Origin of the sequence: Aliiroseovarius marinus (assembly GCF_050881025.1) — a bacterium.
GTDB classification, from domain to species: Bacteria; Pseudomonadota; Alphaproteobacteria; order Rhodobacterales; family Rhodobacteraceae; genus Aliiroseovarius; species Aliiroseovarius marinus_A.
Map to the genome: position 1 here is coordinate 115,344 of NZ_JBNNXQ010000001.1, position 55,895 is coordinate 171,238.

The 55,895-nt window shown below is 60.2% G+C and carries 57 protein-coding genes (2 of these 57 cut by a window edge); 12 read left to right on the forward strand and 45 right to left on the reverse strand.

What is annotated here, in order from left to right; translation table 11 throughout:
* The 4 genes from ACRY08_RS00490 to ACRY08_RS00505 all read right to left on the reverse strand — a co-directional run.
* On the reverse strand, positions 1–652 hold the 5' portion of the coding sequence (locus tag ACRY08_RS00490) for a diguanylate cyclase domain-containing protein (RefSeq protein ID WP_432447849.1). It extends 350 nt beyond the left edge of the window; the window shows 652 of its 1,002 coding nt (coding positions 1–652); it begins with the start codon at positions 650–652; the stop codon falls past the left edge of the window.
* A gap of 52 nt (positions 653–704) precedes the next feature.
* Complete coding sequence (locus ACRY08_RS00495; RefSeq protein ID WP_432447850.1) at positions 705–1,304, reverse strand: heme NO-binding domain-containing protein; 600 nt, start codon at positions 1,302–1,304, stop codon at positions 705–707.
* A 124-nt stretch (positions 1,305–1,428) separates the two neighbouring features.
* A complete protein-coding gene (locus ACRY08_RS00500; protein ID WP_432447851.1) occupies positions 1,429–2,121 on the reverse strand; it encodes an HAD family hydrolase in 693 nt (230 codons plus the stop codon).
* Between the two features lie 34 nt (positions 2,122–2,155).
* Positions 2,156–2,434: a DUF3572 domain-containing protein gene (locus ACRY08_RS00505; protein ID WP_432447852.1), complete on the reverse strand. Its 279-nt coding sequence runs from the start codon at positions 2,432–2,434 to the stop codon at positions 2,156–2,158.
* 97 nt (positions 2,435–2,531) lie between these two features.
* On the opposite strand from ACRY08_RS00505, the gene ACRY08_RS00510 reads away from it, so the two are divergent.
* Complete coding sequence (locus ACRY08_RS00510) at positions 2,532–3,917, forward strand: diguanylate cyclase domain-containing protein (RefSeq protein WP_432447853.1); 1,386 nt, start codon at positions 2,532–2,534, stop codon at positions 3,915–3,917.
* A gap of 220 nt (positions 3,918–4,137) precedes the next feature.
* Here ACRY08_RS00510 and ACRY08_RS00515 read toward each other — a convergent pair whose 3' ends face one another.
* The 4 genes from ACRY08_RS00515 to ACRY08_RS00530 form a co-directional block, all read right to left on the reverse strand.
* Positions 4,138–4,659: a periplasmic heavy metal sensor gene (locus ACRY08_RS00515; protein ID WP_432447854.1), complete on the reverse strand. Its 522-nt coding sequence runs from the start codon at positions 4,657–4,659 to the stop codon at positions 4,138–4,140.
* The gene (locus tag ACRY08_RS00520) at positions 4,656–5,072 is read right to left on the reverse strand and encodes a hypothetical protein (protein ID WP_432447855.1); all 417 of its coding nucleotides are present in this window, start codon (positions 5,070–5,072) and stop codon (positions 4,656–4,658) included. Before ACRY08_RS00520 ends, ACRY08_RS00515 begins: the two co-directional genes overlap by 4 nt.
* Entirely contained in the window at positions 5,059–5,643 is a 585-nt protein-coding gene (locus ACRY08_RS00525; RefSeq protein WP_432447856.1) for an RNA polymerase sigma factor, read from the reverse strand. The genes ACRY08_RS00520 and ACRY08_RS00525 overlap by 14 nt, the downstream gene beginning before the upstream one ends.
* 188 nt (positions 5,644–5,831) lie before the next feature.
* Positions 5,832–6,443, reverse strand: coding sequence for an EF-hand domain-containing protein (locus tag ACRY08_RS00530; RefSeq protein ID WP_432447857.1), 612 nt, complete (start codon positions 6,441–6,443; stop codon positions 5,832–5,834).
* A gap of 199 nt (positions 6,444–6,642) precedes the next feature.
* Between ACRY08_RS00530 and ACRY08_RS00535 the strand changes: the two genes are divergently transcribed.
* Both ACRY08_RS00535 and ACRY08_RS00540 read left to right on the forward strand, forming a co-directional pair.
* Complete coding sequence (locus ACRY08_RS00535; protein ID WP_432447858.1) at positions 6,643–7,065, forward strand: DUF983 domain-containing protein; 423 nt, start codon at positions 6,643–6,645, stop codon at positions 7,063–7,065.
* Positions 7,066–7,081: 16 nt separating this feature from the next.
* A complete protein-coding gene (locus ACRY08_RS00540) occupies positions 7,082–7,783 on the forward strand; it encodes an NUDIX hydrolase (protein ID WP_432447859.1) in 702 nt (233 codons plus the stop codon).
* Between the two features lie 3 nt (positions 7,784–7,786).
* On the opposite strand, the gene ACRY08_RS00545 is transcribed toward ACRY08_RS00540, so the two are convergent.
* The 4 genes from ACRY08_RS00545 to ACRY08_RS00560 all read right to left on the reverse strand — a co-directional run bounded on the left by ACRY08_RS00545 (position 7,787) and on the right by ACRY08_RS00560 (position 11,326).
* Positions 7,787–8,692 (reverse strand): EamA/RhaT family transporter, encoded by a 906-nt coding sequence (locus ACRY08_RS00545; protein WP_432447860.1) that lies wholly within the window; start codon positions 8,690–8,692, stop codon positions 7,787–7,789.
* Between the two features lie 130 nt (positions 8,693–8,822).
* Positions 8,823–9,365: a lipocalin family protein gene (locus ACRY08_RS00550; protein WP_432447861.1), complete on the reverse strand. Its 543-nt coding sequence runs from the start codon at positions 9,363–9,365 to the stop codon at positions 8,823–8,825.
* 11 nt (positions 9,366–9,376) lie between these two features.
* Positions 9,377–10,420 (reverse strand): aldo/keto reductase, encoded by a 1,044-nt coding sequence (locus ACRY08_RS00555; protein ID WP_432447862.1) that lies wholly within the window; start codon positions 10,418–10,420, stop codon positions 9,377–9,379.
* 126 nt (positions 10,421–10,546) lie between these two features.
* Positions 10,547–11,326, reverse strand: coding sequence for an SDR family oxidoreductase (locus ACRY08_RS00560; protein WP_432447863.1), 780 nt, complete (start codon positions 11,324–11,326; stop codon positions 10,547–10,549).
* Between the two features lie 179 nt (positions 11,327–11,505).
* On the opposite strand from ACRY08_RS00560, the gene ACRY08_RS00565 reads away from it, so the two are divergent.
* The 5 genes from ACRY08_RS00565 (at position 11,506) to ACRY08_RS00585 (ending at position 17,027) form a co-directional block, all read left to right on the forward strand.
* A complete protein-coding gene (locus ACRY08_RS00565) occupies positions 11,506–12,534 on the forward strand; it encodes a Hint domain-containing protein (RefSeq protein WP_432447864.1) in 1,029 nt (342 codons plus the stop codon).
* A gap of 23 nt (positions 12,535–12,557) precedes the next feature.
* A complete protein-coding gene (locus tag ACRY08_RS00570; RefSeq protein ID WP_432447865.1) occupies positions 12,558–13,070 on the forward strand; it encodes a hypothetical protein in 513 nt (170 codons plus the stop codon).
* A 56-nt stretch (positions 13,071–13,126) separates the two neighbouring features.
* Positions 13,127–14,734 carry a peptide chain release factor 3 gene (locus tag ACRY08_RS00575; protein WP_432447866.1) on the forward strand — a complete coding sequence of 536 codons (1,608 nt, stop codon included), beginning with the start codon at positions 13,127–13,129 and terminating at the stop codon, positions 14,732–14,734.
* 3 nt (positions 14,735–14,737) lie between these two features.
* Complete coding sequence (locus tag ACRY08_RS00580) at positions 14,738–15,361, forward strand: hypothetical protein (RefSeq protein ID WP_432447867.1); 624 nt, start codon at positions 14,738–14,740, stop codon at positions 15,359–15,361.
* A gap of 181 nt (positions 15,362–15,542) precedes the next feature.
* Entirely contained in the window at positions 15,543–17,027 is a 1,485-nt protein-coding gene (locus ACRY08_RS00585) for a DEAD/DEAH box helicase (protein ID WP_432447868.1), read from the forward strand.
* 77 nt (positions 17,028–17,104) lie between these two features.
* On the opposite strand, the gene ACRY08_RS00590 is transcribed toward ACRY08_RS00585, so the two are convergent.
* The 31 genes from ACRY08_RS00590 to ACRY08_RS00740 form a co-directional block, all read right to left on the reverse strand.
* A complete protein-coding gene (locus ACRY08_RS00590) occupies positions 17,105–18,766 on the reverse strand; it encodes a ribonuclease J (protein WP_432447869.1) in 1,662 nt (553 codons plus the stop codon).
* Entirely contained in the window at positions 18,763–19,542 is a 780-nt protein-coding gene (locus ACRY08_RS00595) for a type III pantothenate kinase (protein ID WP_432447870.1), read from the reverse strand. The genes ACRY08_RS00590 and ACRY08_RS00595 overlap by 4 nt, the downstream gene beginning before the upstream one ends.
* A gap of 11 nt (positions 19,543–19,553) precedes the next feature.
* A complete protein-coding gene (locus ACRY08_RS00600) occupies positions 19,554–20,306 on the reverse strand; it encodes a biotin--[acetyl-CoA-carboxylase] ligase (RefSeq protein ID WP_432448824.1) in 753 nt (250 codons plus the stop codon).
* Positions 20,307–20,310: 4 nt separating this feature from the next.
* On the reverse strand, positions 20,311–21,747 hold the full coding sequence (gene nuoN / locus ACRY08_RS00605; RefSeq protein ID WP_432447871.1) for an NADH-quinone oxidoreductase subunit NuoN: 1,437 nt from the start codon (positions 21,745–21,747) through the stop codon (positions 20,311–20,313).
* 12 nt (positions 21,748–21,759) lie between these two features.
* Positions 21,760–23,307, reverse strand: coding sequence for an NADH-quinone oxidoreductase subunit M (locus ACRY08_RS00610; RefSeq protein ID WP_432447872.1), 1,548 nt, complete (start codon positions 23,305–23,307; stop codon positions 21,760–21,762).
* Entirely contained in the window at positions 23,307–25,478 is a 2,172-nt protein-coding gene (gene nuoL / locus ACRY08_RS00615; RefSeq protein ID WP_432447873.1) for an NADH-quinone oxidoreductase subunit L, read from the reverse strand. Before nuoL ends, ACRY08_RS00610 begins: the two co-directional genes overlap by 1 nt.
* 6 nt (positions 25,479–25,484) lie before the next feature.
* The gene (gene nuoK, locus ACRY08_RS00620; RefSeq protein WP_108856011.1) at positions 25,485–25,790 is read right to left on the reverse strand and encodes an NADH-quinone oxidoreductase subunit NuoK; all 306 of its coding nucleotides are present in this window, start codon (positions 25,788–25,790) and stop codon (positions 25,485–25,487) included.
* 80 nt (positions 25,791–25,870) lie between these two features.
* Positions 25,871–26,485, reverse strand: a complete 615-nt coding sequence (locus ACRY08_RS00625) for an NADH-quinone oxidoreductase subunit J (RefSeq protein ID WP_432447874.1) — start codon at positions 26,483–26,485, stop codon at positions 25,871–25,873.
* Positions 26,482–26,892: a carboxymuconolactone decarboxylase family protein gene (locus ACRY08_RS00630; RefSeq protein ID WP_432448825.1), complete on the reverse strand. Its 411-nt coding sequence runs from the start codon at positions 26,890–26,892 to the stop codon at positions 26,482–26,484. Before ACRY08_RS00630 ends, ACRY08_RS00625 begins: the two co-directional genes overlap by 4 nt.
* 6 nt (positions 26,893–26,898) lie before the next feature.
* On the reverse strand, positions 26,899–27,390 hold the full coding sequence (gene nuoI, locus ACRY08_RS00635) for an NADH-quinone oxidoreductase subunit NuoI (protein ID WP_432447875.1): 492 nt from the start codon (positions 27,388–27,390) through the stop codon (positions 26,899–26,901).
* Between the two features lie 3 nt (positions 27,391–27,393).
* Positions 27,394–28,431 carry an NADH-quinone oxidoreductase subunit NuoH gene (nuoH, locus tag ACRY08_RS00640; RefSeq protein WP_432447876.1) on the reverse strand — a complete coding sequence of 346 codons (1,038 nt, stop codon included), beginning with the start codon at positions 28,429–28,431 and terminating at the stop codon, positions 27,394–27,396.
* A gap of 14 nt (positions 28,432–28,445) precedes the next feature.
* The gene (locus ACRY08_RS00645) at positions 28,446–28,886 is read right to left on the reverse strand and encodes a hypothetical protein (RefSeq protein ID WP_432447877.1); all 441 of its coding nucleotides are present in this window, start codon (positions 28,884–28,886) and stop codon (positions 28,446–28,448) included.
* A 20-nt stretch (positions 28,887–28,906) separates the two neighbouring features.
* Positions 28,907–30,928 (reverse strand): NADH-quinone oxidoreductase subunit NuoG, encoded by a 2,022-nt coding sequence (nuoG, locus tag ACRY08_RS00650; protein WP_432447878.1) that lies wholly within the window; start codon positions 30,926–30,928, stop codon positions 28,907–28,909.
* 59 nt (positions 30,929–30,987) lie between these two features.
* Complete coding sequence (locus ACRY08_RS00655; protein ID WP_432447879.1) at positions 30,988–31,407, reverse strand: DUF5333 domain-containing protein; 420 nt, start codon at positions 31,405–31,407, stop codon at positions 30,988–30,990.
* Positions 31,408–31,553: 146 nt separating this feature from the next.
* Positions 31,554–32,849: an NADH-quinone oxidoreductase subunit NuoF gene (gene nuoF / locus ACRY08_RS00660; protein WP_432447880.1), complete on the reverse strand. Its 1,296-nt coding sequence runs from the start codon at positions 32,847–32,849 to the stop codon at positions 31,554–31,556.
* Between the two features lie 6 nt (positions 32,850–32,855).
* Complete coding sequence (locus ACRY08_RS00665; protein WP_432447881.1) at positions 32,856–33,080, reverse strand: DUF5337 domain-containing protein; 225 nt, start codon at positions 33,078–33,080, stop codon at positions 32,856–32,858.
* Between the two features lie 9 nt (positions 33,081–33,089).
* On the reverse strand, positions 33,090–34,061 hold the full coding sequence (locus ACRY08_RS00670) for an endonuclease (protein ID WP_432447882.1): 972 nt from the start codon (positions 34,059–34,061) through the stop codon (positions 33,090–33,092).
* A 131-nt stretch (positions 34,062–34,192) separates the two neighbouring features.
* Positions 34,193–35,392 carry an NADH-quinone oxidoreductase subunit E gene (locus ACRY08_RS00675; protein WP_432447883.1) on the reverse strand — a complete coding sequence of 400 codons (1,200 nt, stop codon included), beginning with the start codon at positions 35,390–35,392 and terminating at the stop codon, positions 34,193–34,195.
* Complete coding sequence (locus ACRY08_RS00680; protein WP_432448826.1) at positions 35,392–36,612, reverse strand: NADH-quinone oxidoreductase subunit D; 1,221 nt, start codon at positions 36,610–36,612, stop codon at positions 35,392–35,394. Before ACRY08_RS00680 ends, ACRY08_RS00675 begins: the two co-directional genes overlap by 1 nt.
* A gap of 172 nt (positions 36,613–36,784) precedes the next feature.
* Positions 36,785–37,411 (reverse strand): NADH-quinone oxidoreductase subunit C, encoded by a 627-nt coding sequence (locus tag ACRY08_RS00685; RefSeq protein ID WP_432447884.1) that lies wholly within the window; start codon positions 37,409–37,411, stop codon positions 36,785–36,787.
* 3 nt (positions 37,412–37,414) lie between these two features.
* The gene (locus tag ACRY08_RS00690) at positions 37,415–37,963 is read right to left on the reverse strand and encodes a NuoB/complex I 20 kDa subunit family protein (RefSeq protein WP_432447885.1); all 549 of its coding nucleotides are present in this window, start codon (positions 37,961–37,963) and stop codon (positions 37,415–37,417) included.
* The gene (locus tag ACRY08_RS00695; protein WP_432447886.1) at positions 37,954–38,319 is read right to left on the reverse strand and encodes an NADH-quinone oxidoreductase subunit A; all 366 of its coding nucleotides are present in this window, start codon (positions 38,317–38,319) and stop codon (positions 37,954–37,956) included. The genes ACRY08_RS00690 and ACRY08_RS00695 overlap by 10 nt, the downstream gene beginning before the upstream one ends.
* A gap of 564 nt (positions 38,320–38,883) precedes the next feature.
* Positions 38,884–39,669: a crotonase/enoyl-CoA hydratase family protein gene (locus ACRY08_RS00700; RefSeq protein WP_432447887.1), complete on the reverse strand. Its 786-nt coding sequence runs from the start codon at positions 39,667–39,669 to the stop codon at positions 38,884–38,886.
* A gap of 2 nt (positions 39,670–39,671) precedes the next feature.
* The gene (locus ACRY08_RS00705; protein ID WP_432447888.1) at positions 39,672–40,526 is read right to left on the reverse strand and encodes a hydroxymethylglutaryl-CoA lyase; all 855 of its coding nucleotides are present in this window, start codon (positions 40,524–40,526) and stop codon (positions 39,672–39,674) included.
* 18 nt (positions 40,527–40,544) lie between these two features.
* Positions 40,545–41,222 carry a glutathione S-transferase family protein gene (locus ACRY08_RS00710; protein WP_432447889.1) on the reverse strand — a complete coding sequence of 226 codons (678 nt, stop codon included), beginning with the start codon at positions 41,220–41,222 and terminating at the stop codon, positions 40,545–40,547.
* Positions 41,219–43,159 carry a biotin carboxylase N-terminal domain-containing protein gene (locus ACRY08_RS00715; RefSeq protein ID WP_432447890.1) on the reverse strand — a complete coding sequence of 647 codons (1,941 nt, stop codon included), beginning with the start codon at positions 43,157–43,159 and terminating at the stop codon, positions 41,219–41,221. Before ACRY08_RS00715 ends, ACRY08_RS00710 begins: the two co-directional genes overlap by 4 nt.
* 82 nt (positions 43,160–43,241) lie before the next feature.
* Complete coding sequence (locus ACRY08_RS00720) at positions 43,242–44,846, reverse strand: carboxyl transferase domain-containing protein (protein ID WP_432447891.1); 1,605 nt, start codon at positions 44,844–44,846, stop codon at positions 43,242–43,244.
* A gap of 1 nt (position 44,847) precedes the next feature.
* Positions 44,848–45,384 carry a lysozyme inhibitor LprI family protein gene (locus ACRY08_RS00725; RefSeq protein ID WP_432447892.1) on the reverse strand — a complete coding sequence of 179 codons (537 nt, stop codon included), beginning with the start codon at positions 45,382–45,384 and terminating at the stop codon, positions 44,848–44,850.
* Entirely contained in the window at positions 45,384–46,544 is a 1,161-nt protein-coding gene (locus tag ACRY08_RS00730; protein ID WP_432447893.1) for an isovaleryl-CoA dehydrogenase, read from the reverse strand. The genes ACRY08_RS00725 and ACRY08_RS00730 overlap by 1 nt, the downstream gene beginning before the upstream one ends.
* Positions 46,545–46,676: 132 nt before the next feature.
* The gene (locus tag ACRY08_RS00735; protein ID WP_432447894.1) at positions 46,677–47,882 is read right to left on the reverse strand and encodes a DegT/DnrJ/EryC1/StrS family aminotransferase; all 1,206 of its coding nucleotides are present in this window, start codon (positions 47,880–47,882) and stop codon (positions 46,677–46,679) included.
* Positions 47,883–47,969: 87 nt separating this feature from the next.
* Positions 47,970–48,650, reverse strand: coding sequence for an HAD-IA family hydrolase (locus ACRY08_RS00740; protein WP_432447895.1), 681 nt, complete (start codon positions 48,648–48,650; stop codon positions 47,970–47,972).
* 131 nt (positions 48,651–48,781) lie between these two features.
* Here ACRY08_RS00740 and glmU point away from each other — a divergent pair, with 131 nt between their 5' ends.
* From glmU to ACRY08_RS00755, 3 genes are read left to right on the forward strand one after another with little or no spacing between them, the layout of a single operon-like run.
* Positions 48,782–50,137 (forward strand): bifunctional UDP-N-acetylglucosamine diphosphorylase/glucosamine-1-phosphate N-acetyltransferase GlmU, encoded by a 1,356-nt coding sequence (gene glmU, locus ACRY08_RS00745; protein WP_432447896.1) that lies wholly within the window; start codon positions 48,782–48,784, stop codon positions 50,135–50,137.
* A gap of 2 nt (positions 50,138–50,139) precedes the next feature.
* Positions 50,140–51,960 carry a glutamine--fructose-6-phosphate transaminase (isomerizing) gene (gene glmS / locus ACRY08_RS00750; protein ID WP_432447897.1) on the forward strand — a complete coding sequence of 607 codons (1,821 nt, stop codon included), beginning with the start codon at positions 50,140–50,142 and terminating at the stop codon, positions 51,958–51,960.
* The gene (locus ACRY08_RS00755) at positions 51,957–52,727 is read left to right on the forward strand and encodes a DNA alkylation repair protein (RefSeq protein ID WP_432447898.1); all 771 of its coding nucleotides are present in this window, start codon (positions 51,957–51,959) and stop codon (positions 52,725–52,727) included. The genes glmS and ACRY08_RS00755 overlap by 4 nt, the downstream gene beginning before the upstream one ends.
* Positions 52,728–52,769: 42 nt before the next feature.
* Here the strand turns inward: ACRY08_RS00755 and ACRY08_RS00760 are convergent, their stop codons facing one another.
* Both ACRY08_RS00760 and ACRY08_RS00765 read right to left on the reverse strand, forming a co-directional pair.
* On the reverse strand, positions 52,770–54,437 hold the full coding sequence (locus ACRY08_RS00760) for an AMP-binding protein (protein WP_432447899.1): 1,668 nt from the start codon (positions 54,435–54,437) through the stop codon (positions 52,770–52,772).
* Positions 54,434–54,907 carry a D-galactarate dehydratase gene (locus tag ACRY08_RS00765; RefSeq protein WP_432447900.1) on the reverse strand — a complete coding sequence of 158 codons (474 nt, stop codon included), beginning with the start codon at positions 54,905–54,907 and terminating at the stop codon, positions 54,434–54,436. Before ACRY08_RS00765 ends, ACRY08_RS00760 begins: the two co-directional genes overlap by 4 nt.
* A 94-nt stretch (positions 54,908–55,001) precedes the next feature.
* Between ACRY08_RS00765 and moaA the strand changes: the two genes are divergently transcribed.
* Positions 55,002–55,895, forward strand: the 5' portion of a protein-coding gene (gene moaA / locus ACRY08_RS00770) for a GTP 3',8-cyclase MoaA (protein ID WP_432447902.1). The gene runs 114 nt beyond the window's last position; only the first 894 of its 1,008 coding nucleotides appear in the window; the start codon lies at positions 55,002–55,004; its stop codon lies beyond the right edge, outside the window.

Below are 55,895 nucleotides of genomic sequence, written 5' to 3' on the forward strand. Positions count from 1 at the left end.
TTTCACGCGTTTCCTCGCGCAGGACCTGAGATACTTTTTCCAGCACCGCATCCCCCGCCGCATGGCCCAACGTGTCATTCACAGCCTTGAAGAAATCCAGATCAATCTGCATCAGGGCAAACCCCGCCTGCGTCTCGATCATCCGCTCGAGCGACAGTTCCAGCGCGCGGCGATTGGCCAACCCGGTCAAACCGTCAGTAAGGGCTGCGGCCTCGGCCTCGCTTTTCTGTCCCTGCAGCCGCTCTGCTGCCTGGTGAGAGGCTGACATGGCGGCTGTTTTCGCTTCGACCAGATACATCAGTTCAATAGTCAGATCCGTGGGCGCAAAATCCGAGCCAGACAGATCATACCGCGCCACCGCATCCACGATCTTGTAGCCAAATGACAGGTTCAGCAACAAGGCCTCGCCTGCGCCCAACAAGGTGACCGTTGCGTTCACGGGCAGGCCTGCATCGTCTTTCAAACGCAGGTACACTTTGGTGCCCACCAGCTGGCGCACCTGACGAATCGAGGTGATCTTTTTGGGCCTGCGCAGTTCAAAAAGTGAAAACACGTTCTGACCGATTGGGCAGTCTGGCCCAAGCACTTTTGCGATTGTCGGCCCAGCATGGGTGATCCGACCTTCAAGGTCTAGGATCAGATGCATCGGCATCACATGATCAAATGCATTGAGGGGAACGTTTATCCTGTCAAACTTTGTCATCTTATTCCGCGTTTGCAACCAGTTGGAATTCTCGCGCCTCTCCATGAGACATGTCGACGAGCTGCGCAGTCAAAAGACGCTTGCCGCCGCGGTCATCCTGACATCCCGGCACCAGCTCAAGGATCGCCAGCGTGCCATAGTCATCCGCCAAGGCCCGCAGGATGCCCAATAATACCGCCGACAAATACCCTTCCGGGTCTTCCACGAGAATTTCAAAGGACAGCCCTGATGCTTCGTTCACCTCTATCGCGGGCAGGTTCAGGTCAGGCACCGCCAGGCTGGCACGCCCGGACAGATCCTCAAGCGAATGCAGGAAGTCTTCGTAGTCAACGCCCCCGAACCGAAGCAGGCGACGCACACGTTCCGAAACGGGGTTCGTCACCAGATAGGTGCCGAAATCCTCAAGAAGCGATTGCGGGGATTTGCGCAAACTGCCCGAGATTTCTTCGATCAGCGTCGCCGCAATCACATCGTCATACTGGAAAAGCGGTTCAAACCCATCTGCCTCATGGGCCGATTTACGCAACGCGCCGCGCCAGACCTCGGGATTATAGGTCTGGCATATAAACCCTTCAAATGACAGAAAGATCAGCCCAAGCATTCCACACTCACTTCATCGCAATTCACGCGAGTGTAGGCTGTGCCGGATTAACAGTTTCCAAATCCGACCGGATCAAATCGCCGTTTTTTGATCAAGTTGCGCTCAAATTGAACAAAATCGGCCCTTATCCGGCCTGGCTTAACCAGCTTGGCAGCGCCCCGATATCGGGCAGCACAACATCGGCAAACGGGGCAAGCTCGACCTCCGTGGCAAGGCCCGTCAGCACCGCAACGGTTTGCATGCCCGCAGCGCGCCCCGCATGCAGGTCATGCAGGCTGTCGCCGACCATGGCCACACGTGACGGGTCCAGCCCCAAAAACCGCGCGAAGGCCAGACAGGGGCCAGCATCGGGTTTCGACCCATGGCCGCTGTCATATCCGGACACGTAATCCAGCAATCCGGTCACCCCGGCACTGTCCAGATGCGCGCGTGCAGGGGTTTCGGCATCGTTCGTTGCAACGCCGAGCTTCAGCCCGCGGGCGCGCAAATCGTTCAGGAAAGGGGCCAGCGGCACGGCCTCGACCTGCGGTGCACGGGCCGCTTCTTCATTCAGAATATCTTCAATCTGGTCCCCCGGCAGATCCAGCAGCTGCTCAAGCTCGCCTACGATTTCCTCTGGCGTCCCGGCAATCACGACGCTGTCGCGCGCAAAGCGCCGATTGGGCAAGTCAAATCCAATAGCCTGCCCTAATTCTGTGGCGCGCGCGCGCGCGCCATCTGCAAAGCGCAGTAAAACGGCCTCGGCCCAGGCCTCCCAAGTGGCTTCGAACAAGAAAAGTGTTCCATCCTTGTCAAAGAGAACAGCATCTGCGCGCATGATATTTCCTATATATTACCGTTGCTTGAGAGGATCACGTCCAATGAGTTTGTGCTCCGCCCGGCAAAGCCTGCCGAGCCTGTGACGGGCGTTCATATGGCGCCTGAAGGGCTTCGCAGGCCGCGATAACCCAAGCGTCATCCATCATGATGAAATCCAGAACTGACGCCAGAAATGCCGGGTCCGAGGCCCCGGCTTTTAACGCCGCCTGATCGACGCCGCTTGACCCCATGAACACGGGCAGCAATTCGTCGTTTGAGATGAGCCAGCCAAGGGTCTGTAGGGCAAAAGTTTCGGCAGTTTCCGGTGTCACGGGCGCTCCATTCCGTTTTTGGCAAGGATTTCTTAACCAATCCGTCGCAATACTTACCAAAGCGTTGCTGAAACGGAAAAACAAGAGCGAGCAAGCCATGTCAGGTAGAATTTTGATAGCCGACGATTTCTTGACAAATCGTATCGTGCTGAAAGTTCGTCTGACCGCCTCTTGTTATGATGTGGTCCAGGCGGACACCAGCGGCGAAGTGGTTGAAATGGCACGACATTGTCGGCCGGACCTGATCATATTGGGCGCGGATGGGAACCGGTCTGCCAGCGCGCTCTGTGAACAGCTCAAGGCGGATGCCGTGCTGACCCATATCCCCCTTTTGGTGATCGCCCATGATTCTGCCAATGAACCCCGGCTGGAAATCCTTAAGGCGGGCGCGGATGAGGTTTTTGGCAAACCTCTGGACGAATCGACGTTGCTGGCCACGGTGCGCAGCCTGATCCGTCGTCGTGGCACCTATGACGATGTTCTGCGCCGCAAAGATTTGGCGCATGAATTTGGTGTGGCCGAGGCGCCGCAGGCCTTTGCAGGGCGCGCCAAGGTGGCACTGATTGCACCGGATGCAGAAACCGGCATCCTTTGGCGCATGCATCTTGCGACAGAATTTCGCCATGAATTGCTGATCATGACCCAATCTCAGGCGCTGGAGGACCTGTCGACACAAAGCAGGGTGCCCGATGCCTTCATCATCGGCTCGACACTTGCGGAAACCTCGGATGGGTTGCGGCTGGTCAGCGAGCTGCGGTCGCGGCGCACCACGCGTCATTCGGTGATCGTGGTGCAGGATTGCGGGGAAACGCCGTCTCCAAATTCGATGGCGCTGGATCTTGGCGCCGATACCGCCATGCGCGGGAGATTTGATGCAGCTGAACTGGCGGTAAAGCTGGACCGGCTTTTGGCCCGCAAGACCGAAGCCGATGCGTTGCGTGAGAATGTGCGCAGCGGCTTGGAACTGGCGCTTCAGGACCCGCTGACAGGGCTTCACAATCGCCGCTATGCCCAATCTTACTTGCAGCGACTGGAACAAGAGAGCCTTGAGAAACGGCAGCCCTATGCAATCATGATATTGGATCTGGATCGGTTCAAATCGGTCAATGACAGATATGGCCATCTGGTCGGCGATGAGGTGCTGATCGAGGTGTCAAACAGGCTGCGCAGCAATATGCGCGACAGCGACCTCGTGGCCCGCTTTGGCGGCGAGGAATTCCTGATTGCCCTGCCCGCGACGGATGAAACCGCCGCCCGGATCATGGGCGAACGGTTGCGCCGCGCGATCGGGGATCAGCCGATCCGGTCCCATGGTATCGGGCAGGACCTGGACGTGACCCTGTCCATCGGGGTTGCGGTTTCGACACCTGAGCCGGGACGCCACAAGTCCATGCAAGAGCTTTTGCAAGCGGCTGACCGGGCGCTTTACGTTGCCAAGTCAGACGGGCGCAATCAGGTGACATTTGTGCAAAGTGCTGCCTAAAACGTTTCCAGTTATTGCCCGATCACAGCAACAACCGGAAACGCCCACCATCCTGACATGTTGCGCGGCGCACCCACATCACGTTCATTCAACCCCATCTGGAAACGCTTTCGGCCGTAATCCCGCCAACTCTTTGGCGGCACAACGGTTTCTGCACCCCAAAACTATGAGCCAATTGCATCTGCTGTGATTTCACGGGCGGGTTCCGCCATGCCGCGGGTCAATCTGAGTGCCGCCCGCGCTTGACCTTGCGCGCGATACGATCTGCGAAGTCGCGCCGTTCCGCAAGGCTCATCAGGCTGATCCGATCAATCACCAACCCGCGCAGGGTTTGCGCCCGGCTGTGCATGCGATCCGCCTGCGACTGCATCAACAGCGCAAACCTGTCTGCGTCAAACGGGTCGGCGCGCAACTCCTCAAGCATCGCGGAAAACTCTTGCTCAAGCAGTTTCCCGTGATCCCGGTACGATCCCGAACGCGCTTTCATCTCTTTTCCGATGGCGCGGCGATCACGGGGCGTGAACGCACCAGCCAGCGGGGCAAATCCCAGCCGCCCAATCACGTCACGTTCCGGCCCGCGCGGATCAAAGCTCCGACCGTGGTGCCCGCCTGCCTTGGCCCCGACAACCAGCCCGATCACCAGAAGGTTCAGCGTAAGAGACACAGCCAAAAGCACTTTGGGCCATTTGCGGCGCGGTTTTGCGGGCCCTTGAGGGCCTGTCTTGTTCGAGGTCTCGCTCATCCTTCATCCTCCGCAAAAAGGCTTGTGTCCAGATAGCTGGGGGCCAGATCTTCCAAACTGTAGTCGGTTTGATCTTCCGAATACGTGCCGCTCAACACCAATCCGCCCGACAGAAGTTCCAATTGCACCGGTTGCGCAAACCCGATCCACACGCCAGCAACGGTGGCTGTCACCATCCCGGCTGCAGATGGCCAACCGCCGATGGCAGACAGGATCGCTTTGACCGCGCCCTGTTTGACCGGCATCTCGGCGTCACGTTCCAGCTTCTTTGGCTGCGGCTGCAGCCTGTCGGCATCCGCGAGAATGGCAGACATCAAAGCATCTGACGGCGCCGGATTATCCTGTCGCGCGGCGTTGAAGAATGCCTCCAATGCATCATCATGCGGAATTTCAGATCTGTCAGTTTTCGCCATAACCCAACTCCTCTCGGCGCCCCGCTAATGCGGCTGCCAGCGCCCGTTTGCCCCGCGCAGTCAAACTTTCGACCGCCTCGACGCTGATATCAAGAACCTCTGCAATTTCAGGGTTCGTAGCCCCTTCGAGATGCCGCAACGTGACGGCGATCCTTTGTCGTTCCGGCAGCGTCATCAACGCCGCCTCGAGTGCTTTGGCCCGATCCGCCGCGATCATGCCCTCGACCACCTGAGGCGCATCATCCTTTGGCTCTTCGATGGCATCGATATCCACCGTGCGCTTTTTGCGCAGCCGGTCCGTGCACAGGTTGGACACCACGCGATAGAGCCAGGTCGACAGTTTCGCCTCGCCCGTGCGCCAATTCGGCGCTTGTTTCCAAAGGCGCAGCATCGCTTCCTGCGTGACGTCCTCGGCCTCGGTCCGGTCCCCCAAAAGACGCGTGGCAAAACCCAACACCCGCGGCGCAAGCCGCCCGGTGAGGATCTGAGCCGCGACAGGGTCGCCGTTCCCGTATAGTACAAGAAGCGTCTCATCTGCCGCGCCGTCATACGCGTCCAGGGCCATATCCATACACTCTGCCTAAAGCGTTTCCAGTTATTGTTGGATCACAGCAATAACTGGAAACGCTCACCATCCTTACATGTTGCGCGGCGTTTCCACATCCCGTTGTTTCAACGTAATCTGGAAACGCTTTAACCGTTCCCAAGATCGGAAACAACCAACCGCACCCGCCCCAGGACAGGTGCGGTCACGTGACGTTAGCCGTCGTTCTTGCCGCCAGATTTACCGCCATGTTTGCCGTGCCCCTTCGCCCCATGGCGCATGAACATCTCTTTCTGAGCCGCGTCGAATTCAGCGGATGAAATCGCGTTGTCATCATCCGTGTCAAAGCGATCAATCATGCGATCCAGCTTGGCGGTCTCTGGGGCCATTTCCGTGAAGCTCAAGCTGCCGTTCTTGTCGGCATCGCGATCTTCAAGCATATTCTCCAGCTTCCAGCCCATGCGCTTTTGCATCATCTTGCCCTTGCGCTTGCCGTCGCCCTTGCCTTTCGCAGCCATACGTTCGGCCATCTTCTTTTCGGCCTGGGCTTTCAGCTCATCCAAACTCAGCTCGCCATTGCCATCGGCATCGGCGGCGTCAAAGCGCACCTTGGCGGCGGCGGCCAGATCTTCAACGGTGATCTGGCCTGATTTATCCAGATCAATATCCGCAAATTCCATCTGCATGAATCCGCCGCGGGGGCCCATCATGCCGCGCTCTCCGGATTTGCCACCACCAAACGCCATGGCGGCGGTCGAGGTGAGCGTCAGGGCCGCCCCCAATCCAAGGGCAATGGCGGTTGCGGCAGTTTTCTTTGTCAGCTTCATGACAGTCTCCTTTGGTGTCTTGCCTCATATGCCGGCGCCTTGCGTGCTGTCCGGCTTGATACAGGTAAAACGCACGGGTCGTGGTTTTCCGTCGCAACAATCGCAAATTTCCGCGACACGCCGCCGCAAGCTCAATTCAGGGTGTGATTTTCCCGGACGTTCCGCGTAAACTGAGCGGACGCGTGACACAGGAACCAATATGACCGACGTAACCACCCAGCCCTCGCCCCCCAATTTGCTTGAGACCAACGAACGCGAGGTGAAGCCCGCCCTGTGGAAAGGCTGGCGCAAACGCTGCCCCAACTGCGGAACCGGCAAGCTGTTTCAGGGCTATCTGAAAGTGAATGACCGCTGCACTGTTTGCAGCGAAGAGCTGCACCACCAGCGCGCGGACGATGGCCCGGCCTATCTGACCATCATCGTGGTGGGGCATGTCATGGCACCGCTTCTGCATATCGTTTATGTGCATTTCGTGCAGGATCCGATGATGCTGGCCACGATCTTTACCGTTGGTGTGGTGGCGGCATCGCTTTACCTTCTGCCGCGCTTCAAAGGCTTCATGGTTGGGTTCCAATGGGCCAAACGCATGCATGGCTTTGCCGGCCCCAAAGACAACAGTTAAATCAGAGGCGCCTAATATGGACAAATCCAAGATCATCCGCGACGCGGCCACGGTCATCCTGATCCGCGACAAGGACACGCGGCCTCAGGTTTTGATGGGACAACGCGGGGCGAAGGCGGCCTTCATGCCCAACAAGTTTGTATTTCCGGGCGGTGCGCTGGATGCGGGTGATCACGATATCCCGCTTGCAGATGCCGGAGCCGAGCCATGCCTGACCCGACTGGCAGAGCGGGCGGATGCCTCGAAGGCACAGGCGCTGTTGGTTGCTGCAATCCGTGAGCTGTGGGAAGAAACCGGGCAGATATTGGGCGCGCCGGGCACATGGCCCGGGGCCGTGCCGGAAGGATGGGAAGGCTTTGCAGATGCAGGCTTTATTCCGTCAGCCAAAGGCATGGCCTTTACTTTCCGTGCGATCACCCCCAAAGGCCGCCCGCGCCGTTTCGATGCGCGCTTTTTCGCGGTGGATGCGGGGGAATTGCGCACTGATATCGACGATTTTTCGCGCGCATCGGACGAGTTGAGTCATTTGCAGTGGATCCCTCTGGATGATGTGCGCCGGTTTGACCTGCCCTTTATCACCGAGGTGGTTCTGGCCGAAATCGTCGGCAACCTTCCCGATTTGGGCGCGCCTGCACAGGTGCCGTTTTTCAACAATTCCGACGAAGAAAGCCTGTTCGAGCGTCTGGGTGGGGTCGGACCTCTGTCAGCTGCGGGCTGAGGATCAGTTCAGAAACAAAACCAACACCAGAACCGAGGCGAGGATCAATGCAGTGCCTGCATATTCTCGCCCGGTGACCTTTTCGCGAAACACGAAAAGCGTGGCAGCATAGGAAAACAAAAGCTCGACCTGCCCAAGCGCTTTGACCAGGGCCGCATTTTGAAGCGTGAAGGCGGTGAACCAGCAAAAACTGCCCACCATCGAGGTCATCCCGACCCAGATACCAACCCGCCAGGCGGCAAATACCCGGCCAATCTCGCCTCGTTGGCGCAGCGCCATCCAAAGCATCATGATCAACGTCTGATACGCGGTCACAACGGCCAGCGTGAAACCCGCGCGCGCCACCACAGCCCCTGTATCCAGGGACAGCGACGCCCCGCGATAGCCAATCGCCGAGACCGAGAAAAGCAGCCCGGCCCCCAGCCCCAACGCCGCCGCGCGATTGAAAAACCGTCCCCAGCCCAGCGCCGTGCCTTCGGGCGGGTCTGACAACAGGATCAGGCCCAGAAACCCAACCCCGATGGCCAGCGCCCCGGCGATCCCGACACCCTCGCCCAGCACCACAAGCCCAACCAGCGCGGTCAAGACAACTTCGGTTTTCTTGAACGTGATCCCAACCGCGAAATTGCGTTCCGCAAAGAGCGCAACCACGCAGATCGTGGCCAGAATTTGGGCGATGCCCCCGGTCAGCGCAAAGGCAAAAAAGCTTGGTGACGGTGTGGGCACGGCCTGACCGGTCACGCTGAAATACCCCGCCATCAGCAACGCCACCAGCGGTGCAGAATAGGCAAAACGCGCCAGTGTCGCCCCGGTCGAAGTCAGCCGCGTGTCTTTCAGCCGCTTTTGCAGCATGAACCGAAGGTTTTGCGAAAACGCGGCAAGCAGCGTGACGGGGATCCAGGCGTGCATGATCTCGTACGCCTTTTCTAAAGCGTTTCCATATTCCGTTGAAACAAAGTGATATGGAAACGCAGCACGACGTGCAAGGATGGTGGGCGTGTCCAGCTACTCATGTGATCGGGCAATAGCTGGAAAAGCTCTAGCGTGTTTCCAGGCGGCTCATGTCATAGCCGTTGAACGCCAACACGTCGCGGGCGGCTTTCACGCGATCCTCGCCGCCGGACCGCTCCCGGTCGATGATCCAGCCAAAACTGCCCGAAGGCGTGCCGATCGCGGCGGTGCGATAATCGTCATCCACCCAAAGCACCCAATATTGCGTGTCAAAGGGCGCGCGGCCCACAACGATACGACCTGGCGCAGGCTGCGTGGTGTCATAGCGTTCCAGCAAACCTTCGCCGCCGCGTTTCATTGCATGGATTTCCAACCCGCTGATGCCTGCCCCACTGGCGTGGAACACAACCGATCCAAAGGTTGGCACGTCACCCGGATGCACCATCTCTCCGCGGATGGTCCAGCGCCCGGCGAAGCGGGCGGCGTCAAACCGGGTGGTGGAGCTGATCGGGCGTTTGGTGTTGCGATGGAAAGAAACGCCCTCGCCCCCGCCCGTCCCCAAACACCCGGCAAGCGCAGAGGTCACAGCCATGCCTGCAGTGGTCTTCAACGCAGCGCGACGTGTCAGCATTGCGGCCTCCCTCAAAACGGCATCGGATGGGCGCGATGCGCCGCATCGATATCCGCAAGGACATCTTCTGACAGCGTTAAATCCTTGCCCTCCAGCACATGTGACAGTTGTTCACGCGTCGAGACCCCGAAAATGGTCGACCCCATGAAGGGGCGCGAAACGGCAAAGGCCAAAGCCATCTGAACAAGGTCCAGACCATGTTTGTCAGCCACCGCCTGATAGGCATCCACCGCCGGAAACGCTCCCTCGGTCACCCGCCCGCCCAGACCGGGATAGATCGACATGCGCGAACCCGCAGGCACCGCGCCACCCTGATACTTGCCGGTCAAAAGCCCGGTCGCCAAGGGGGAATAGGACAACAGGCCTACATCCTCGTTCACGCACAGCTCGGCCAAATCCGTATCGGCCAGACGGTGCATGAGGCTGTATTCGTTCTGGATCGAGATCACCTCGGGCGCGCCCATCTCGCGCGCCACGCGCAACCAATTGGCCGTGCCCCACGCGCTTTCATTGGACAGACCGAAATGGCGCACTTTGCCCGCTTTCACGACCTTATCCATCGCCCCCAGCACATCGCGCATATGGGCTTCGGTCTGGGCGCGGTCCTGATGTGACGGATCAAAGCGCCAGTTCTGACGAAACGCATAGCTGCCCCGAAGCGGCCAATGGGTCTGGTAAATGTCGATATAGTCGGTTTGCAGTTTTTCCAACGAGTCATCGACCGCCTCGAAAATCACCGCGCTGTCATAGCCTTTGCCGCCGCGTTTCCAGCCCGGATTGTCACCCGAGACCTTGGTGGCGATCACCACATCATCGCGTCGCCCGGTTTTGGCCAGCCAGCTGCCAATCGTCGCCTCTGACGCGCCGCAGCGTTCAGCCTTGATCGGGTTCACCGGGTACATCTCGGCCGTGTCGATGAAATTGCCGCCATGGTCCAGAAACATGTCGATCTGGTCGTGCCCTTCGGCTTCGGTGTTGGTCGAGCCCCAGGTCATCGACCCAAGACACAGCGCGCTGACCTCCAGCGCACCGCCGGCAAGCATGTTCATTCTCATCGCGTTTCTCCAGATTTCGGGTTTTAAACATCAAGCCCGATTTGCGCGCCAGTTTGCCCAGTTGAACAACAGGTGCAACCCTTTGTTGATCCATGGAAAGGATCAGGTGCCGGGGGACGACCCCGCCTAAAGCGTGGTGTTTACCGCCCCACCATCCAACAAGATATTCTGCCCCACCATGAAACCGGCATGCTGGGAACACAGAAACGCACAGGCCGCACCAAACTCATCCCGCGTGCCATAGCGCCCCGCCGGGATGGTGGCGAAGCGCTGCGCGCGGGCTTCTTCCATCGTGATGCCTTGCGCGTCGACCACTGCGCCATCCAGTGCTTCGGCGCGATCAGTGGCGTGGATGCCCGGCAGCAGGTTGTTGATGACCACCCCCTGCCCGGCCACCTGCCGCGCTGTGCCCGCAACGAACCCGGTCAGCCCGGCCCGCGCCGTGTTGGACAAGCCCAACACCGGGATCGGAGCCTTCACCGACTGGCTGGTGATGTTGACAATGCGCCCCCAGCCCCGTGCAGCCATTGACGGGATCAACGCCTGCATCAGCGCAATCGGTGTCAACATATTCGCATCAAACGCCGCGATGAAATCGTCGCGCGACCAGTCTGACCACAGACCCGGAGGCGGACCGCCCGCATTTGTCACAAGGATGTCCACCTGACCTGCGGCAGCGAGCACCTTATCCCGCCCCTCAGCCGAGGTGATATCAGCGGCAACCGTGGTAACCTCGACGCCGGTTTCGGCCCGGATGGCCGCGGCCGAGGCCTCAAGCGGTCCTTCGCTACGCGCATTCATCACCAAAGACACGCCCTCGCGGGCCAAAGCCTCGGCGCACCCCAGCCCCAGCCCTTTTGACGAGGCGCAAACCAGCGCTGTTTTCCCAGAAATTCCCAGATCCATTCGGCTGCCCTTCCATGACATTTGCGTTCACTTGCCGCGTCACCCTAGCGCCGCGCGCCACAAGGGAAAAGCCCGGATCATGACGGCTGCCGGTTGACCCGCCTGCCCCCAACTCCTAGTGTTTTCCGGCCCAGCCTTGCGTGCATTCCACTCACCCTCACACTCACTTCAGGTCCGCCATGCCCCCCGAAACCTCCCATGACGACGTTTCTGCCAAATCACAGACCGAACCACCTGCCACGCAGATCCTGCAGGTCTATGGGGCCGACAGCTTTCGCGTGCGCCATGGTGTGAACGAAGGCGACGCGTTGTCTGACGCCTCGGAACTGGTGCTGGAAGACGCCTATGGGGTGGTGCCGAACGCAACGGCGCGCCCGCTGGCCTTAAGGGCTGACCCCGACAACGGGCATTTCCGCGTGGCGCAAACCAGCGAAACCGGCCAGCCCGGTGCGCCTGTCTTTCTGGACTGTCTTGTCACCTTCATGGGGCCGCATGGGCGCACGAAAGAGGCGTTGATCCTGGTGGAAACCGACCTGCACGCGCAAGAAATCGAGGCGGTTCACGTCTATCCGCTGACCCCGTTTGATCCCGAACAGCTCTACGCCCTGGTCACCATCGACCGCGAGGGCGCGCGCGCGCGACTGGCTGAAACGGCCTGCGTGTCTTTCGTCGCGGGCACCCATATCACGCTGGCAGATGGCCAGCAGGTGCCCATCGAAAAACTGAAAGAGGGCGACAAACTGCTGACCCGCGACAGCGGCCCGCAAACGATCCGCTGGATTGGTCAGCAGACCGTGCGCGCCGCCGGGGCTTTTGCACCCATTGTCATTCAGGCCGGCGCCTTGAACAACGACCGCGACCTGACACTCAGCCCCGGTCACCGGCTGTTCATCTATCAACGCGTCGACGCACTTGAAACCGGCAAGAAAGAGGTGCTGGTCAAAGCGGGCCTTCTGGTCAACGGCACCACCGTCACCCAGTCCGAAGGCGGCTTTGTTGACTACCACCAACTGCTTTTTGACAAGCACGAGATCATCTATGCCGAAGGGATCGCTGCAGAAAGCCTGTTTGTGGACCAGATCAACAAAAACGTACTGCCTGCCGACGCGCCCTATCACCAAAATCGAGCGCCCGCCCACGAAGTCAGCCCGTCAGATGTGGGTGGAAAAGATGCGGTGAGCCTCTTAAAAGGTGCTTCGAAACGTTAACTCAGCAATTAAACGGTAAGACATTGAAGAAAATCATTTTTGCTGCTGCGCTGGTCGCAGCAACAGCGGCCTGCAACAGCGGCCAAACCGATCAGACCCGTGAAAAAGCCAATGCGGCAGCCAGCGCGCGCGTTATGGCCACGCTCAACACAAGCCTGAAACCTGTGCTTGCCGACTGTCTGACCATGCTCTCTGGCGGCGCGCCGGTCACACAGGCGCGTATGGCATCCTATGGCTATGAGAAATCGACCTTTGGCTACCGCAAGCGCCTTGGGGATCGCACCATCGACCGGATCAATATGACAGAGCTGTCCGCCAGCTTTGGCAAAAAGAACAACAGCTGCAACGTGACCTCGTCAAGCTATGCCTCGCTGCACCAGGTTGGTGAGATCGTGCGCCAAACCTTACGCGAACAGGGGTTCAAACCCGCCGGTGGCAAACGCGGGCGCGAGCTGTTTCGCAAAAATGGTGTGACGATCATCGGCGGCGTGTCCCAGTATAATCACCTTGTGACGGTGAGCCTGAGCACCCGGTGATAACCGCGCGCGGCGGCAGGATTGCGCTGCCGCGCCCGTCCGGTTATAGCCGGGCCATGTTGGATACGAACACAAACCGCCCCGAATTGCCGCCCGAGATTGCGCGCCGTCGCACCTTTGCGATCATCAGCCACCCGGATGCGGGCAAGACGACCCTGACCGAGAAATTCCTGCTTTATGGTGGCGCCATTCAGATGGCGGGTCAGGTGCGTGCCAAGGGCGAAGCGCGGCGCACGCGATCGGACTTCATGAAGATGGAGCAAGACCGGGGCATCTCGGTCTCGGCTTCGGCCATGTCGTTTGATTTCGGCAAATATCGGTTCAATCTGGTCGACACGCCCGGCCACTCGGATTTCTCGGAAGACACTTATCGCACACTGACCGCGGTGGATGCCGCCGTCATGGTGATCGATGGGGCCAAAGGTGTGGAAAGCCAGACGCAGAAACTCTTTGAAGTCTGCCGCCTGCGCGATCTGCCCATTCTGACCTTCTGTAACAAGATGGACCGCGAAAGCCGTGACACCTTTGACATCATTGACGAAATTCAGGAAAACCTTGCCATCGATGTGACGCCTGCCAGCTGGCCCATCGGTGTCGGGCGGGACTTCATGGGGTGTTATGACCTTCTGAATGACCGGCTGGAGCTGATGGACCGCGCCGACCGCAACGTGGTTGCCGAAACCGTCGAGATCAACGGGCTGGACGACCCCAAACTGGCTGAACACGTGCCCGAGCATCTGCTGGAGAAGTTCCTGGAAGAGGTCGAGATGGCCAAGGAGCTTCTGCCCACGCTCGACCCGCAATCCGTGCTGGAAGGCCATATGACGCCCATTTGGTTCGGCTCGGCAATCAACTCGTTTGGCGTGCAGGAGCTGATGCAGGGCATCGCCAGTTACGGCCCAGAACCGCAACCACAGCAGGCTGATCCGCGCGCCATCGCACCCGAGGAAAAGAAGGTCGCGGGCTTTGTTTTTAAGGTTCAGGCCAATATGGACCCGAAACACCGCGACCGCGTGGCCTTCATGCGGCTGGCCTCGGGCCATTTCAAACGCGGCATGAAGCTGACCCATGTGCGCTCGAAAAAACCCATGGCGGTGTCGAACCCGGTCTTGTTCCTCGCCTCCGACCGCGAATTGGCGGAAGAGGCCTGGGCTGGCGACATCATCGGCATCCCGAACCACGGCCAGCTGCGCATCGGTGACACGCTGACCGAAGGCGAGATGATCCGCGCCACCGGCATCCCCTCGTTTGCGCCCGAGCTGCTGCAAGGCGTGCGCGCAGGCGATCCGATGAAGGCCAAACACCTTGAAAAGGCGCTGATGCAATTTGCCGAGGAAGGCGCGGCCAAAGTCTTCAAACCCAATATCGGCTCGGGCTTTATCGTGGGCGTCGTCGGCGCGCTGCAATTCGAAGTGCTCGCCAGTCGGATCGAGCTGGAATACGGACTTCCCGTGCGCTTTGAGCAATCGCAATTCACCTCGGCGCGCTGGATCATCGGTGACAAGGCCGAGGTCGAGAAGCTGGTCGAGGCCAACAAACAGCACATCGCCCATGACAATGACGGTGACCCGGTTTTTCTGACGCGTCTTCAATGGGATATCGACCGTGTTGAACGGGACTATCCGGACCTGAAACTGTCGGCCACCAAGGAAATGATGGTCTGATCCATGTGCACACCCCGCCCCTCGCCCCTGCAAAACCGCGTTTTGCCCACGGGCGAGGTGGTGGCGGACCCAGCGCGTGGGATGTTTACGGGAAACCGTGGCAATCTGCCCTTCACGGACGGCCGGCTGGGCACGTCACGCTGGCGACATCAGCATTGGATCATCTGCGATCTGAAACACCCCAAGGGCCGCTATCATGGGCCCATGCCCGCGCGCGCCTGGACGCCGCTGTTCTTTCTGGATGAAGCCGTCGGTTTGGCCGCCGGTCACCGCCCCTGCGCCTATTGCCGCCCCGACGCCTATGCAGATTTCAAAACCGCCTGGGCCAAGGCACATGGTGCGATGGGGCATAAGGATATGGACCACCAGTTGCACCGCGCCCGCGTGACCCGTAGCCGCCAGCACATCCGCCATTCTGCACAGGCTGACGATCTGCCCGATGGCTGTTTCATCTTGCATGACAGCACCCCCTGTCTGCTGGTGGGCGATAAAAGCCTGCCCTATGCCCCCACAGGCTATGGCACCCCCCTGCCGCGCCCAACCGGCAAGGTCACCGTTTTGACCCCGGCCCCAACGGTTGCAACCCTGCGCGCAGGATTTCGCCCAGTGCTGGCCCAATCCGCCTAAGATGTGCAGCAAAGGCAACGGTTTGCGCCGAAACGCACCGTTTTCAGCCCCGTCATTGACCCCAGCCCCTTTTTTCTTTAGGCCCCTAACCAATCGAAGGGGCGCGAAGACGCGCACAGGCCACACGGGCCCTCCCTTCATCAGCCGCACGGGCGCGAGATGTCCGTGAAACAGGACATACATGACCAAGTTTTCTGATCTGAAACTCAGCCCCAAGGTGCTGAAAGCCATCGACGAAGCGGGCTATGAAAGCCCCACCCCCATTCAGGCAGGCGCCATTCCCCCCGCGCTGGAAGGCCGCGACGTCTTGGGCATCGCCCAGACCGGCACCGGCAAGACCGCATCCTTCACCTTGCCAATGATTTCCGCACTGGCCCGTGGCCGCGCCCGCGCGCGGATGCCGCGTTCGCTGGTGCTGTGCCCCACGCGCGAACTGGCCGCACAGGTGGCCGAAAACTTCGACGTTTACGCCAAACACGTGAAACTGACCAAGGCGCTGTTAATCGGCGGCGTCAGTTTCAAGGAACAGGATCAGGCGATTGACCGTGGTGTCGACGTTCTGATCGCCACACCGGGCCGCCTTCTGGACCATTTCGAACGCGGCAAACTTCTCTTGACCGGCGTGCAGATCATGGTGGTGGACGAGGCTGACCGGATGCTCGACATGGGCTTTATCCCGGATATCGAGAAGATTTTCTCGCTCACGCCCTTCACGCGCCAAACCCTGTTCTTCTCGGCCACCATGGCGCCCGAGATCGAGCGGATCACCAACACCTTCCTGTCCAACCCTGAACGTATCGAAGTGGCCCGTCAGGCGACCACTTCCGAGACGATCACGCAGGAGCTTTGCATGTTCAAAGCCTCGCGCCGGGACCGTGCGGCATCGGAAAAACGCAAGCTTCTGCGCGCGCTCATTGACCGCGAGGGCGAGGCCTGCACCAATGCCATCATCTTCTGCAACCGCAAGACGGATGTGGATATCACCGCGAAATCCTTGAAGAAATACGGCTATAACGCGGCGGCGATCCATGGGGATCTGGACCAATCAAAGCGTATGGAAGTGCTTGACGGGTTCCGCGCGGGCACGCTGCAATTCCTCTGCGCCTCTGACGTGGCCGCGCGCGGGCTGGACATCCCGAATGTGAGCCATGTGTTCAACTATGATGTGCCGGGCCATGCCGAAGACTATGTGCACCGCATTGGCCGCACGGGCCGGGCCGGTCGTCTTGGTAAGGCGATCATGATCTGCGAACCGCGCGATGATAAGAACCTGGATGCGGTCGAACGTCTGATCGAAAAAGAAGTGCCCCGCATCGACAATCCGCTGGCCAAAGGCAAAGCTGAAAAGCCTGCAAAAGAGGGCGCAGCTGACAAGTCGACTGGCAAGGCGCAGACCGAAGACAAGCCCCGCCGCAGCCGTGGTCGCAAGTCAGACAGTGCCAAGCCTGAAAAGGTCAATGCGGACACGGCTACCAACACCGTGGAACAAAAAGACGCGCCCGTCGCGCAGGACAAAAAGCCCAGCCGCGACAAGTCCAGCCGGGATGAAAAACCCGCCCGCAATCGTGGGCGCGGTGGAGGTCGGCGTGACCAAAGCCCTGTCGGCATGGGCGATCATATGCCTGATTTCATTGCGAAAAGCTTTGACGAGCGGCGTACCGGTTAAATCGGAACGGGTATAAAATTAAAAAAGCGAAGTCGATCAGACTTCGCTTTTTTCGTTTCAATCATGGGACAGGCCGGTCACTCAAGCCGGCTCACAACCACCGTGACCTCAGGTTTACGCCCGATCTCGTCATTGGTGGATTTGCGGGCGATGCGTTTCAACTCGTCCCCCAGCTTGTCTTCATCGCGCAGGGTCTTGCGGCCTGCCCGCATCAGGAACTGACCGAGGTCTTCTTCCAACACATCCACCAAGGGGGCTTTGGACTGACCAACCTCGGGCAGGCCCATCAGCTCGACCCATGGCTCGCCCAGTGGTTCGTCGCCATCCAGGATCACGTTCACGATCACATGGCCGTTTAGCGCCAGCCTGATCCGGTCGCGCACGATCCCGTCCAGCGCGCCGATCAGAATGTCTCCATCCAGATAAATCCGATCCGTTTCAACATGTTCCACAACATGCGGCGCATCCCCGGTCAGATCACACATAGCGCCATTCACCACGACCATCGACGCACGTCCAGCGTCTTGCGCCAGTTTTGCATGTTCACGCAAATGTCGGTGTTCACCATGCATCGGGATCACCATCTCGGGGTCAATGATCTCATGCGCGCGCAACAGGTCCGGGCGGTTCGCGTGTCCGGACACGTGGTAACGGTCGTTCTCGGCCACCAGCTCGACACCCATCTCTGAGAACGCATTCATGATGCGGATCACACCGCGTTCATTGCCGGGAATGGTTTTTGACGAAAAGAGGAACATATCCCCTTCCGCCATGGTCAGCCCCATGTATTTGCCCCGCGCCAATTGCGCCGAGGCCGCACGGCGTTCGCCCTGAGACCCGGTCACGATCAGCATCAGGTTTTCGCGGGGAATATCGCGCGCATCCTCGGGCGTCACCGTGGTTGGGAAATCCTCTAACACACCTGTCTCGATGCCCGCCTGGATCATCCGCCGCATGGCACGACCCAGCAGACAGATCGAGCGGCCAGCCGCTTTGCCCGCTTCGGCCAGCTGTTTCACCCGCGCCACGTTCGACGCAAAGGTGGTCGCCACGACCATATGCGGCGCGTCCTTCAGAAGCGTGACCAGCTCGGGGCCGACCTCGGCCTCGGAGCGTCCGGCATTGGGGGAAAAGACATTGGTCGAGTCACAGACCAGTGCCTTCACACCCGGTTTTGCAATCTCGCGCCACAGCGCTTCGTCAAACGCATCCCCCAGCACTGGCGTCTCATCCAGTTTGAAGTCGCCCGTATGCACAATCCGGCCTGCGGGCGTGTCGATCACCAGCCCCGCGCTTTCGGGGATCGAATGGCTGAGCGGCATGAACGACACCTTGAAGGGGCCCGCCTCGATCACCTGCGGGTAAACGCCTGCTTCAATGATCGCCTCGGGCACCTGCCCCGCCTCTTCCATCTTGCGCTGCGCATGAAAGCGGGTGAAGGGGCGCGCATGCACCGGCGCTTGCAGCTTGGAATACAAACGCCCCACCGCGCCCACGTGATCTTCATGCGCGTGGGTGATGAAAATCGCCTCGAGCCGCTCTGCATTCTCGGCCAACCAAGTGACGTCCGGCATGATCAGGTTCACACCCGGCGTGGTGTCCATATCCGGGAAAGTCACCCCCAGATCCACAAGGATCAGACGTTCCTTTCCGGGCTGGCCATAGCCATAGACATAGGCATTCATGCCGATCTCGCCGGCGCCCCCCAGCGGGAGGTAAATCAGACGGTCAGCGGTCATATGTTGCCCTGTTCCTTGTTGTAGTCGTAAATCTTGATCAGACCGTGCATGGTCAGATCGTGGTCAATCTCGTCATAGAGATGCGCGCCTTGTTCAAAGAGCGGCGCGAGCCCTCCGGTTCCAATGACCTTCATGGGAAGGCCGTATTCGTCTTTCACTTTCCCGACGAGCCCCTGAATAAGGCCCACATAGCCCCAGAAGATGCCGGACTGGATGCAGCCCACGGTGTTGGTGCCGATGACCTTGTCTGGCTGGGTCACATCCACATGAGGCAGCGCGGCCGCCCCTTGGTGCAGGGCCTCCAGCGACAAGTTCACCCCCGGTGCGATCACGCCCCCGATATAGGCGCCATCATGGGCCACCACGTCGATGTTCGTGGCGGTGCCGAAATCCACCACCATGCAATCGCCGCCATAGCGTTCAAACCCGGCCACCGCATTTGCCAGCCGGTCCGGGCCGGGCGTGGTGCCCTGATCGACACGGGGGGCCACAGGCAAAAGGCAGTCGTTTTTGCCAACAACCAGCGGGCGACAGCCAAAGAAACGATCGGCAAAAACGCGCAGGTTCCAGACCACACGCGGCACGGTCGAGCTGACCACGACCCCGGTGATTTCCGGGTCAATCTTGTAGTGATTGATCAGCGTCGAAAACCACGTGAAATAGGCGTCTGCGGTGCGGGAATGGTGGGTCGAGGTTCTGAGCGTGCACAGAAATTTCTCGCCATCCCAGATCGAGAAGACGGTATTCGTATTGCCGCAATCAATGGCCAGAAGCATGGGCCACCCCCTTAGAAGAATATTTCAGCCGCGGGGATCACCTCGCGGGATTTCGCCGTTGATAGGACAAGGTTGCCCGCTTCGTCCACTGTTTCAAATCGCCCCACATATTCGTCGCGGGTGGTACGGGCGGTGATTGTTTCGCCCAGACGCGCGGCGCGGGCCAGCCATGCCTCGCGGATGGGGGCAAAGCCATAGGTCACAAACTGTGCCTCGTAATGGGCATAGGCCGGGGCCAGAAGATCAAGAAACTCCTCCGGCGTTACGTGGGCGCCGGTTTCGCCAGCCAGGCTGACCGGGGCCACCGCGCCGGGTTCAACCTGCGCCCGGTCCGGCGCGTCGATCAGGTTCACACCGACGCCAATGGCGATATGGCTGACCTGCCCCCCCGCAAGACCCGCGCTTTCCAACAGGATCCCTGCCACCTTGCCGCCATTCAAAAGCACGTCGTTGGGCCATTTCAGCGCCAGCCCCTGCACCCGCCCTGTGGCGGCGGCAAAGGCGTCATAGAGCGCCAGCGAGGCCACGAAACTGCGCAGGGCCACGCGGTCTGGCGTTTCGTTCGGGCGCATGACAAGCGTGGCGGAAAAATGCCCCTTGGGTGATTTCCACGCCCGTCCTCGCCGTCCGCGTGCCGCGGTCTGTTTCAGAGCCAGGATCCATGTGGGGCCCAAAAGGCCCGACGCGATGCGCCGGGCCTCTTCATTGGTGCTGTCCACCGAGGCGAGAATGCGTTTCGCAACGCCTTCGGGCCATGTGGGCAGGCCGTTATTTGACAAGGGCTTCGGCCGCAGCGGCAGCCGCACCCTCGATGCCGAAGAAGTTCACGACACCCAAAAGCACGATGGCAGCAGAGCCCATCAGCGCGGCCCATGCGGCAGGCGACATGTTCAGCTCCAGCCCTTCGCCTTCGTCACCGAAATACATGAAGTAGACGATGCGCAGGTAATAGAAGGCACCGATCACCGAGGCGATCACACCGGCCACAGCCAGCCAAGTCATGCCCGCCTGAACGGCCGCGATCAACACGCCATATTTGGCAAAGAAGCCCAGCATCGGCGGCACACCTGCCAGCGAGAACAACAGAACCAGCATCGCCAGACCCTTGAGCTTGTCATTCACGGCAAACTGGTTCAGCGCAGAAATGTCCGTGACCGGGCGGCCATCACGCTCCATCGACATGATGAAGGCGAAGGTGCCGATGTTCATGGTCAGGTAAACGGCCATGTACAAAAGCATAGCCTGAATGCCATAGGCGCTGCCCGCCGCCAGACCCAGAAGCGCAAAGCCCATATGGGCAATCGACGAATAGGCCATCAGGCGTTTGATGTTCGTTTGACCGATCGCGGCCACGGCGCCCAGGAACATGGACAGGACAGCCAGAAGCGCGATGATCTGCTGCCAGTCGCCCACGGCCTGACCGAAGGCGTCAAACATGACGCGGGCGAAAAGGCCCATCGCCGCCAGTTTCGGCGCGGTGGCAAAGAAGGCGGTGACCGGGGTCGGCGCGCCTTCGTAGACGTCCGGCGTCCACATGTGGAAGGGCACGGCTGAGACCTTGAAGGCCATACCGGCGGTCACGAAAACCAGACCGATCAGAAGGCCAAGGCCTACATGGCCGTGATCTGCCGCCTCGATGATGCCCGAGAAAAGCGTGGTGCCCGCATAGCCGTAGACCAGCGAGGAGCCGTAAAGCAGCAAGCCCGACGACAGCGCGCCCAGCACGAAATACTTGAGACCAGCTTCGGTCGATTTCACGCTGTCGCGGTTCAGCGATGCCACGACATAAAGCGACAGCGATTGCAGCTCGAGCCCCATGTAAAGCGCCATCAGGTCGCCCGCCGACACCATCATCATCATGCCGACAGTGCTCAGCGTGACCAGAATGGGGTATTCGAATTTCAGAAGGCCACGGCGCGACATGGTCGCCTCGCCCATCACCAGAACGGCAGCGGCGGCCAGCAGGATCGCCACTTTGGCAAAGCGCGCATAGGCGTCGTCGATGAACATGCCGCCGAAGGCCTCGGTCGTGCCAGACCCGCCTGCGATCATCAGGGCCACGACGGCCATCACGGCGCCGGTGATCCATGTGATCGGCTTGGCCAGCGCGTCTTTCGACGTGTAGACCGCGCCCAGAAGCGCCACCATGGCATAGATCGCAAGGATCAGCTCAGGCAGAACCGTTTGAATATCAACAGAGCTCATTTCTTGCTCTCCTTAATGCGATGCGGCCTGAGCCATGTCCGCTGCGTCAGCAGCAGGCACGGCGGCGTGGTAGTTGGTCAAAAGTGCCTCGACCGAGGGGCCGATGATATCAGTCACCAACGACGGGTAGACACCCAGAAGCAGAGTCATGAAAACCAGCGGGGCAAAGATCGCTTTCTCGCGGGCGTTCATCTCGGTGATCGATTTCAGGCTTTCCTTGATCAGGTCGCCAAAGACGACGCGGCGGTAAAGGTAAAGCGCATAAGCGGCCGAGAAGATCACGCCCGAAGTCGCAACCAGCGCCACCCAGGTGTTGGCTTTGAACATGCCGACCAGTGTCAGGAATTCACCAACGAAGCCCGAGGTGCCGGGAAGACCCACATTGGCCATGGTGAAGAACATGAAGATCAGCGCGTAAACCGGCATGCGGTTCACAAGGCCACCATAAGCGTCGATGTCACGTGTGTGCATGCGGTCATAGATCACGCCCACACACAAGAACAGCGCGCCCGAGATGAAGCCGTGCGAGATCATCTGGAAGATCGCCCCGTCCACACCCTGTTGATTGAGTGCGAAAATACCGGCGGTCACATAGCCCATGTGCGCGACCGAGGAATAGGCGATCAGCTTTTTCATATCTTCCTGCACCAGCGCCACCAGCGAGGTGTAGACGATGGCAATTGCCGACATCCACAGGATGAAACACGCCATCACGTCTGCGCCAATGGGGAACATCGGCAGCGAGAAGCGCAGGAAGCCGTAACCACCCATCTTCAGAAGGATCGCGGCCAGAACGACCGAACCTGCGGTGGGTGCCTGAACGTGTGCATCCGGCAGCCAAGTGTGCACCGGCCACATCGGCATTTTCACCGCGAAGCTGGCGAAGAAGGCCAAGAACAGAAGCGTCTGTGCGCCACCCACGATCTGGATACCCAGAAGGCTGAAGTCTTCCGATCCAAACTTGTGTGCCATCAGGGTCGGGATATCCGTCGTGCCCGCGTCGATGAACATATAGATCATCGCGACCAGCATCAGGACCGAGCCAAGGAACGTATAGAGGAAGAACTTGAACGAGGCGTAGATACGCTCTTTCCCGCCCCAGATACCGATGATCAGGAACATGGGGATCAGACCTGCCTCAAAAAACAGGTAGAAGAGCACCAGATCCAGCGCCATGAAGACGCCCAGCATCAGGGTTTCCAGAAGAAGGAAGGCAATCATGTATTCCTTCACGCGGGACGTCACGCCCCAGCTGGCCCAGATGGTCAGCGGCATCATGAAGGTGGTGAGCATCACAAAGAGGACCGAAATCCCGTCGACGCCCATCTTGTATTTCAGACCCATGATCCAGTTGCCCTCTTCCACGAACTGAAAGCCCGTGTCGGCAGGGTCAAACCCTGTGATCACCAGAAGCGAAAACAGGAAGGTTGCAACCGTTGCTGCCAGCGCAAGCCATTTGGCGTTGCGCGCGGCCGCTTCGTCATCCCCGCGCAGGAAAAGCGCCAGGATCACCGCCGCGACCAGCGGCAGGAAGGTGATGATGGAAAGCAGGTTGTTCATTAGTGCGCACCACCCGAGAAGAGGATCATAATGGTCACCAAAGCGACAATGCCAAGGACCATCGCAAAGGCGTAAGAGAAGACGTAACCGGTCTGTGCACGACCTGCCTGTTTGGTGAACCAGGGCACGATGCCCATGGCGACGCCATTCAGGAAGCCGTCAATCACATTGCCATCGCCGCGTTTCCACAAGAACCGACCAATGGCAAAGGCGGGCTTGACGAAAAGGACGTCATAGATCTCGTCGAAATACCATTTGTTCAGGAGGAAGTTGTAGACCAGCGGGAAGGTCGCCGCGAGGCGCTTGGGCAGGCTCGGGTTCACGATATAGAACCAGAAGGCTGTCACGAAACCGATCAGCATGGCGATGAAGGGCGAGACCTTGACCCATTTGGGCACGTAATGCGCGTCATGCAGGACGTGGTTGTCCGCGCCCATGTAGATCGCACCTTTCGGCGCTTCGCCGTGATGGGCCGCAGCGACCGGCGCATGGGCGGGGTCGGCCATGGTCTCGGCATGGGCCTCGTCCGTGGCATGGGCCGCGTCATCGTGGCTGTGGTCATCCGCAGCATGATCATCTTTCGCATGATCATCAGCATGGCTATCCGCAGCCTCGCCGTGATCGTCATGATGCGCGCTGGCATGGGCCTCGATGCCGAAGAACTTATTGACCTGCTCTTCTTTCCCGAAGAACGAGCCATACCAGATCATACCGGCAAACATCGCGCCAAGGGCCAGAACACCCAGCGGGATGGTCATGACAAGCGGGCTTTCATGGGCGTGCTCATGGGTGTGCTTGTCGCCGCGTTCCTTGCCATAGAAGGTCAGGAACATCAGACGCCAGCTATAAAAGCTGGTGAAGAGCGCCGCGATGACCAGCATCCAGAAAGCATAGCCGCCATTGGTGCCTGCATAAGCGCTTTCGATGATCGCATCTTTCGACAGGAAGCCCGCAAAGCCAATCGTCGTCAGCGGAATGCCGACACCGGTGATGGCCAGCGTACCAATCATCATCGCCCAGAAGGTGATGGGCAGTTTCTTACGCAGGTTGCCGTAGTTGCGCATGTCCTGTTCGTGATGCATGCCGTGGATGACCGAACCGGCCCCAAGGAAGAGCATCGCTTTGAAGAAAGCGTGGGTGAACAGGTGGAACATGGCGACCGAGTAAACACCGACGCCAGCTGCTACGAACATGTAGCCCAGCTGCGAACAGGTCGAATAAGCGATCACGCGTTTGATGTCGTTTTGCACAAGGCCCACGGTGGCCGCGAAGAAGGCGGTGGTGGCGCCAAGGAAGACGATGAAGCCAGTGGCCTCGGGCGCGTATTCCATCAGCGGCGACATGCGGCAGACAAGGAAAACACCGGCGGTCACCATGGTCGCGGCGTGGATCAGCGCCGACACGGGCGTCGGGCCTTCCATCGCGTCGGGAAGCCAGGTGTGCAGGATCAGCTGCGCCGATTTACCCATCGCGCCAACGAATAGGAGGAAGGCCAGCAGGTTGGCCGCATTCCAGTCGCGCCACAGGAAGTGGATGTCGGTCTCGGCCAGCGCGGGGGCGGCTGCGAAGACATCGTCAAAGCGGATGCTGTCGGTCAGATAGAAAAGACCGAAGATGCCCAGAGCGAAACCAAAGTCACCCACTCGGTTCACAACGAATGCTTTGATCGCTGCGGCGTTGGCCGAAGGTTTCTTATAGTAAAAGCCGATCAGCAGGTATGAGGCCACACCGACGCCTTCCCAGCCAAAGAACATCTGAAGCAGGTTGTCCGAGGTCACCAGCATCAGCATGGTGAAGGTGAAAAACGACAGATAGGCAAAGAAACGCGGGCGATAGCTTTCGCCCTCGAACTGCGGATCATGGGCCATGTAGCCCATGGAATAGAGGTGAACCAGCGACGAAACGCTCGTCACAACGATCAGCATGATCGCGGTCAGACGGTCCAGACGGATCGACCAGTCAACGCTCAAGCTGCCCGACTGCACCCAGTCCAGCAGGTGAATGGTCTGCGTTTCCGACCCCAGCCCAAGGAAAGTGATCCACGAAAGACCCGCCGCCAAAAACAGCAGCGCCGTGGTCAGAACTTGCGCGCCCTTGTCGCCGATGAACCGGTGACCAAAGCCCGCGATCAGCGCGCCGATAAGGGGGGCAAAAAGGATGATCTGTGTCATTTGCCTTTAGCCTTTCATCACGTTGACGTCTTCGACAGCGATTGTGCCGCGGTTGCGGAAGAAGCTGACAAGGATCGCCAGACCAATGGCAGCTTCAGCAGCGGCCACAGTCAAAACAAAGAGCGTGAAAACCTGCCCCGTCAGATCGCCCAGATAGGACGAAAAGGCGACAAGGTTGATGTTCACGGACAGAAGCATCAGTTCGATCGACATCAACAGGATGATGACGTTCTTACGGTTCAGGAAGAGCCCGAAAATGCCGATGACGAACAGCGCCGCCCCAACTGCGAGATAATGTTCAAGACCTACCATTAGATGTCGTCCCTTCCGTTCCGGGCCATGGTGCCGGTGCAGCTGGCCCTGTTTTTGTGCGTATTTCTCATCTCTGCCCCTTAAAGCCCCTGCCCCGGTTTCACGTCGATGATCTCCATCGCTTTGGCCGGGTCGCGGTGCATCTGGGCGACCACATTCTGGCGTTTCACATTGGTGCGGTGGCGCAGCGTCAGAACGATGGCGCCGATCATGGCGACCAGCAGGATCAGACCGGCCAGCTGGAACAAGAGGATGTAATCGGTGTAAAGGATCTGACCCAAAGCCAGCGTGTTATGCACCTCGTCCATCGCAGGCGTGACAGAGGCGCGCGCGGCCTCGGCCCCGTCCGAGAACTGCCAGGTGCCGAAGATCGTGCCCAGTTCCATCAGAAGGATCACACCGATCAGAAGCGCCAGCGGCAGGGATTTGGACATCTCGGCCTTGAGGGCTGCAAAATCCACGTCCAGCATCATGACGACAAAGAGGAACAGCACCGCAACCGCGCCCACATAGACGATCATCAAGAGCATCGCCACGAACTCGGCGCCCAGAAGGACAAACAAGCCCGTCGCGCCGACAAAGGCGGTGATCAGCCACAGGACCGAATGAACCGGGTTCCTTGCAATCACGGTAAAGAACCCGCCCACGACAGTCGTCAGGGCAAAGAGGTAAAAGGCGAAATCGGCAACGCTCATGCGTCCCCCTCCTCGTTTTCGTCAAAGACGGCATTTGCTTCTTCAAGCGCCCGGTTCATCGCCGGAAGGCCGCCCAACATGGACATTTGATAGATCACTTCCGCGATCTCTTTCTCAGTTGCACCTGCTTCCAAAGCATGGCGCACGGTCACCTTGATCTGCGGACCGGCCTGCGCGCCTGCCGCGACAAGCCCGGCAAGGCCCACCAGCATGCGGGTCTTGGCATCCAGACCGTCTTTGTTGAAGGTATTGCCAAACATCATATCCATCATGTCTTTCGGCATGGTGGGCATCAGCTTGTCGAGGCCCTCGGGCACGAACTTCTCGAGCGCAGGATTGAAGGCGCGCAGCATCATCGTGCCCTGCTCCATCATTTCCGCATATTTTTTCGAGAAGTCGTTCATCAGGTGTCCTTAGCGATAGGGCGCATCAAGTTCGATGTTGCGCGCAATTTCAGCTTCCCAGCGTTCGCCGTTCTCAAGCAGTTTTTCCTTGTCGTAAAACAGCTCTTCACGGGTTTCGGTGGCAAATTCGAAGTTCGGGCCCTCGACAATCGCATCCACCGGGCAGGCTTCCTGACAGAAGCCGCAATAGATGCATTTGGTCATATCAAGGTCATAACGCGTGGTGCGGCGCGAGCCATCCTCGCGCGGTTCGGCATCGATGGTGATCGCTTGTGCCGGGCAGATCGCCTCGCAGAGTTTACAGGCGATGCAACGCTCTTCCCCGTTGGGATAGCGGCGCAGCGCATGTTCCCCACGGAAACGCGGGCTCAGCGGACCTTTTTCAAACGGGTAGTTGATCGTCGCCTTGGGCGAAAAGAAGTATTTCAGCCCCAGCCCGAACCCTTTGATGAAGTCCGTCAGCAGGAAGTATTTCGTTGCGCGTGCGTAGTCAAAAGCCATCGATCAGCCCCCCACGGTCCAGCGGGCATAAGCGCCCCAGAATGCCCCGTATTGGGCGAAGAATGCGACCAGAACGACCCAGGCCAGCGACAAGGGCAGGAAGACTTTCCAGCCAATGCGCATCAGTTGGTCATAGCGGTAGCGCGGCGTGATGGCCTTCACCATCGAGAAGACGAAGAAGAAGAAGAAAATCTTCGCAAAGAGCCACAGGATGCCATCCGGCAGCGCCTCCACGGGGCTCAACCAGCCGCCAAAGAACAGGATCGAAATCAGCGTACACATCAGAACGATGGCCACATATTCACCGATCATGAACAGAAGGAACGGGGTCGAGGAGTATTCCACCTGGTAACCCGCCACCAGTTCCGATTCCGCTTCCGGCAGGTCAAACGGCGGGCGGTTGGTTTCCGCCAGAGCCGAGATCAGGAACAGGAAGACCATCGGGAAATGCGGCAGCCAGTACCAGCTCAAGAGACCTTTGCCGTCTTGTGCCATCACGATGTCACCGAAGTTCATCGACCCGGTCGAGATGATCACACCGATGATGATCAGGCCGATCGACACCTCGTAAGAAATCATCTGCGCGGCAGAGCGCAGCGAGCCAAGGAACGGGTATTTCGAGTTTGACGCCCAGCCGCCCATGATCACGCCGTAAACCTCAAGCGAGGAGACCGCGAAGACAAACAGGATCGCCACGTTCACATCGGCCAGAACCCAGCCGTCATTGAACGGGATCACCGACCAGGCGACCATGGCAAGCACGAAGCTCAGCATCGGGGCGAGCATAAAGACGAAACGATCCGCGCCGGCAGGCACCACGATCTCTTTCAGCACGTATTTCAGGAAGTCCGCAAAGGACTGCAGCACACCAAAGGCACCAACCACGTTGGGCCCCTTGCGCAGCTGCACGGCTGCCCAGACCTTACGGTCGAAATAGAGCAGGAAAGCAAGCGCCACCAGAAGCGGGACCACGATCAGCAAACACTGACCAATGATCAAAAGCGCGATGCCCAGATTTGTTGTGGTGAAGAATTCAATCATCTCTCTTCATGCCCTCAGACCGTCGGTATTCCGTTTTCACGGCAATTCTGCACGGTGACTTCCGCGTCTATCGTCTTCAGCCCGCGCGGTAGCGCCGCCGAGATCGTATAGATCGCATCCCCAGTCCAGCTTTTGCCGTTCTCATTCACATTGGTGCGCAGATGCCGGGCAAAACCATAGCCCCGGATCAGCGCATATTGCGCGGCCGCACATTCGCCATATGCCGCCACATCGTCATTGTTCCGCGCGCCCGTCATGGTCACGTGAAAGTTTACCAGATCGCCGTCCAAAAGGCGGGTTTCGACCCCCTGATAGACCGGCGTGAAAGGCTGGGCGGCGCGGTCCAATTGCGTCGCGGTCGAGGTACACGCGGCCAGCGCGCCAAGCGCAACCGCGCCCGACAGCCGGGCGGGGGAAACCCCGCCTTTTTGCGTGTTATGATCGACCTTCCGCATCACCGCGCCCGTTCCCCTTCTTATTCCGCCGCCAGTTTCGACCCGGCACGCGCGCGCGCCTGAGCCGACAGCTCGGCCATCACCTCGGACGCCCGTGCAATCGGGTTGGTCAGGTAGAAATCGCCAATCACATAGCGGAAGGAGGCATTGCCCATCTTCTCGACCGGCAGCGCCTGCCATTCGTTCTCGGCCACTTGGTCCACGCCGCCCAGAACCGGTGCGGCTTCGACCATCGCGCGGCGCAGAGCGGGTTGCGTGTCCCACGGCAGTGTCGCATCCAGTTCCGCCGACAGCGCCCGCAGGATGGCCCAGTTTTCCTTGGCTTCACCCGGCGCGAAATTGGCGCGCATCGCGACCTGCGGACGGCCTTCGGTGTTCACGAAAAGCCCGCTTTCTTCGGTATAGGCAGCACCCGGCAGGATCACATCGGCGCGCATGGCACCCCGGTCCCCGTGGCTGCCCTGATAGATCACGAAAGGCCCATCAGCGATCTCGATTTCATCAGCACCCATGTTGAAGATCACGTCGGCGCCTTGCGTCGCGGCCTCCATGCCACCTTCGGTCACGGCACCCAGATCCATCGCGCCGACGCGGCCAGCGGCAGTGTGCAGCACCAGCAGCTTCGACCCGGTGTCTTCGGCCAGTTTCATGGCGTTGGACAGAACGGCCAGACCATCGGCTTCGCGCAGAGCGCCCTGCCCCACGATCACCACGGAAGGTGCCTCTTTCACAGCGCCATAGTCTTTGCCGATCAGGCTTGCCAGCGCCGCGCGGTCATTGCCCACATGCGCATAATCATACGTCAGATCAACGGCTTCGCCGACCAGACCCACCTCGGCCCCTTTCAGCCACGCCTTGCGGATGCGGGCGTTCAGAACCGGCGCTTCAACCCGCGGGTTGGTGCCGATCAATTGGATGAACTTCGCGTTGTCGATGTCCTCGATCGAGGCCGTACCGACATAACCCGAGCGGTTGCCAATCGGCAGGCGGGCGTTGTCGGTGCGGCATTCAACGTTGCCACCCAGCCCTTCGATGAGGGTCTTGAGTGAGAACGCGGCTTCGGCAGATGCCAGATCGCCAATCAAACCGGCGACTTTGCTGGCACCCTTCATGGCCTCGGCGGCCTTGGCCAAGGCCTCGCCCCAGCTGGCTTTGCGCAGCTTGCCGCCTTCGCGGATGTAAGGCACGTCCAGACGCTGACGGCGCAGACCGTCCCAGATGAAACGGGTCTTGTCGGAAATCCATTCCTCGTTCACGCCATCATGGTTGCGCGGCAGAACCCGCATGACTTCGCGGCCCTTGGTGTCGACGCGAATGTTCGACCCAAGCGCGTCCATCACGTCGATGGTTTCGGTCTTGGTCAGCTCCCACGGGCGGGCCGTGAAGGCATATGGTTTCGAGGTCAGCGCGCCCACCGGGCACAGGTCAATGATGTTGCCCTGCAGGTTCGAGTCCAGCGTCTGGTTCAGATAGCTGGTGATCTCGGCATCTTCGCCGCGACCGGTCTGGCCCATCTGGCTGATGCCCGCGACCTCGGTCGTGAAACGCACGCAACGGGTGCAGGAAATACAGCGGGTCATTGCGGTCGAGACCAGCGGCCCCAGATCCAGATCATCCACCGCGCGCTTCATTTCGGTAAACCGCGTGCCGGACAGACCGTAAGCCACCGCCTGATCCTGCAGGTCGCATTCGCCGCCCTGATCGCAGATCGGGCAATCCAGCGGGTGGTTGATCAGCATGAACTCCATCACGCCTTCGCGGGCCTTCTTGACCATGGGCGAGTTGGTTTTCACGACCGGCGGCTGGCCTTCAGGACCGGGGCGCAGATCGCGCACCTGCATGGCGCAAGAGGCCGCCGGCTTGGGCGGTCCGCCCACAACCTCGACCAGACACATGCGGCAGTTGCCGGCAATCGACAGACGCTCGTGATAGCAGAAACGCGGCACTTCAATCCCGGCCACTTCACAGGCCTGGATCAGCGTCATTGCGCCATCAACTTCAACTTCCATGTCGTCAATGACGATCTTTTTCAGGTCGCTCATCACGGTCCCTTTTTCGTTTACGCGGCCCGGGTTTTCCCGATCCCGCACATGTCAGCCCCTCAGCGTTCGTAAAGTAACGAACCGGCAAAGGTGCCTTTTTCAATTTCTGCACGGCCCACCGTGCAATAAGTGTCTTCCTGCCCCTTCACCACGCCCTTGCCCGCCAAAAGAGGCTCTGCAATGGCACGGAACCGGTTCTGCTCAGAAGTGCTGTCCACATAGGCCATCACCTCTTTCGAGCTGAAGCCAAGCGACATGGCATGTTTGCGCAGCGAATAGGCCTTGTTCAGAAGGCGCAGCTTGCGCAGCCCCAGTTCGGAACAGTTCTCGTCGAGCAGATAGGCGACAGAGGCACCCAGCAGTTCGGCATGCATGCGCGCATCTTTGCGCAACACGTTGAAATCTGCGGCCGCGGCCACGCCTGTGCTGGCTGTGACAGCAAAACCGGTGGCCAAAAGAACAGTGCGAATACTCATCATGAGAGGTCTCCTTTGTATACAAAGGAGATGGGGATCAGACCCGTTGTCATGCAATAACAACGCGCTGAAACGGGCGCGAAACCGCCTGTTTTCAGTATGTTGCCTTGCTTGATCATCGCTTGGTTCCCTTTCGCACCCTGGCCCGCTTATTCCGCGGCCAGGCTGGCTTTGCCCTGCTTGTTCACACGGATGCGGTCTTCGATCTCGTCACGGAAATTGTTGATCAGACCTTGGATGGGCCAAGCGGCCGCGTCACCCAGCGCACAGATGGTGTGGCCTTCGACCTGTTTGGTCACATCCCACAGCATGTCGATCTCTTCCACATCCGCTTCGCCGCGCACCAGACGATCCATCACGCGCATCATCCAGCCGGTGCCTTCGCGGCACGGCGTACACTGGCCGCAGCTTTCGTGTTTATAAAATTTCGACAGGCGCCAGATCGCTTTCACGATGTCGGTGGACTGGTCCATGACGATCACAGCAGCCGTACCAAGGCCCGAGCCAAGTTCGCCGCGCAGATAGTCGAAATCCATGATCGCGTCGCGCATGTTCTCAGCGCGCACACAAGGCACGGAGGAGCCGCCCGGAATGACCGCTTTCAGGTTGTCCCAGCCGCCGCGAATGCCGCCGCAATGCTTTTCAATCAGCTCTTCAAAGCTGATCGACATGGCCTCTTCAACCACGCAGGGGTTGTTCACGTGACCCGAGATGCCAAAAAGCTTGGTGCCCGCGTTGTTGGGGCGGCCAAAGCCCGCGAACCACTCAGGGCCGCGACGCAGGATGGTCGGCACAACGGCGATGCTCTCCACGTTGTTCACAGTGGTCGGGCAGCCATACAGACCCGCGCCCGCCGGGAACGGCGGCTTCATGCGCGGCATGCCTTTCTTGCCCTCGAGGCTTTCGATCAGAGCGGTTTCTTCACCGCAGATATAGGCCCCTGCCCCGTGATGCAGGAACAGGTCGAAATCAAAGCCCGACTTGGCGGCGTTTTTGCCCAGAAGGCCCGCGTCATAGGCCTCGTCAATGGCGGCCTGTAGCGCTTCGCGTTCACGGATGAACTCGCCACGGATATAGATATAGGCGGTGTTGGCCCCCATCGCGAAAGAGGCGATCAGCGCGCCCTCGATCAGCGTGTGCGGGTCATGGCGCATGATCTCGCGGTCTTTACAGGTGCCGGGCTCAGACTCGTCTGCGTTGATCACCAGATAGGCCGGACGCCCGTCGCTTTCCTTCGGCATGAAGGACCATTTCAGACCGGTCGGGAAACCCGCCCCACCGCGACCACGCAGGCCCGAGGCTTTCATCTGCTCGACAATCCAGTCGCGCCCCTTCTTGATGATCCCGGCCGTGCCGTCCCAGTGGCCGCGCGCTTTCGCGCCCGCAAGGGTGCGGTCGTGCATGCCATAGAGGTTGGTAAAGATCCGGTCTTTATCCTGCAGCATTCGCTTTTATCCTTCATCCGCCTGGCGCTGACGCCAGATCCGATACGTTACGGCCAGTCCAAAGACGAACCCGGCCAGCGCCAGCAGATCCATCAGGGCCATGGTCCGGTTGGACCAGCCCAGCGAATTGCCGGCGAAAGTGGCCCCGACCCACAACACACCGGTCGCGGCGATGACAAGTGCTGCCATACGCCCCTGACGTCCGATGTTGTTTTGCGGGTCGGTTGCCATTTCCATTCCTTAATAGACCTTGCCCTTTTTGACCTTGGACGAGAACTCGGTCTCTCCGCCCTCAGCCAGGATCTTGGCCTGTTCTACCCAGCCGTCACGTTCGATCCGGCCTTTGAATTTCAGGTTGTCATCAACCCATGCGATTTCATCCGCACCCCATTTGGCGACCTGATCAAAATGCCAGAAACCAAGGCCGTTCAGGGTCTGCTCCAGCTTCGGACCAACGCCCTTGAGCTGTTTCAGATCGTCAGCACCCGCCTTACGCGGCGCTTTCATCGTGCGTGGTTTCTTGGATTTGCCAGTGGTTGCAGCTTTTGCCGCCTCCGAGGTCGCGGCCTTTTTGGCTGCAGGCTTTTTCGCTGCCGATGCTTTGGCAGACGCCTTGGCCGTGCTGGTCTTGGCCGCAGGCGCCTTTGCAGCAGAGGTTTTCGCCGCTGTTTTCTTCGCCGCAGGCTTCTTGGCAGCGGGTTTCTTCGCCGCAGCAGATTTACCTGTGGATTTGCCAGTGGTTTTACCTGTGGTTTTCGCGTCCGACGCCTTAGCAGGCGACTTCTTGGCGGCGGGTTTCTTGGCGGCGGGTTTCGCGGCCGAAGCGTCAGCAGCGTCTGCTGGTTTGGACGCTGATGCGGCTGATCCGGCATTCAGTGCCGAGGCAGGCGTTGCAGAGCCAGCGGCAGCTGATGCGGTACTGGCCGGGGCCGAGGCGCCGCCCGAGGTCGCCGCCGAAGCAGGCGCGCTGGCCGAAGCTGCAGCTGCCGCCGCTGCACCGGTTGCCGCAGCAGCGGTGCCACCAGCCGTTGATGTGGCCGCTTCAGCGCCACAGAAGATCTTTTGCAAAACAAAGGCCAGCGCCACCGCGGCAATCACGCCGATGATGAAGCCCACCACGCCGCTGATCATCAGGAAAAGCGCGAAACCGATCAGCGCGCCGATGATCCAGCAGGTGCGTTTGCAGGTGAAAAATCCGGTATTGTTACTCATTGTCCCTTATCCCTGTTGTTGGTGTTGGACACATTAAAAGAACGCACAGGTGCGGTGGCTTTTGGCTGCCTTTTCATGCACTTATGATCTGTTTCGTTCCTGAACATACCTGAGTTTCCCTTGCGCGGCGCTTAGTAGACCTTGCCCTTCTTGACCTTGGACGAGAACTCGGTCTCGCCACCTTCTGCCAGAACTTTGGCTTGCTCTACCCAACCGTCGCGCTCAATCCGACCCTTAAAGGACAGCTGATCGTCAACCCAGGCAATCTCGTCTGCGCCCCATTTGGCAACCTGGTCAAAATGCCAGAAGCCAAGACCGTTCAGAACGCCTTCCAGCTTGGGACCAACGCCCTTGAGCTGTTTCAGGTCGTCCGCACCCGCTTTGCGGGGGGCCTTCATGGTGCGCGGTTTCTTCGCCTTGCCAGTGGCTGCGGGGGCAGCGTCGGCTTTTGTCGCCTTAGCGGGCGCTTTTGCGGCGGTTTTCTTCTCGGCGGCTTTCTTCGGCGCAGCCTTCTTGGCGGCCGCTTTCTTGGCAGCCGGTTTGGCCTGCTGTGCCGCCGTTTTACCGGTGGCAGGGGCCTTCGGTGTGGGCGCTGCCGCCCCACGACCGGCAACTGTGCCATCTTTGCCAATCCACGGGGTCAGCAGCGGCACTTCGGTGCCGTCGATGCGTTTCACCGTGTCGCCAAGATCCGTCGCCAGCTGCACCGACGCGTTATACTGCGTCTTGCCGCTATCATGTTCCTTGAGCGAGGTCAGACCGGACAGAGGCTCTGCTGCATAGCGACCGTTTTGCGGGCCGGGCGTGGGCACATTGCCCGCACGCAGCTCGTCCACGATGCGACCGAAGCTCTCGGCCGTCAGGTCTTCGTAATAGTCCTTGCCGATCTGGGCCATGGGCGCGTTTGTGCAGGAGCCAAGGCATTCCACCTCTTCCCAGCTCAACTTGCCATCGTCCGACACAACATGCGGCTTGTCGGCGATCTTTTCACGGCACACCGCGATCAGATCTTCCGCGCCACAAATCATGCAGCCCGTGGTGCCGCAAATCTGGATATGGGCGACCGAGCCAACCGGCTGCAGCTGGAACATGAAATAGAACGAGGCCACTTCCAGCACGCGGATATAGGCCATGCCGAGCATATCAGCCACAGCTTCAATCGCAGGCTTCGTCAGCCAGCCTTCCTGTTCCTGTGCCCGCCACAAAAGCGGGATCACCGCCGAGGCCTGACGCCCCTCGGGGTATTTCGTAATCTGCCCTTCCGCCCATGCAAGGTTGGCTGGCGTGAAAGCAAAGCTTTCGGGCTGTTCATGATGCAAACGGCGAAGCATTAGCGGTCGATCTCCCCAAACACGACGTCCATGGTGCCGATGATGGCGGCGACGTCGGCCAGTTGGTGGCCTCCGGCCACGTGGTCCATGGCCTGAAGATGCAGATACCCGGGCGCGCGGATTTTCGAGCGGTAGGGTTTGTTCGTGCCATCCGAGACCAGGAAGACGCCAAATTCGCCTTTCGGAGCCTCGACAGCGGCATAAACTTCACCCTCGGGCAGTTTGAAGCCCTCGGTGTAAAGTTTGAAATGGTGGATCAGGCTTTCCATCGACTGCTTCATCTCGCCACGTTTGGGCGGGGACAGCTTGCCGCGGGCCATAACATCGCCCTGCCCTTCGGGGGCGCGCAGTTTTTCAACGGCCTGAAGGATGATCGACAGCGACTGGCGCATTTCTTCCATGCGCACAAGATAGCGGTCATAGCAGTCGCCGTTCTTGCCCACGGGGATCTGGAAGTCGAACTCGTCATAGCATTCGTAGGGCTGCGCACGGCGCAAATCCCAAGCCAGACCAGAGCCGCGCACCATCACACCCGAGAAACCCCAATCAAGGATCTCTTCTTCGGTGACCACGCCGATGTCGGCGTTGCGCTGCTTGAAGATACGGTTTTCGGTCAGAAGCCCGTCAATGTCGTCGATGCGCTTGGGGAATGCCTTCGCCCATGCCTCGATATCGTCGATCAGTTCGGGCGGCAGGTCCTGATGCACACCGCCGGGGCGGAAATAATTCGCGTGCAGACGGGCGCCACAGGCGCGTTCGTAAAAGCCCATCAGGGCTTCGCGTTCGACAAAACCCCAAAGCGGCGGGGTCAGCGCGCCCACGTCCATCGCCTGTGTGGTGATGTTCAGAAGGTGGTTCAGAATGCGACCGATTTCCGAATAGAGCACACGGATCAGCTGACCACGGCGCGGCACTTCAATGCCGGCCAGCTTTTCGATGGCCAGACACCAGGCATGTTCCTGGTTCATCGGCGCCACGTAATCCAGACGGTCGAAATAGGGCAGGTTCTGCAGGTAAGTGCGGCTTTCCATCAGCTTTTCGGTGCCACGGTGCAGAAGGCCGATATGCGGGTCAGCGCGTTCGACAATCTCGCCGTCCAGCTCCAGCACCATGCGCAGCACGCCGTGGGCTGCCGGGTGCTGAGGCCCGAAGTTGATGTTAAAATTGCGGATCTTCTGTTCGCCGGTCAGGGCGTCATCGAAGTTCTTGGATCCGTCCATCATGCTTTCACCCTCTTCTGGGTCCATTTGGTGGGCAGCGCGCCGGGCGCAGTGCTTGCAAGTCGTGTCGTTTGGGTCGCCGCGCGGGCGCGGTTCAGAGCGAACCAGCCCGAAAGGCCGGTCAGGGTTGCCCAGATCAGGAGTATGAAAACCTGCCCGCTCACGTCGTCTCTCAGCCCTTGGCCTCTTCGCCCTTCTCGTCTCCGGGCAGGATGTAGTTTGCACCCTCCCACGGCGACATGAAGTCAAACTGGCGATAGTCCTGTGTCAGCGTCACGGGTTCATAGACCACGCGTTTCTCGACCTCGTCATAGCGCAGCTCGGTATAGCCCGTGGTCGGGAAATCCTTGCGCAGCGGGTAACCCGAGAAACCGTAATCCGTCAGGATGCGGCGCAGATCCGGGTGGCCTGAAAACAGGATGCCGAACATGTCGAAGACTTCGCGTTCAAACCAGTTGGCCGATTTATGCACCTCGGTGATCGAGGGCACCATCTCGTCCTCGCGCACAGCCACTTTCACGCGGATGCGCTGGTTGGTGTACATCGACAGGAAGTGATAGACGACATCAAAGCGCTCTTCGCGCGCCGGGTAATCCACGGCCGTCACATCCACGAGGGTCGAGAAGCGGCACGCCTTGTCCGTCTTCAGAAACTCGATGAAGGCCGGAATGCCCGACAGCGGCACATTCACAGTCAGCTCATCGCGGGTCACATCCCAGCTCAGGACGCAATCGGGGCGCTTTGCCTCGATGGCGGCGCCAAGTTCGTTCAGGCTTTCGGTAATCGGGGCTTCACTCATCGTTTACCTCACGATCGTGCCGGTGCGGCGGATTTTGCGTTGCAGTTGCAGGATGCCGTAAAGCAGCGCCTCGGCGGTCGGGGGGCAGCCGGGCACATAGACGTCCACGGGCACGATACGGTCACAGCCGCGCACAACCGAATAGGAATAGTGGTAATACCCACCGCCATTCGCACAGGACCCCATCGAGATCACATAGCGCGGATCAGGCATCTGGTCGTAAACCTTGCGCAGCGCCGGTGCCATCTTGTTGGTCAGCGTGCCGGCCACGATCATCAGGTCCGACTGACGCGGAGAGGCGCGCGGCGCGGTGCCGAAACGCTCAAGGTCATAATGCGCCATGGCCGAATGCATCATCTCGACCGCGCAGCAGGCCAGACCGAAGGTCATCCAGTGCAGCGAACCGGTACGCGCCCAGTTGATGATGTCATCCGTTGAGGTCAGCAAAAAGCCCTTGTCGGCCAGCTGTTCGTTCAGAAGACGGGTCGCGTGTTCGCGGTCACCGCCAGCCGTATTGGCTCCGGTTTGGATTTTCTCTGGCATCACTCCCATTCCAGAGCCCCTTTCTTCCATTCATAGGCAAAGCCGATGGTCAGCACGCCCAGGAAAACCATCATCGACCAGAAACCGACAAGCCCCACATCCTTGAAGGCCACGGCCCAGGGGAACAGGAAAGCAATTTCCAGATCGAAAATGATGAACAGGATCGCAACCAGATAAAACCGGCTGTCAAACTTCATCCGTGCGTCATCGAAGGCATTGAAACCGCATTCGTAAGCACTAAGTTTTTCGGGGTCAGGATTGCGGACTGCCAGCACAACGGCGGCGAGGATCAGCACAAGGCCGATAACAATGGCTAGTCCGAGGAAAATGATGATGGGGAGGTATTCCCTGAGAAGGTCTTCCACGTGTGGCTCCTTTTAAAGCGGTTTTCCCGCCTTTCGCTAGCTATCTGCGGTTTACCGCCGCACCGTGTCAGGGTCAACCAAGAGGCCGTCGCATTCGTGAATTTGAATGAGAGCGCCAGCACCTGTCAGCACAGCGCCCGATGCCTTTGAAAGAAAGGGGTTTCGGTGACTTCCCCGGCGGTTTGCGCGCGCGAAGAGCATCACGTGTTAAACAAAAATCGCCCGTGCCGGATCAAAAAATTGAGCATGTGCAGCATCAGCGGCCTGCCGCGGCGTGAAGTGAGTCTCGCCAGAGCACCGCTCCAACCATCGGCCTCACCACCCGCCAGACTGCTTGCCTGAATAACCGATTGACCCGCTGACCTGCCTTAAAGCGTTTCGAGATTAACTCCAGACACAAGTTGATTTCGAAACGCCCAAAACGTGGGTAGGTCCCGCGCGTTTCGTCTCATTGTTGTGCCTCAACAATAAGTCGAAACGCTTTAGAAGCGCGCCATGCGAAAGGCAGGGCGCGGTCTTTGCGACCACACCCCACCCCGAGCGCATAAACCGCCTTGGAGCCCGTCAGCCCAGCCAGCTGGGTTTTCGTTTCTCAAAGAAGGCGGCGATGCCTTCCTGCGCCTCAGCGCTTTCCCAGCGCGCGACCAGCCCCGCGATGGTTTCGTCGATGATCTCTTCGGTGATCGGCGGGCCTAGACGACGCGCCAGCGCTTTGGCTTCGGCCACCGCGCCGGGGGCGACGGACAGGTAAGGTTTCACCTCGGCCTCGATCGCCGCATCCAGATCCTCGGGTGCCACAGCTTTGGCCAAGAGCCCCAGCGTCACGGCCTCCTCCGCGTCAAAAATCCGTGCAGACATGAAGACGCGCCGCGCCATTGCTTCGCCCAGACGGGCCAGCACGTAGGGGCCGATGGTCGCCGGGATCAGGCCCAGCCGGGTCTCGGTCAGACCAAATTTCGACCCCATGACCCCGATGGACACATCCGACACCGAGGCCATGCCGACCCCACCGCCAAACGCCTGCCCCTGCACCCGCGCGATCAGCGGTTTGGGCATTTCATTCAGCGCATTCAGCATCATGGCAAGCTTCTTGGCCTCGACCCCACGGGTCACCGGGTCTGCCGCCATCTGGTCCTGCATCCAGCGCAGATCGCCGCCTGCACAGAAGCTTTTGCCGTCGCCGGTCAGGATCACAACGCGCACCGCGTCATCCGCGCCCAGCGCATGGGCCGCGTCGGTCAGTTCCTCGATCATCTTGGCTGACATGGCGTTGTGCTTGTCCGCCCGGTCCAGAAGCAACGTGGCCACGCCACGCGCGTCGGTGGTGATTGAAATCGTCTCGTAACCCATGGTCACTCCCCTGCCCGCATCTGCCGCGCCATCTGGGCAGCTTGTTCCAGAATGTCCCGGTCCAGCCCGGTCGTGTAACCAAGAGCGGTCACCCGGTCGTGCACCGCCTCAGTGGCCACATTGCCCTGTGCGCCCGGCGCGTAGGGGCAACCGCCCAAACCGCCTACGGCGGCATCAAAAACGCGCAGACCCTTCTCAAGCGAAACCTCGACATTGTCACAAGCTCGCCCGCCCGTGTCATGATAGTGACCGGCAAAGCGATCCGCGTCCGCCTCGCCCAGCACGGCGTCCAGCATCGGCGCGATACTCTCGGGCGTGGCTTTGCCAATCGTGTCCCCCAGCGAGATTTCATAGCAGCCCATGGCGAGCAGCTCCTTGGCGACCCAAGCGACCTGTGCGGGCGGTGTGGCGCCATCAAAGGGGCAATCGGTCACGCAGGAAATATAGCCGCGCATCGGGATGCCAGCGGCGCGCGCCGCATCGGCGACCGGCTGGAAGCGCTCAAGGCTTTCGGCGATGGTGCAGTTGATATTGGCCTTGGAGAACCCCTCAGAGGCCGATCCGAAAATGGCGATCTCGTCGGCATTGGCTGCCACCGCGCCTTCGAACCCGCGCAGGTTCGGGGTCAGCGCCGCATAGGAGATGCCATCTGCACGGGTGATCCCCGCCAGCACATCGGCGCTATCCGCCATTTGCGGCACCCATTTGGGGCTGACGAAACTGGCCACTTCAATGCGGCGAAAGCCTGCGCCGGACAACAGATCCACCAGCGCAATTTTCTCTGCCGTGGGGATTTGGCGCTTTTCGTTCTGAAGACCGTCACGCGGGCCGACTTCGAAAATTTCCACGTAGTCCATGGGGTTATCCTGCTTTCATCATTCTGTGGGCACAGGATAGAAATCCTGCGCGTAAAACCTCTGTTCCCCTTCGCGGGCGATTACGCGCTGATAGGACGGCATCGCTTCGATACGCGCCTTATAGGCAGAGAGGTTCGGGAAATCGTCGAGCTTCACATAGTAGGGTGCTGCGAAGATGTTAAAGCCCATCATGATATCCGCCGCTGAAAAGCCGCTGTCCAAAAGCCACGCGCGCCCTTCAAGCCGTGCCTCCAGCCCTGCCATCACGTGTCTCAGCCGCGCCACGTTCAGCTTCAGCACAACAGGGCTGGCTTTTGCGGGCGGGCGCAGGAACACCATTTGCAGGTTCAGCTGCTCGATCAGGCTGGCCATGGTTTCGGCATAGTGAATCCACTGCAGATATTCCACACGACCCAGCTGCCCCGCCGCAACGCCCAGCGCGGGCGCATAGGTCTCGGTCAGATATTCGACGATCGCGCCGCTTTCCGACATGGAGATATCACCGATTTCCAGCGCCGGGATGCGGGTGGCGGGCGAGACGTTGCGCAGGTTGCTTTCATACATCTCGCGCGAGCCGATCTGGTATTCGACCACGTCAAGCGGTTCGCCCAGAATATCCTCCAGCCCGATCTCTTCGATGAGCCACAGAACCCGGACAGAGCGTCCATATTGTACATGGTGCAGACGGAAGGTCATGCGTCCTCCTCTTCATCTTCCAGACGAATGAGCGGCGCGCCCGCTTCAACCTGATCGCCATCAGCGCAGAGCACTTCGGCCACAACGCCGTCACGCGCAGCTTCCAGCGAATGCTCCATCTTCATCGCCTCAAGGATCGCAAGGCGGTCGCCTTCTTTCACTTCTTGGCCCGCTTTCGCAAAGACGGCCTTCACAAGGCCCGGCATGGGCGCTTCGATCACGCCCGCACCCGCACCAGCGCCCACATCCTGATCCAGCGGATCGGCCACGTGGAACTCCAGCCCGGATTGCGCAAAGACAGTCACGACATTGCCCGCCTTGGCCACGCGCGGACCACGGTCTTCGCCCATCTTCCACTGGCCGTTCAGGCAGGTGGCCTCGATGCTGTCCTCGCCAACGGTGATCACATGGCGATCCGCCCCGTGCGAGGTGACGACGACCTCATAAGTGTCCTCGGCATGGGTCAGGGTCACGAAATGATTGAGCCCGCCCCACAGCGTGAAGCCCGTGCCCTTGCGTTTGAGCAGGTCCAGCGCACAAAGCGCAGCCGCGCCAATATCGGCAAGGGTTGGCCCCGGCTCGTGGATCAGTGCCTCCAGATCGCGGTCAATCAAGCCTGTGTCGACATCGCCGCTCGCAAACCCTTCGTGACGGGTCAGCGCGCCAAGAAAGGCCAGGTTGGTGACCGATCCGGCCACTTCGGTCTTGGACAGGGCTGATGACAACATGCGCAGCGCGGCCGCGCGTGATCCTGCATGCACCGTCAGCTTGGCAATCATCGGGTCATAGAAGGGGCTGATCGTGTCGCCTGCCCTGACGCCCGTATCCGCGCGCGCACCTTCGGGAAACTTCAGGTGGCTCAATGTGCCGGTGGCAGGCAGGAAGCCCTTGGGCACGTCCTCGGCATAAAGGCGCGCTTCAAACGAATGGCCGGTGATGGTCAGCTCGTCCTGCCTTTTGGGCAGACCTTCGCCCGAGGCCACGCGCAGCTGCCATTCCACCAGATCGACGCCGGTGATTTCTTCCGTGACCGGGTGTTCCACCTGCAGGCGCGTGTTCATTTCCATGAACCAGAACCCATCGGTGCGCAGACCATTCGCGCCGTCCACGATGAATTCAACCGTACCCGCGCCCTTATAACCGATGGCCTCGGCGGCGCGCACGCCTGCCATGCCCATGGCTTCGCGGACCTCGGGCGTCATACCCGGCGCGGGGGCTTCTTCAATCACCTTCTGGTGGCGACGTTGCAGCGAACAGTCACGCTCAAACAGGTGCACCGCATGGGTGCCGTCCCCAAAGACCTGCACCTCGATATGGCGCGGGGACAGGATGTATTTTTCGACCAGCACATCGGCATTGCCGAAGGCGGTTTGTGCCTCGCCCTGTGCGGAGGCCAGCGCATCGGCGAAATCGGCGGGATCGTCCACGCGGCGCATGCCCTTGCCACCGCCGCCCGCCACAGCTTTGATCAGCACCGGGTAACCCATCTTGTCGGCCTCGGCGGCCAGCAGCGCGGGGTCCTGATCCTCGCCGTGATAGCCGGGCACGACGGGCACGCCTGCCTCGACCATCAGCTTCTTGGCGGCGTCTTTCAGACCCATTTTGCGGATTGCGTCTGCCGAGGGACCGATGAAGGTCAGACCGGCTTTTTCAATCGCTTCCACGAAGTCGGGGTTTTCCGACAGAAAGCCATAGCCCGGGTGAATGCCCTGCGCACCGGTGTCCAGCGCCACCTGAATGATGCGGTCGCCCAAAAGGTAGGACTGCGCGGGCTGCGGCGGGCCGATATGCACAGCCTCGTCGGCCATTTTCACATGGCGCGCATCTGCGTCAGCGTCCGAGTAGACGGCCACGGTGGCCACGCCCAGTTTGCGGGCGGTGTCAATCACGCGGCAGGCAATCTCGCCTCGGTTGGCAATCAGGATTTTCGTGAACATATTTCTGTTCCTTTTGTCGGGCGGAGGCGTTGGGCACTGTCGGCCCCCGAAGGTATTTGAGCCAAGAAGAAAGGCAGCAGCGTTACATGCGGAAGACGCCAAACTTGGTTTCTTCGATGGGCGCGTTCAAAGCGGCCAAAAGCGACAGGTAGAGCACTTCGCGCGATTTGCGCGGGTCGATCACCCCGTCATCCCACAGGCGTGCCGAGGCGTAGAGCGGGTGGCTTTGTTCCTCGAACATATCAATGGTGGGTTGCTTGAAACTGGCTTCTTCCTCGGCCGACCAGGTGCCGCCCTGACGTTCGATGGCATCCCGTTTCACGGTGGCCAACACGCCTGCCGCCTGTTCGCCGCCCATCACCGAGATGCGCGAATTTGGCCATGTCCACATGAAGCGCGGCTGATAGGCGCGACCGGCCATGCCGTAGTTGCCCGCGCCATAAGAGCCGCCCACAACCATGGTCACTTTGGGAACGTTCGTGGTGGCCACAGCGGTCACCATTTTGGCGCCGTGACGGGCAATGCCTTCGTTTTCGTATTTGCGGCCCACCATGAAGCCCGTGATATTTTGCAAGAAGACCAGCGGGATATTGCGCTGACTGCACAGCTCCACGAAATGCGCGCCTTTCTGCGCGGCCTCCGAGAAGATCACACCGTTATTGGCGATGATCCCGATGGGGCAGCCTTTCAGATGGGCAAAGCCGGTGACGAGGGTCTCGCCAAAGCGCGGCTTGAACTCGTCAAAGCGCGAACCGTCCACGATGCGCGCGATCACTTCGCGGATGTCATAGGGTGTTTTCAGGTCGGCAGGCACAACGCCCAGAAGCTCTTCGGCGTCATAAAGCGGCTCTTCCGGTTCCTGCCACTTAACGGTCGCAGGTTTCTCGCGGTTCAGGCTTTCCACGGCCCGACGGGCCAGCGCCAACGCATGGGCGTCATCCTCGGCCAGATAATCTGCCACGCCCGACAGACGCGTGTGCACGTCGCCGCCGCCAAGGTCTTCGGCGGAGACAACCTCGCCCGTTGCGGCCTTCACCAGTGGGGGACCCGCAAGGAAAATCGTGCCCTGCTCTTTCACGATGATGGTCACATCCGACATGGCGGGCACATAGGCGCCACCCGCCGTACAGGACCCCATCACCACCGCGATCTGCGGGATGCCTTTGGCGGACATGCGGGCCTGATTGTAGAAAATCCGGCCAAAGTGGTCGCGATCCGGGAAGACCTCGTCCTGTTGCGGCAGGTTCGCGCCGCCGCTGTCGACCAGATAGATGCAGGGAAGGTTGCACTCTTCCGCGATCTCTTGCGCGCGCAGGTGCTTTTTCACCGTCATCGGGAAATAGGTGCCACCCTTTACGGTCGCATCGTTACACACGATCATGCATTCCTGACCATGCACCTGACCGATGCCGGCCACCACACCCGCACAAGGGGCTGCATTGTCATACATGCCGTGGGCCGCCGTTGCGCCGACCTCAAGGAAGGGAGACCCGGGGTCCAAAAGGTTCGACACGCGATCACGCGGCAGCATCTTGCCGCGGCTCAGGTGGCGATCACGGGATTTCTGCCCGCCGCCGCCAACAGCGGCCTCGGCAGCATCGGCCACCACTTTCAAGGCTTCAAGATGGCCCTCGCGATTGGCTTTATACGCCTCGGATCCGGGGGTTGCTTGGGATTGTAGTTTCATCTCAGCATCCTTCGTGGTTGCAGATAGTGTCGCCATATCCATTCATGTCACTTTCCAGCGACAGGGCTTGGCGCGCCGTCAAAAACAGATGGCAGGAAACAGCTGCCGGGCCTCCGCCCGTGCCCCCACCCCATTTGCTACGTTCATAGTCACACGAGCGGTCGCGGAACGTGATCCAGGCGCGCTGCATCTCTTTCAACGCAGGCGCTTGCTTGGGTGCAGACGATCCGAGAACCGCCATCTCCTCGTCCTCGGCCTTCAAACGGGTCATAAGAAGACCGTAAGCACGGTTCAGGCGGCGATCCCAATCCTCGAGCTCGTGCCCAAGGCAGGACGACATGCCGACGGTGCTCATACCGCCCTCGGTCGCTTCCATGCAGTAGTTGGCAGCGGACCCCACGCAGCGCATAGGGTCGCCGTCTTCCCCCATGGCCGACAGGCAATCCGTCGTGGGATGGAAGCTGTAGGTCATATCCTGCGCCATGGCCGGGCTGGCCATGGTCAGGATCAAGGACAGGACAAGTGACGACTTGCGCATCACTGCGCGCTCATCAGTTCGCGACCAATCAGCATGCGACGGATTTCGGACGTCCCTGCCCCGATCTCCATCAGCTTGGCGTCGCGGAAAATGCGGCTCACTGGCGTTTCGTTCATGAAGCCGGCGCCCCCCATAGCCTGCACGGCTTGGTGTGCCTGTTTCATCGCTTCTTCCGAGGCATAGAGCACACAGGCAGCAGCGTCCTGACGGGTCACTTCACCCCGGTCACAGGCCTTGGCAACCTCGTAAACATAAGCCCGCGCCGAGTTCATCGCGGTGTACATGTCGGCGATTTTCGCCTGCATCAGCTGGAAGTCCCCGATGGGGCGACCAAACTGCTTGCGCTCTTTCATATAGGGCATGATTTCATCGAGGCACGCAGCCATGATGCCTGTGCCAATGCCCGACAGAACCACGCGTTCATAGTCCAGACCCGACATCAGCACCTTCACGCCTTTGCCTTCTTCGCCCAGCACGTTTTCAAACGGCACTTCCACGTCTTCAAAGATCAGTTCGGCGGTGTTTGACCCGCGCATACCCATCTTGTCGAAATGCTCGGACGTCGAGAAGCCCTTCATGCCCTTCTCAATAATGAAGGTCGTGATGCCCTTGGGGCCAGCGTCGGGGTCGGTCTTGGCGTAAACCACCAGCGTGTCGGCGTCCGGGCCGTTGGTGATCCAGAACTTGGTGCCGTTCAGCACGTAGTAGCCATTGCGCTTCTCGGCGCGCAGCTTCATCGACACAACATCCGATCCAGCGCCTGCTTCGGACATGGCCAGCGCACCAACATGTTCACCTGAACAGAGCTTGGGCAGGTATTTCGCCTTCTGCTCGTCGGTCGCATTGCGGCGGATCTGGTTCACGCAGAGGTTCGAATGCGCGCCGTAGGACAGCGACACCGAGGCCGAGGCCCGCGCGATCTCTTCCACCGCCACAACATGCGCCAGATAGGACATGTCCGACCCGCCATACTCCTCAGGCGTGGTCACCCCCAGAAGGCCCAGCTCGCCGAACTCTTTCCACAGCTCGTTGGGAAAGGCGTTTTTCTGGTCCACTTCGGCAGCAATGGGTTTGATCCGGTCCTGCGCATAGCGATGCACCATCTCGCGGATTGCGTTGACGTCTTCGCCCAGGTCGAAATTCATGGAGTTGTTGAACATGTGCCGCTTCCTTCTCGGATCTGATATTCAGGATCGCATTATTGAACGCTTGTTCAGTTAATGCGCCGAAAGCACGATTCGCGTCAACAGCCGCGCAAATTCACGCAGCGTCACGAATTGGAAACGGGGGCTTTAAGAGCGGGATTGATGAGTGATTGCGACCACATCCCGGATAATCCGGGCGATCAGCGCGCAATCGTCCAGACTGAAGGTCAAAGGCAGGCGCAGGTCAAGAATGCCCCTCAGGATGCGATCTGTGTCCGGCAGCTCTGGCGTATCGGCATAGCGCCAGCTGTCATATCGGCTGGTGAAACCGGCAGGCTCGGCACCGCCGAACCATTTCAGCTCCACCCCGCGATCCGCGCAGCGCGACACGACCTCCAGCACATCGGCATCGGACCAGTCCAAAAGCAGAAACTGGAACGAGGACATCACATAGTCCTCGGCCTCGGGCCGGTCGATCACCGTCAGGCCGGGCGTGTGCCGCAACCCTTCCTCGACCACGCGGTAGCGCGCGTTCCAAGCCGCGCATTGCTGGTTCAGTTTGGCCAGCTGAGGCCGCAGGATCGCCGCGCGCAAATTGTCCATGCGGCCGGAAATATTGGGCGTGACATATTTCACCTTCTCAAAGGCTTCGGGCGGTGGGCCGGCCAGATGGCGCTCATAGAGCATATAGCTGCCTGACAGGATGATCGCACGCGCCATCAGGTCTGGATCATCCGAAACAAGCAACCCGCCCTCGCCGGAATTCACATGCTTATAGGTCTGGGTCGAATAGGCGGCCATCACGCCGTGACGCCCGGACAAAACCCCGTTCCACCGCGCGCCCATCGTGTGGGCGCAATCCTCGATCACGCGCACCCCGGCCGCGTCACAAATCGCCATCAGCCGGTCCATATCGCAGATATGCCCGCGCATGTGGCTCAGAAGCAGAACGCGCGGCGCATCCTCTGGGGCCACCAGCTTTGCCAAATGATCAAGGTCAATGGTCAGCGCTTGGGTCACGCCAACAAAGACGGGGGACGCGCCAACCGAGGCAATCGCGCCGGGCACCGGGGCTAGGGTGAAGGCGTTGGTCAAAACCTCGTCGCCTGCGCCGACCCCCAGCGCACGCAGGGCCGTGGCGATGGCGTAGCCGCCCGAGGACACCGCCAGCGCGTAATCTGCGCCCATGAGCTGCGCAAATTCCTGCTCCAGCAAGGCCGTATGAGATGTCTCGCCCGGTGCCTCGTTATATCGGTGCAGACGCCCGTGTCGCAGCACATCCAGCGCGGCAGCAATCCCATCGTCTGGAATGGGGTCCTGCTGGGTGAAATTTCCGGTGAATCGTTCTGTCATATGGTGACCTTGCGCGCGCACCCTTTCGGGGTCAATGGGCGCGCGGGACCAAGGGATCGACCCTTGCCCCCGCGCCGCACCCGACATCTATCCGATTAACCGCGCGACGACCTCGTCCAGCGCATCATAATGATCCAGCATCGCCTCGGGCGCGAGCCGCGCCACGCCGGGGCCTTCGGGACCAAACCCCACAAGGATGCACGGCACGCCCGCGGCCTTTGCCGTATCGCGATCCGTGACCGTATCCCCCACCAAAAGCGCCTGCGCCGGATCGCCCCCTGCGCCTTTCACGGCGGCAAAAAACGGGGCGGGGTCGGGTTTTCGTGTGGGCAGCGTGTCGGCGCCGATGAGCGAGGTGAACTGATCCAAAATGCCCAGCCGGGTCAGAAGTGTGCGCGCAAGGCCTTCGGGCTTGTTGGTGCAGATGCCCACGCCATAGCCCGCCTGATGCAGCCGCCCGACCGCCTCCATCGCGCCGGGGTAGATCACCGTATGCCGGTCGATATCTGCGCCATAGGCAGTTAGCAGATTGGGAAACTCGCGATCAATCAGCGCCTCATCTGCCGCGCCATGAAGCCGTTCAAATCCAAGCCGCAACATCGCCCGCCCGCCATGAAAGGCGGTCAGCGCATCCGCCACCGGGTCCAGCGGCGCGCCCTGCCCCAGCGCGTCAAAACAGGCATTGGCCGCAGCGATCAGATCGCCCGAGGTATCCGCCAGCGTGCCGTCCAGATCAAAGATCACCGTGCGTCGTTCATTTCCGCCCATCGCGCCACTCCTATCGGCAAACCCTCGCCCAGCCCTGTAATCTGGCGTAAGGTTAATTGAACAAGAACGCCCTTGCGGGCCACGCCTCAAGGGGTAAAACGGGCCAAAAGGAATTGAAAGAGCAGATCGACATGGCGACAGCCCTGATTGTCCTTGCCGCTGGCAAAGGGACACGAATGAATTCAGACCTTCCCAAGGTGATGCACGAGGTGGCCGGCGCGCCGCTGTTTGCCCATGCGTTGGCCTCGGGTGCGATGCTGGACCCTGAACGCGCTGTCTTGGTCGTCGGCCATGGCGCCGAGACCGTGGGCAAAGCCGCCCGCGCGCTGGACCCGGACATCATCATCGCCGAGCAGACCGAGCAGTTGGGCACCGCCCATGCGGTTGCGCAAGCCCGCGACGCTTTGAACGGGTTCGACGGTGACGCGATCGTGCTTTACGGTGACACGCCCTTTATTCGCCCCGAAACGCTGGAGGCCATGGCCGCCGAACGCGCAGGCGGGGCAGATGTGGTTGTCTTGGGGTTCGAGGCCACCGATCCGGGCCGCTATGGGCGGTTGATCACGCAAGACAACGCGCTGGAACGGATCGTCGAATTCAAGGATGCGACAGATGAAGAGCGTGCTGTAACGCTTTGTAACAGCGGCGTTGTTGCTGCAAAGGCGTCGACCCTCTTTGATCTGATAGACGGGGTTGGCAATGACAACGCTGCCGAGGAATACTACCTGACCGATATCATCGGGATCGCCCGCGCGCGTGGCCTGTCTGCCCGCGTGGTCACCTGTGACGAAGCCGAAACCATGGGCATCAATGCACGCGCCGAACTGGCCGCGGCCGAGGACGTGTTTCAGACCCGCGCCCGCACTGAGGCGATGGAAAATGGCGTCACTCTGGTGGCTGCCGACACGGTATACTTCTCGCATGACACGGTGATTGGCCGTGACACGGTGGTGGAACCCAACGTGGTCTTCGGGCCTGGCGTGACCATCGAAAGCGACACCCGCATTCGCGCGTTTTCTCATCTGGAAGGATGTCATGTGTCGCGCGGCGGTGTGGTCGGCCCCTATGCCCGCTTGCGCCCCGGCGCAGAACTGGCCGAAGACGCCAAGATCGGCAATTTCGTGGAAATCAAGAACGCGCAGATCGAAGAAGGCGCCAAGGTGAACCACCTGTCTTACGTGGGCGACGCCCGCGTGGGGGCCGAGGCAAATATCGGCGCGGGCACCATCACCTGCAATTATGATGGCGTCTCGAAACACCACACGGACATCGGCGCGCGGGCTTTCATAGGGTCCAACACCTGTCTTGTGGCACCGGTTTCCGTCGGGGACGAGGCGATGACCGCCACCGGCACCGTGGTCACAAAGAACGTGCCCGCAGGTGCCATGGCCGTAGGCCGCGCCAAGATCGAGATCAAACCGGGCCTTGCGGTGAAATTGTTCGAAAAGTTAAAGGCCGCCAAGGCCAGACGCCAGAAAGGGTCCTGAAAATGTGTGGTATTGTAGGGGTTCTGGGAAACCACGAGGCCGCGCCCATTCTGGTCGAGGCGCTGAAACGGCTGGAATATCGCGGCTATGACAGCGCAGGCATCGCCACGATCAACAAAGACGGCGCACTTGGCCGCCGCCGCGCCGTCGGCAAGCTGGTGAACCTGTCAGATCATCTGGTACACGAGCCCCTCGCCGGCAAATCCGGCATCGGCCACACCCGCTGGGCCACCCATGGCGCGCCCACAACCGACAACGCCCACCCTCATCGCGCGGGCTCGGTCGCGGTGGTGCATAACGGCATTATCGAGAACTTCCGCGAATTGCGTGAAGAGCTGGCCAGCGAAGGGCTGGAATTTTGCACCGAAACCGACACGGAAACGGTCGCCCTTCTGGCGCAACACTTTGTGGCGCAAGGAAAATCTCCGAAAGACGCGGTTGCGGCCACTCTGGCCAAGCTGGACGGAGCCTTTGCGCTGTGCTTCCTGTTTGACGGCGAAGACGATCTGATGATCGCGGCGCGCAAGGGCAGCCCCTTGGCCATCGGTCATGGCGACGGCGAAATGTTCGTGGGTTCCGACGCCATCGCGCTGGCCCCGATGACCGACAAGATCACCTATCTGGAGGAAGGCGACTGGGCCGTCATCACCCGCGCGGGCGCCGAGATTTTTGACGCCGAGGGCCGCCGCGCCAACCGCCCGATGAAACAGGTGAAACTGGACGCCGCGCGGATCGAAAAAGGCGGCTATAAACACTATATGGCGAAGGAAATTGCCCAGCAGCCCACCGTGGTGGGCGAGGTTCTGGAAGCCTATGTTGCCGGTGATCAGATCACCATGGATCTGGGCGGGATCAATTTCGCAGATGTAGACCGCCTGTCCATCGTGGCCTGCGGCACCGCCTATTACGCGGGGCTTGTCGCAAAATACTGGTTTGAACACTATGCCCGCCTGCCGGTTGATATCGATGTGGCGTCGGAGTTCCGCTACCGCGAGGCCCCTTTCGCACCGAAAACGCTGGGCGTTTTTGTAAGCCAATCGGGCGAAACCGCCGATACGCTGGCCGCTCTGCGCTATGCGCAAGGCAAGGCCGACAAGATCCTGTCGCTGATCAACGTGCCCGAAAGCTCGATCGCGCGCGAAAGCGATGTGGCGGTGGAAATCCACGCAGGCGTCGAGGTCTCGGTGGCATCGACCAAAGCCTTCACCTGTCAGCTGACAAGCTTCGCCATCATGGCGCTGAAAGCCGCCCATGATCGTGGCCATCTGGATGACGCGGGCCTTGCCACCCACCTTGCCGAATTGCGCCAGCTGCCCGGACTTATGAGCCACGCATTGACCATCGACACCGCGACCAAAGCGATTGCCGAAAAGCTGGCCGAAGCGCGCGACGTGCTGTTTCTGGGGCGCGGCCAGATGTTTCCTCTGGCCCTTGAAGGCGCGCTTAAACTGAAGGAAATCAGCTATATACACGCCGAAGGTTATGCATCAGGCGAGCTGAAACACGGCCCCATCGCGCTGGTCGACAAAGCCACCCCCACCGTGGTCATGGCGCCTCATGACGGGCTCTTCGACAAGACCGTATCGAACATGCAAGAGGTGATGGCGCGTGGCGGACGCGTGGTTCTGGTGTCAGACGCCCGCGCCGCGAGCGAGGCCGGGGACGGCGTGTGGGAAACCCTCGCCCTGCCCGAAGCCCCCGAGCTTATTCAACCCATCCTCTATGCCATTCCCGCACAGCTTTTGGCCTATCACACGGCCATCGCCAAGGGCACCGATGTAGACCAACCCCGCAACCTTGCCAAATCGGTGACTGTCGAATGACCCTTGATGACGCGCTTGCCGCGCTAAATGCCCAGATTGAGCCGGGCCGTGCCGAAGGGCAAAAGGCCTATCACAAACAGGACCGCGAGGTTCTGGGCATTCCAAACCCCGCGCTGAACGACCTGACCAAGGACTGGCGTCAGAGCCTGTCCGTAGACGACCGCGTCGCGCTGGCCGATCAGCTGTGGAAAACGGATATCTTTGAAGCCCGCATCGCCGCGGCAAAACTGCTGACGCAGGCGCGTATACGCCCTGACGATGGCGTGTGGGAGCTGATCCAAAGCTGGGTGCCCGAGTTTGACAGCTGGGCCATTGCTGATCACGTCTGCATGGCAGGTCAGAAACGTCTGATCGCAGACCCGTCGCGGTTGGATCAGGTCGAGGCATGGACCCGTTCAGACCACATGTGGACCCGGCGCGCCGCACTGGTGATCACCCTGCCCTGGACCAAGCAGAACAACCCCAAACCCGACGAAGAAGCCGCGCGGGATCGCGTTCTTGGCTGGGCCGCAGGCTATGTGAATGATCCCGACTGGTTCATCCAGAAAGCCGTGGCGTGGTGGCTGCGCGATCTGTCAAAGCATGACGCTGACCGGGCACGTAGTTTCCTGAAAACTCACGCAAAATCCCTGAAACCTTTTGCCCTGAAAGAGGCGCGCAAGCACCTGCCCCCGCCCGCACATGTGCAAAAAGAGGCCAAGGATAAGCGCAAACAGGAATGGCGCGATCAGCGCGACGCAGAACGCAAGGCCGAACGGGGTGACTAAAGCGTTTCGATTTGGCCTGAGACAGGGGAAAACCGAGACGCGTTAGCCACCTGTGCGCAGCGCGCGGCGCATGATCTTGCCGGTTGTGGTCATCGGCAGCTCGTCCACAAACTCCACGATGCGCGGTGCCACATGCGGGCTGATCCGCTCGCGCACCAGGTGGGTCAGCTGATCCTCCAGCCCCGCGCGAACGGCCCCGTCTTTCACCACCACCACGGCCTTCACAGCTTCGGTACGCAACGGGTCCGGCACGCCAATAACGGCCGCCATGGTGACATCAGGATGGGTCATCAGGCAGTTTTCAATTTCGCTTGGCCCAATGCGATACCCGGCCGAGGTGATCACGTCGTCATCGCGGCTGGCGAAGGTGAAATAGCCATCCTCATCACGGGTCGCCAAATCCCCCGTGCGCAGCCAGCCATTCTGTACCTTTTCGGCAGTTTTCTCGGGCAGGTTCCAATAGCGCAGAAACATCACCGGATCACCTGCCCTGACGGCAATCTCGCCCATCTCGGCAGGGCCGCATTCGCCCCCGGCCGCGTTCAATAGCGTGACGTCATGACCCGGAATGGCCTGCCCCATTGCGCCGGGTTTCACATCCATCGCCGCCGCCACGGACGAGATCACTAAATTGCATTCCGTCTGGCCGTAGAACTCGCTGATCTCGACCCCCAGCGCATCACGTGCCCAGTCCAGAAGCCCCGCCCCAAGGCTTTCGCCACCAGACCCAATCGATCGAATGGCGACCCCATCAGGCACTGCCCCCGACTGGCGCAAAAGCTTCAGCGCCGTGGGCGGTAAGAACAGGTTGCGAATGGCGTGATCTGCGATCAGCTGATAGCAGGCCGCCGCATCAAATTTGCGCATGCGTTGCGACACGATGGGCACGCCATAGTAAAGAAACGGCAGCGCCAGATCCATCAACCCGCCAATCCACGCCCAATCAGCGGGCGTCCAACCCTTGTCGCCCGCAAGTGGAAAATCCGGGTTGTAGGTTTCGATGCAAGGCAGATGCCCAAGCAAGAACCGCTGCGCATGCAAGACCCCTTTGGGCGGCCCCGTTGTGCCCGATGTGTAGATCATTACGGCAGGGTCTTGGGCCTTGGTCATCACGCGTTCGGCCAAAGGTGGGGCTGCGTTCAGGATGGCCCAGAAATCCGCGGCACCTGCGGCAGGTTCGACCGTATAAACAGCTTTCAGATCAGGCAGTTGGTCGCGTATATCCGCCAGCTTCTGCACGCCTTCGGCGTTGGTGACGACAATCTTTGCCGCGCTGTCTGCCAGCCGATAGGCCAGAGCATCCGCCCCGAAGAGCGTAAACAGCGGCAAGATCACCGCGCCCAGCTTGTAGCCCGCGAAATGGGCAATCAGTGCCTCGGGCCCCTGCCCCAACAGAACCGCAACGCGATCGCCTGGCTGAACCCCCGCCTCACGCCAAGCCGACGCCAATCGGTCCGAGCCATCCTTAAGTGCCCCGAATGTCCAGTCCCGAGCGCGCCCCGCCCCATCCACATGGGTCAGCGCCACCCGGTCCGGATCGACCGCGGCCCAGCTGTCACAACAGCGTTCGGCAATATTGAAATCGTCAGGGATATCCCATGAAAACGCCGCGCGCATCTCTGCCCACGGCGCAAATTCATCGATCAGCTTGCGCGCACGTCCAAGGGCCAGCCAGCCCGCATCATCCGGCCGCACGCGGGCAGGGCTCACGACCCGAAGACCACCAGTTCATGCAAGCCCGAAAGGTCCAAATCCAAGAGCTGCAAGGCCGACAAGGAAATGCGGCTGCCGCCAGAATTCGTCGGGCGCAGCGTCACTTTCACCGTGCGCCCCGTGGCTTTCGATTGCACCCGGCCCTCGGTCTCGGACGACACAAGCGGCGTTTCCACCCAGAACCCGGGCGTGGTGGGGTCGCCAAGATTGGCAACCGTGGTGCCCAAAGATCCCGCCGGTGCGGGCGCAGGGGCCACTGCGGCCATTTTGTCGGCCTCGGTGGCGGTATCAAATTCGTTCACCGTGGTCGCATTCATCGGCGGCGCAGGCGGCGTGTTCGGCGCGGCGATTGGCGTGCCTGCAGGCTGCACCAGATGCGGCGGGCGCGGCAGAATGTTGTTCATGTCGATGCCTGTACATCCGGCGATGCCAAGGCAGGAGGCGGAAATGAGAATGACCTGTTTCATACCCCCACCGTGACCCAAATCAGCGCCGCTTTCAACGGTTGAAATGACGCGGTGCTGACTTGCGCGCCCGCGCGCCCAAGCGTAGGGTCCGACCATGGAAACACCCAAGCTTCTCGACCCGTTTGCACGCCCTGTGACCTATCTGCGCCTGTCCGTCACCGACCGGTGTGACTTTCGCTGCACCTATTGCATGGCAGAAAACATGACCTTCCTGCCCAAAAAGGACCTTCTGACCTTGGAGGAGCTGGATCGCATCTGCACGGCCTTCATCGGGCTGGGCGTACGCAAGCTGCGCATCACGGGCGGCGAGCCGCTTGTGCGCAAGGGGATCATGGGGTTTTTCGAAGGCATGGGGCGGCATCTGGACAGTGGCGCCTTGGACGAGCTGACATTGACCACCAATGGCTCGCAGCTGCACCGCTTCGCTTCTGATCTTTACGCGGCGGGCGTGCGGCGGGTGAACATCTCGCTCGACACGCTCAACGAAGACAAATTTGCCGACATTACCCGCTGGGGCCGGTTGCCGCAGGTGCTCAAAGGCATTGATGCGGCCCTGGATGCCGGGCTGAAGGTGAAAATCAATGCCGTGGCGCTGAAGGGGTTCAACGAAGACGAGGTCTTTGACCTGACCAGCTGGTGCGCGGATAAAGGCATGGACCTGACCTTTATCGAGGTGATGCCCATGGGCGATATGGGCACCGAAAACAGGATCGACCAATATTGGCCGCTGACCGAGCTGTCCGACAAGCTCGCCACGCGCTTCACGCTGAGCGAACTGGACGAGAGCACCGGTGGCCCCGCCCGCTATGTCCGGCTGGAAGAAACCGGCCAGAAAATCGGCTTCATCACGCCGCTGACCCATAATTTCTGCGAAAGCTGCAACCGGGTGAGGATGAGCTGCACCGGCCAGCTTTATACCTGCCTGGGCCATGACGGCATGTCGGATTTGCGCGCACCCCTGCGCGCCTCTGACGATGACGCCGCCCTG

What these genes read in the sequence shown, in the direction of transcription:
- ACRY08_RS00495 (WP_432447850.1), bottom strand. Translation starts at nt 1,304, where the DNA reads ATGCTTGGGCTGATCTTTCTGTCATTTGAAGGGTTTATATGCCAGACC.
- ACRY08_RS00500 (WP_432447851.1), bottom strand. Translation starts at nt 2,121, where the DNA reads ATGCGCGCAGATGCTGTTCTCTTTGACAAGGATGGAACACTTTTCTTG.
- ACRY08_RS00510 (WP_432447853.1), top strand. Translation starts at nt 2,532, where the DNA reads ATGTCAGGTAGAATTTTGATAGCCGACGATTTCTTGACAAATCGTATC.
- ACRY08_RS00515 (WP_432447854.1), bottom strand. Translation starts at nt 4,659, where the DNA reads ATGAGCGAGACCTCGAACAAGACAGGCCCTCAAGGGCCCGCAAAACCG.
- ACRY08_RS00520 (WP_432447855.1), bottom strand. Translation starts at nt 5,072, where the DNA reads ATGGCGAAAACTGACAGATCTGAAATTCCGCATGATGATGCATTGGAG.
- ACRY08_RS00525 (WP_432447856.1), bottom strand. Translation starts at nt 5,643, where the DNA reads ATGGATATGGCCCTGGACGCGTATGACGGCGCGGCAGATGAGACGCTT.
- ACRY08_RS00530 (WP_432447857.1), bottom strand. Translation starts at nt 6,443, where the DNA reads ATGAAGCTGACAAAGAAAACTGCCGCAACCGCCATTGCCCTTGGATTG.
- ACRY08_RS00535 (WP_432447858.1), top strand. Translation starts at nt 6,643, where the DNA reads ATGACCGACGTAACCACCCAGCCCTCGCCCCCCAATTTGCTTGAGACC.
- ACRY08_RS00540 (WP_432447859.1), top strand. Translation starts at nt 7,082, where the DNA reads ATGGACAAATCCAAGATCATCCGCGACGCGGCCACGGTCATCCTGATC.
- ACRY08_RS00545 (WP_432447860.1), bottom strand. Translation starts at nt 8,692, where the DNA reads ATGCACGCCTGGATCCCCGTCACGCTGCTTGCCGCGTTTTCGCAAAAC.
- ACRY08_RS00550 (WP_432447861.1), bottom strand. Translation starts at nt 9,365, where the DNA reads ATGCTGACACGTCGCGCTGCGTTGAAGACCACTGCAGGCATGGCTGTG.
- ACRY08_RS00555 (WP_432447862.1), bottom strand. Translation starts at nt 10,420, where the DNA reads ATGAGAATGAACATGCTTGCCGGCGGTGCGCTGGAGGTCAGCGCGCTG.
- ACRY08_RS00560 (WP_432447863.1), bottom strand. Translation starts at nt 11,326, where the DNA reads ATGGATCTGGGAATTTCTGGGAAAACAGCGCTGGTTTGCGCCTCGTCA.
- ACRY08_RS00565 (WP_432447864.1), top strand. Translation starts at nt 11,506, where the DNA reads ATGCCCCCCGAAACCTCCCATGACGACGTTTCTGCCAAATCACAGACC.
- ACRY08_RS00575 (WP_432447866.1), top strand. Translation starts at nt 13,127, where the DNA reads ATGTTGGATACGAACACAAACCGCCCCGAATTGCCGCCCGAGATTGCG.
- ACRY08_RS00580 (WP_432447867.1), top strand. Translation starts at nt 14,738, where the DNA reads ATGTGCACACCCCGCCCCTCGCCCCTGCAAAACCGCGTTTTGCCCACG.
- ACRY08_RS00585 (WP_432447868.1), top strand. Translation starts at nt 15,543, where the DNA reads ATGACCAAGTTTTCTGATCTGAAACTCAGCCCCAAGGTGCTGAAAGCC.
- ACRY08_RS00590 (WP_432447869.1), bottom strand. Translation starts at nt 18,766, where the DNA reads ATGACCGCTGACCGTCTGATTTACCTCCCGCTGGGGGGCGCCGGCGAG.
- ACRY08_RS00595 (WP_432447870.1), bottom strand. Translation starts at nt 19,542, where the DNA reads ATGCTTCTGGCCATTGATTGCGGCAATACGAATACCGTCTTCTCGATC.
- nuoN (WP_432447871.1), bottom strand. Translation starts at nt 21,747, where the DNA reads ATGAGCTCTGTTGATATTCAAACGGTTCTGCCTGAGCTGATCCTTGCG.
- ACRY08_RS00610 (WP_432447872.1), bottom strand. Translation starts at nt 23,307, where the DNA reads ATGAACAACCTGCTTTCCATCATCACCTTCCTGCCGCTGGTCGCGGCG.
- nuoL (WP_432447873.1), bottom strand. Translation starts at nt 25,478, where the DNA reads ATGACACAGATCATCCTTTTTGCCCCCCTTATCGGCGCGCTGATCGCG.
- nuoK (WP_108856011.1), bottom strand. Translation starts at nt 25,790, where the DNA reads ATGGTAGGTCTTGAACATTATCTCGCAGTTGGGGCGGCGCTGTTCGTC.
- ACRY08_RS00625 (WP_432447874.1), bottom strand. Translation starts at nt 26,485, where the DNA reads ATGAGCGTTGCCGATTTCGCCTTTTACCTCTTTGCCCTGACGACTGTC.
- nuoI (WP_432447875.1), bottom strand. Translation starts at nt 27,390, where the DNA reads ATGGCTTTTGACTACGCACGCGCAACGAAATACTTCCTGCTGACGGAC.
- nuoH (WP_432447876.1), bottom strand. Translation starts at nt 28,431, where the DNA reads ATGATTGAATTCTTCACCACAACAAATCTGGGCATCGCGCTTTTGATC.
- ACRY08_RS00645 (WP_432447877.1), bottom strand. Translation starts at nt 28,886, where the DNA reads ATGCGGAAGGTCGATCATAACACGCAAAAAGGCGGGGTTTCCCCCGCC.
- nuoG (WP_432447878.1), bottom strand. Translation starts at nt 30,928, where the DNA reads ATGAGCGACCTGAAAAAGATCGTCATTGACGACATGGAAGTTGAAGTT.
- ACRY08_RS00655 (WP_432447879.1), bottom strand. Translation starts at nt 31,407, where the DNA reads ATGATGAGTATTCGCACTGTTCTTTTGGCCACCGGTTTTGCTGTCACA.
- nuoF (WP_432447880.1), bottom strand. Translation starts at nt 32,849, where the DNA reads ATGCTGCAGGATAAAGACCGGATCTTTACCAACCTCTATGGCATGCAC.
- ACRY08_RS00665 (WP_432447881.1), bottom strand. Translation starts at nt 33,080, where the DNA reads ATGGCAACCGACCCGCAAAACAACATCGGACGTCAGGGGCGTATGGCA.
- ACRY08_RS00670 (WP_432447882.1), bottom strand. Translation starts at nt 34,061, where the DNA reads ATGAGTAACAATACCGGATTTTTCACCTGCAAACGCACCTGCTGGATC.
- ACRY08_RS00675 (WP_432447883.1), bottom strand. Translation starts at nt 35,392, where the DNA reads ATGCTTCGCCGTTTGCATCATGAACAGCCCGAAAGCTTTGCTTTCACG.
- ACRY08_RS00680 (WP_432448826.1), bottom strand. Translation starts at nt 36,612, where the DNA reads ATGGACGGATCCAAGAACTTCGATGACGCCCTGACCGGCGAACAGAAG.
- ACRY08_RS00685 (WP_432447884.1), bottom strand. Translation starts at nt 37,411, where the DNA reads ATGAGTGAAGCCCCGATTACCGAAAGCCTGAACGAACTTGGCGCCGCC.
- ACRY08_RS00690 (WP_432447885.1), bottom strand. Translation starts at nt 37,963, where the DNA reads ATGGGAGTGATGCCAGAGAAAATCCAAACCGGAGCCAATACGGCTGGC.
- ACRY08_RS00700 (WP_432447887.1), bottom strand. Translation starts at nt 39,669, where the DNA reads ATGGGTTACGAGACGATTTCAATCACCACCGACGCGCGTGGCGTGGCC.
- ACRY08_RS00705 (WP_432447888.1), bottom strand. Translation starts at nt 40,526, where the DNA reads ATGGACTACGTGGAAATTTTCGAAGTCGGCCCGCGTGACGGTCTTCAG.
- ACRY08_RS00710 (WP_432447889.1), bottom strand. Translation starts at nt 41,222, where the DNA reads ATGACCTTCCGTCTGCACCATGTACAATATGGACGCTCTGTCCGGGTT.
- ACRY08_RS00715 (WP_432447890.1), bottom strand. Translation starts at nt 43,159, where the DNA reads ATGTTCACGAAAATCCTGATTGCCAACCGAGGCGAGATTGCCTGCCGC.
- ACRY08_RS00720 (WP_432447891.1), bottom strand. Translation starts at nt 44,846, where the DNA reads ATGAAACTACAATCCCAAGCAACCCCCGGATCCGAGGCGTATAAAGCC.
- ACRY08_RS00725 (WP_432447892.1), bottom strand. Translation starts at nt 45,384, where the DNA reads ATGCGCAAGTCGTCACTTGTCCTGTCCTTGATCCTGACCATGGCCAGC.
- ACRY08_RS00730 (WP_432447893.1), bottom strand. Translation starts at nt 46,544, where the DNA reads ATGTTCAACAACTCCATGAATTTCGACCTGGGCGAAGACGTCAACGCA.
- ACRY08_RS00735 (WP_432447894.1), bottom strand. Translation starts at nt 47,882, where the DNA reads ATGACAGAACGATTCACCGGAAATTTCACCCAGCAGGACCCCATTCCA.
- ACRY08_RS00740 (WP_432447895.1), bottom strand. Translation starts at nt 48,650, where the DNA reads ATGGGCGGAAATGAACGACGCACGGTGATCTTTGATCTGGACGGCACG.
- glmU (WP_432447896.1), top strand. Translation starts at nt 48,782, where the DNA reads ATGGCGACAGCCCTGATTGTCCTTGCCGCTGGCAAAGGGACACGAATG.
- glmS (WP_432447897.1), top strand. Translation starts at nt 50,140, where the DNA reads ATGTGTGGTATTGTAGGGGTTCTGGGAAACCACGAGGCCGCGCCCATT.
- ACRY08_RS00755 (WP_432447898.1), top strand. Translation starts at nt 51,957, where the DNA reads ATGACCCTTGATGACGCGCTTGCCGCGCTAAATGCCCAGATTGAGCCG.
- ACRY08_RS00765 (WP_432447900.1), bottom strand. Translation starts at nt 54,907, where the DNA reads ATGAAACAGGTCATTCTCATTTCCGCCTCCTGCCTTGGCATCGCCGGA.